At 64.1% G+C, this 54,749-nt stretch carries 57 protein-coding genes and 2 pseudogenes (1 of these 59 only partly in view); 34 read left to right on the plus strand and 25 right to left on the minus strand.

The window, feature by feature from the left end:
- Positions 1–43: 43 nt before the first annotated feature.
- Positions 44–1,216 carry a M20 aminoacylase family protein gene (locus tag FXB40_RS15615; protein ID WP_148773076.1) on the minus strand — a complete coding sequence of 391 codons (1,173 nt, stop codon included), beginning with the start codon at positions 1,214–1,216 and terminating at the stop codon, positions 44–46.
- A 621-nt stretch (positions 1,217–1,837) separates the two neighbouring features.
- On the opposite strand from FXB40_RS15615, the gene FXB40_RS15620 reads away from it, so the two are divergent.
- Positions 1,838–2,422 (plus strand): TetR/AcrR family transcriptional regulator, encoded by a 585-nt coding sequence (locus FXB40_RS15620; protein ID WP_148773077.1) that lies wholly within the window; start codon positions 1,838–1,840, stop codon positions 2,420–2,422.
- A 444-nt stretch (positions 2,423–2,866) separates the two neighbouring features.
- On the opposite strand, the gene FXB40_RS15630 is transcribed toward FXB40_RS15620, so the two are convergent.
- The 3 genes from FXB40_RS15630 to FXB40_RS15640 all read right to left on the minus strand — a co-directional run bounded on the left by FXB40_RS15630 (position 2,867) and on the right by FXB40_RS15640 (position 6,183).
- Complete coding sequence (locus FXB40_RS15630) at positions 2,867–3,898, minus strand: MBL fold metallo-hydrolase (RefSeq protein ID WP_148773183.1); 1,032 nt, start codon at positions 3,896–3,898, stop codon at positions 2,867–2,869.
- A 259-nt stretch (positions 3,899–4,157) separates the two neighbouring features.
- Positions 4,158–4,808, minus strand: a complete 651-nt coding sequence (locus FXB40_RS15635; protein WP_148773079.1) for a response regulator — start codon at positions 4,806–4,808, stop codon at positions 4,158–4,160.
- Positions 4,809–4,815: 7 nt separating this feature from the next.
- Complete coding sequence (locus FXB40_RS15640) at positions 4,816–6,183, minus strand: sensor histidine kinase (RefSeq protein WP_148773080.1); 1,368 nt, start codon at positions 6,181–6,183, stop codon at positions 4,816–4,818.
- A gap of 181 nt (positions 6,184–6,364) precedes the next feature.
- Here FXB40_RS15640 and FXB40_RS15645 point away from each other — a divergent pair, with 181 nt between their 5' ends.
- The 5 genes from FXB40_RS15645 (at position 6,365) to FXB40_RS15665 (ending at position 10,714) form a co-directional block, all read left to right on the plus strand.
- A complete protein-coding gene (locus FXB40_RS15645; protein ID WP_148773081.1) occupies positions 6,365–7,135 on the plus strand; it encodes a MotA/TolQ/ExbB proton channel family protein in 771 nt (256 codons plus the stop codon).
- A complete protein-coding gene (locus FXB40_RS15650; protein ID WP_148773082.1) occupies positions 7,132–7,818 on the plus strand; it encodes a DUF2135 domain-containing protein in 687 nt (228 codons plus the stop codon). Before FXB40_RS15645 ends, FXB40_RS15650 begins: the two co-directional genes overlap by 4 nt.
- On the plus strand, positions 7,811–8,416 hold the full coding sequence (locus FXB40_RS15655; RefSeq protein WP_148773083.1) for a hypothetical protein: 606 nt from the start codon (positions 7,811–7,813) through the stop codon (positions 8,414–8,416). The genes FXB40_RS15650 and FXB40_RS15655 overlap by 8 nt, the downstream gene beginning before the upstream one ends.
- Positions 8,417–8,533: 117 nt before the next feature.
- Positions 8,534–9,274: a metallophosphoesterase family protein gene (locus tag FXB40_RS15660; RefSeq protein ID WP_148773084.1), complete on the plus strand. Its 741-nt coding sequence runs from the start codon at positions 8,534–8,536 to the stop codon at positions 9,272–9,274.
- A 6-nt stretch (positions 9,275–9,280) separates the two neighbouring features.
- Positions 9,281–10,714 (plus strand): serine/threonine protein kinase, encoded by a 1,434-nt coding sequence (locus FXB40_RS15665; protein ID WP_148773085.1) that lies wholly within the window; start codon positions 9,281–9,283, stop codon positions 10,712–10,714.
- Between the two features lie 220 nt (positions 10,715–10,934).
- Here FXB40_RS15665 and FXB40_RS15675 read toward each other — a convergent pair whose 3' ends face one another.
- The 3 genes from FXB40_RS15675 to rpe form a co-directional block, all read right to left on the minus strand.
- Positions 10,935–11,114: a hypothetical protein gene (locus FXB40_RS15675; protein ID WP_148773087.1), complete on the minus strand. Its 180-nt coding sequence runs from the start codon at positions 11,112–11,114 to the stop codon at positions 10,935–10,937.
- A gap of 4 nt (positions 11,115–11,118) precedes the next feature.
- On the minus strand, positions 11,119–11,256 hold the full coding sequence (locus FXB40_RS47925; protein WP_187436908.1) for a hypothetical protein: 138 nt from the start codon (positions 11,254–11,256) through the stop codon (positions 11,119–11,121).
- Positions 11,257–11,407: 151 nt separating this feature from the next.
- Positions 11,408–12,109, minus strand: coding sequence for a ribulose-phosphate 3-epimerase (gene rpe, locus FXB40_RS15680; RefSeq protein ID WP_148773088.1), 702 nt, complete (start codon positions 12,107–12,109; stop codon positions 11,408–11,410).
- A 254-nt stretch (positions 12,110–12,363) separates the two neighbouring features.
- On the opposite strand from rpe, the gene FXB40_RS15685 reads away from it, so the two are divergent.
- Positions 12,364–13,200, plus strand: coding sequence for an EF-hand domain-containing protein (locus FXB40_RS15685; protein ID WP_148773089.1), 837 nt, complete (start codon positions 12,364–12,366; stop codon positions 13,198–13,200).
- A 14-nt stretch (positions 13,201–13,214) separates the two neighbouring features.
- Here FXB40_RS15685 and FXB40_RS15690 read toward each other — a convergent pair whose 3' ends face one another.
- Together FXB40_RS15690 and FXB40_RS15695 are read right to left on the minus strand one after the other, a co-directional pair.
- Positions 13,215–14,210: a P1 family peptidase gene (locus tag FXB40_RS15690; RefSeq protein ID WP_148773090.1), complete on the minus strand. Its 996-nt coding sequence runs from the start codon at positions 14,208–14,210 to the stop codon at positions 13,215–13,217.
- 51 nt (positions 14,211–14,261) lie between these two features.
- Complete coding sequence (locus tag FXB40_RS15695; protein WP_148773091.1) at positions 14,262–17,066, minus strand: PAS domain S-box protein; 2,805 nt, start codon at positions 17,064–17,066, stop codon at positions 14,262–14,264.
- A 251-nt stretch (positions 17,067–17,317) separates the two neighbouring features.
- Here FXB40_RS15695 and FXB40_RS15700 point away from each other — a divergent pair, with 251 nt between their 5' ends.
- On the plus strand, positions 17,318–17,704 hold the full coding sequence (locus tag FXB40_RS15700) for a response regulator (protein WP_148773092.1): 387 nt from the start codon (positions 17,318–17,320) through the stop codon (positions 17,702–17,704).
- Positions 17,705–17,779: 75 nt separating this feature from the next.
- Here the strand turns inward: FXB40_RS15700 and FXB40_RS15705 are convergent, their stop codons facing one another.
- The 5 genes from FXB40_RS15705 to FXB40_RS15725 all read right to left on the minus strand — a co-directional run bounded on the left by FXB40_RS15705 (position 17,780) and on the right by FXB40_RS15725 (position 22,896).
- Positions 17,780–18,898, minus strand: a complete 1,119-nt coding sequence (locus tag FXB40_RS15705; RefSeq protein WP_148773093.1) for a branched-chain amino acid ABC transporter substrate-binding protein — start codon at positions 18,896–18,898, stop codon at positions 17,780–17,782.
- Between the two features lie 171 nt (positions 18,899–19,069).
- Positions 19,070–19,813: an ABC transporter ATP-binding protein gene (locus tag FXB40_RS15710; protein ID WP_148773094.1), complete on the minus strand. Its 744-nt coding sequence runs from the start codon at positions 19,811–19,813 to the stop codon at positions 19,070–19,072.
- Entirely contained in the window at positions 19,810–20,643 is an 834-nt protein-coding gene (locus FXB40_RS15715; protein WP_148773095.1) for an ABC transporter ATP-binding protein, read from the minus strand. The genes FXB40_RS15710 and FXB40_RS15715 overlap by 4 nt, the downstream gene beginning before the upstream one ends.
- Complete coding sequence (livM, locus tag FXB40_RS15720) at positions 20,640–21,965, minus strand: high-affinity branched-chain amino acid ABC transporter permease LivM (RefSeq protein ID WP_148773096.1); 1,326 nt, start codon at positions 21,963–21,965, stop codon at positions 20,640–20,642. Before livM ends, FXB40_RS15715 begins: the two co-directional genes overlap by 4 nt.
- Positions 21,966–21,978: 13 nt before the next feature.
- Positions 21,979–22,896: an ABC transporter permease subunit gene (locus tag FXB40_RS15725; protein WP_148773097.1), complete on the minus strand. Its 918-nt coding sequence runs from the start codon at positions 22,894–22,896 to the stop codon at positions 21,979–21,981.
- 287 nt (positions 22,897–23,183) lie between these two features.
- Here FXB40_RS15725 and FXB40_RS47930 point away from each other — a divergent pair, with 287 nt between their 5' ends.
- Positions 23,184–23,342: a hypothetical protein gene (locus FXB40_RS47930; RefSeq protein ID WP_187436909.1), complete on the plus strand. Its 159-nt coding sequence runs from the start codon at positions 23,184–23,186 to the stop codon at positions 23,340–23,342.
- 197 nt (positions 23,343–23,539) lie between these two features.
- Positions 23,540–24,070, plus strand: coding sequence for a hypothetical protein (locus FXB40_RS15730; RefSeq protein ID WP_148773098.1), 531 nt, complete (start codon positions 23,540–23,542; stop codon positions 24,068–24,070).
- On the opposite strand, the gene FXB40_RS15735 is transcribed toward FXB40_RS15730, so the two are convergent.
- The 3 genes and pseudogenes from FXB40_RS15735 to FXB40_RS15745 all read right to left on the minus strand — a co-directional run bounded on the left by FXB40_RS15735 (position 24,032) and on the right by FXB40_RS15745 (position 26,684).
- On the minus strand, positions 24,032–24,424 hold the full coding sequence (locus FXB40_RS15735; RefSeq protein WP_028142897.1) for a carboxymuconolactone decarboxylase family protein: 393 nt from the start codon (positions 24,422–24,424) through the stop codon (positions 24,032–24,034). The genes FXB40_RS15730 and FXB40_RS15735 overlap by 39 nt on opposite strands.
- 102 nt (positions 24,425–24,526) lie before the next feature.
- Positions 24,527–25,309: a 3-oxoadipate enol-lactonase gene (gene pcaD, locus FXB40_RS15740; protein ID WP_148773099.1), complete on the minus strand. Its 783-nt coding sequence runs from the start codon at positions 25,307–25,309 to the stop codon at positions 24,527–24,529.
- A 35-nt stretch (positions 25,310–25,344) separates the two neighbouring features.
- Positions 25,345–26,684 (minus strand): annotated as a pseudogene (locus tag FXB40_RS15745) (3-carboxy-cis,cis-muconate cycloisomerase).
- Between the two features lie 185 nt (positions 26,685–26,869).
- On the opposite strand from FXB40_RS15745, the gene FXB40_RS15750 reads away from it, so the two are divergent.
- The 9 genes from FXB40_RS15750 to FXB40_RS15790 all read left to right on the plus strand — a co-directional run bounded on the left by FXB40_RS15750 (position 26,870) and on the right by FXB40_RS15790 (position 34,203).
- On the plus strand, positions 26,870–27,316 hold the full coding sequence (locus FXB40_RS15750) for an SRPBCC family protein (protein ID WP_015685124.1): 447 nt from the start codon (positions 26,870–26,872) through the stop codon (positions 27,314–27,316).
- Positions 27,317–27,454: 138 nt separating this feature from the next.
- Positions 27,455–27,940 carry a (2Fe-2S)-binding protein gene (locus FXB40_RS15755; protein WP_057748873.1) on the plus strand — a complete coding sequence of 162 codons (486 nt, stop codon included), beginning with the start codon at positions 27,455–27,457 and terminating at the stop codon, positions 27,938–27,940.
- Positions 27,941–27,973: 33 nt separating this feature from the next.
- Entirely contained in the window at positions 27,974–28,780 is an 807-nt protein-coding gene (locus FXB40_RS15760; protein ID WP_148773100.1) for an FAD binding domain-containing protein, read from the plus strand.
- A 61-nt stretch (positions 28,781–28,841) separates the two neighbouring features.
- The gene (locus FXB40_RS15765) at positions 28,842–29,750 is read left to right on the plus strand and encodes an AAA family ATPase (RefSeq protein WP_148773101.1); all 909 of its coding nucleotides are present in this window, start codon (positions 28,842–28,844) and stop codon (positions 29,748–29,750) included.
- 63 nt (positions 29,751–29,813) lie between these two features.
- A complete protein-coding gene (locus FXB40_RS15770) occupies positions 29,814–31,016 on the plus strand; it encodes a vWA domain-containing protein (RefSeq protein WP_148773102.1) in 1,203 nt (400 codons plus the stop codon).
- A gap of 10 nt (positions 31,017–31,026) precedes the next feature.
- Positions 31,027–31,350 (plus strand): XdhC family protein, encoded by a 324-nt coding sequence (locus FXB40_RS15775; RefSeq protein WP_008564652.1) that lies wholly within the window; start codon positions 31,027–31,029, stop codon positions 31,348–31,350.
- A 2-nt stretch (positions 31,351–31,352) separates the two neighbouring features.
- Positions 31,353–32,054 (plus strand): XdhC family protein, encoded by a 702-nt coding sequence (locus FXB40_RS15780; RefSeq protein ID WP_148773103.1) that lies wholly within the window; start codon positions 31,353–31,355, stop codon positions 32,052–32,054.
- Positions 32,051–33,655, plus strand: coding sequence for an NTP transferase domain-containing protein (locus FXB40_RS15785; protein ID WP_148773104.1), 1,605 nt, complete (start codon positions 32,051–32,053; stop codon positions 33,653–33,655). Before FXB40_RS15780 ends, FXB40_RS15785 begins: the two co-directional genes overlap by 4 nt.
- A gap of 158 nt (positions 33,656–33,813) precedes the next feature.
- Positions 33,814–34,203, plus strand: coding sequence for a DUF4189 domain-containing protein (locus FXB40_RS15790; protein WP_148773105.1), 390 nt, complete (start codon positions 33,814–33,816; stop codon positions 34,201–34,203).
- 16 nt (positions 34,204–34,219) lie between these two features.
- Here FXB40_RS15790 and FXB40_RS15795 read toward each other — a convergent pair whose 3' ends face one another.
- Entirely contained in the window at positions 34,220–36,055 is a 1,836-nt protein-coding gene (locus tag FXB40_RS15795) for a CYTH and CHAD domain-containing protein (protein WP_148773106.1), read from the minus strand.
- Positions 36,056–36,256: 201 nt separating this feature from the next.
- Here FXB40_RS15795 and FXB40_RS15800 point away from each other — a divergent pair, with 201 nt between their 5' ends.
- Complete coding sequence (locus FXB40_RS15800) at positions 36,257–36,667, plus strand: DUF2000 family protein (RefSeq protein ID WP_148773107.1); 411 nt, start codon at positions 36,257–36,259, stop codon at positions 36,665–36,667.
- 56 nt (positions 36,668–36,723) lie between these two features.
- Here the strand turns inward: FXB40_RS15800 and FXB40_RS15805 are convergent, their stop codons facing one another.
- The 3 genes from FXB40_RS15805 to FXB40_RS15815 are packed head-to-tail and all read right to left on the minus strand — an operon-like array spanning position 36,724 to position 37,945.
- The gene (locus FXB40_RS15805; protein WP_148773108.1) at positions 36,724–37,137 is read right to left on the minus strand and encodes a GFA family protein; all 414 of its coding nucleotides are present in this window, start codon (positions 37,135–37,137) and stop codon (positions 36,724–36,726) included.
- A gap of 11 nt (positions 37,138–37,148) precedes the next feature.
- Positions 37,149–37,613, minus strand: a complete 465-nt coding sequence (locus tag FXB40_RS15810) for an SRPBCC family protein (protein ID WP_148773109.1) — start codon at positions 37,611–37,613, stop codon at positions 37,149–37,151.
- On the minus strand, positions 37,610–37,945 hold the full coding sequence (locus FXB40_RS15815; RefSeq protein WP_148773110.1) for an ArsR/SmtB family transcription factor: 336 nt from the start codon (positions 37,943–37,945) through the stop codon (positions 37,610–37,612). The genes FXB40_RS15810 and FXB40_RS15815 overlap by 4 nt, the downstream gene beginning before the upstream one ends.
- Positions 37,946–38,051: 106 nt before the next feature.
- Between FXB40_RS15815 and FXB40_RS15820 the strand changes: the two genes are divergently transcribed.
- The 10 genes and pseudogenes from FXB40_RS15820 to FXB40_RS15865 all read left to right on the plus strand — a co-directional run bounded on the left by FXB40_RS15820 (position 38,052) and on the right by FXB40_RS15865 (position 47,367).
- On the plus strand, positions 38,052–38,738 hold the full coding sequence (locus FXB40_RS15820) for a TetR/AcrR family transcriptional regulator (RefSeq protein ID WP_148773111.1): 687 nt from the start codon (positions 38,052–38,054) through the stop codon (positions 38,736–38,738).
- Positions 38,735–39,523, plus strand: a complete 789-nt coding sequence (locus FXB40_RS15825; RefSeq protein ID WP_148773112.1) for an HlyD family secretion protein — start codon at positions 38,735–38,737, stop codon at positions 39,521–39,523. Before FXB40_RS15820 ends, FXB40_RS15825 begins: the two co-directional genes overlap by 4 nt.
- On the plus strand, positions 39,520–40,452 hold the full coding sequence (locus FXB40_RS15830; RefSeq protein WP_148773113.1) for an ABC transporter ATP-binding protein: 933 nt from the start codon (positions 39,520–39,522) through the stop codon (positions 40,450–40,452). The genes FXB40_RS15825 and FXB40_RS15830 overlap by 4 nt, the downstream gene beginning before the upstream one ends.
- Entirely contained in the window at positions 40,449–41,612 is a 1,164-nt protein-coding gene (locus tag FXB40_RS15835; protein WP_148773114.1) for an ABC transporter permease, read from the plus strand. The genes FXB40_RS15830 and FXB40_RS15835 overlap by 4 nt, the downstream gene beginning before the upstream one ends.
- 29 nt (positions 41,613–41,641) lie before the next feature.
- Complete coding sequence (locus tag FXB40_RS15840) at positions 41,642–42,949, plus strand: adenylate/guanylate cyclase domain-containing protein (RefSeq protein WP_148773115.1); 1,308 nt, start codon at positions 41,642–41,644, stop codon at positions 42,947–42,949.
- 116 nt (positions 42,950–43,065) lie between these two features.
- On the plus strand, positions 43,066–43,266 hold the full coding sequence (locus FXB40_RS15845; protein WP_148773116.1) for a hypothetical protein: 201 nt from the start codon (positions 43,066–43,068) through the stop codon (positions 43,264–43,266).
- 126 nt (positions 43,267–43,392) lie between these two features.
- Positions 43,393–44,124, plus strand: coding sequence for a GntR family transcriptional regulator (locus FXB40_RS15850; RefSeq protein WP_148773117.1), 732 nt, complete (start codon positions 43,393–43,395; stop codon positions 44,122–44,124).
- 42 nt (positions 44,125–44,166) lie between these two features.
- Positions 44,167–45,417 (plus strand): annotated as a pseudogene (locus FXB40_RS15855) (MFS transporter); the annotation flags it as partial.
- 22 nt (positions 45,418–45,439) lie between these two features.
- Positions 45,440–46,333 carry an amidohydrolase family protein gene (locus tag FXB40_RS15860; protein ID WP_148773118.1) on the plus strand — a complete coding sequence of 298 codons (894 nt, stop codon included), beginning with the start codon at positions 45,440–45,442 and terminating at the stop codon, positions 46,331–46,333.
- Between the two features lie 119 nt (positions 46,334–46,452).
- Positions 46,453–47,367, plus strand: coding sequence for a PhzF family phenazine biosynthesis protein (locus FXB40_RS15865; RefSeq protein WP_148773119.1), 915 nt, complete (start codon positions 46,453–46,455; stop codon positions 47,365–47,367).
- Between the two features lie 102 nt (positions 47,368–47,469).
- Here FXB40_RS15865 and FXB40_RS15870 read toward each other — a convergent pair whose 3' ends face one another.
- A complete protein-coding gene (locus tag FXB40_RS15870) occupies positions 47,470–47,931 on the minus strand; it encodes a DUF488 domain-containing protein (protein WP_148773120.1) in 462 nt (153 codons plus the stop codon).
- 10 nt (positions 47,932–47,941) lie between these two features.
- Complete coding sequence (locus FXB40_RS15875) at positions 47,942–48,763, minus strand: DUF72 domain-containing protein (protein ID WP_148773121.1); 822 nt, start codon at positions 48,761–48,763, stop codon at positions 47,942–47,944.
- A gap of 118 nt (positions 48,764–48,881) precedes the next feature.
- On the opposite strand from FXB40_RS15875, the gene FXB40_RS15880 reads away from it, so the two are divergent.
- The 4 genes from FXB40_RS15880 (at position 48,882) to FXB40_RS15895 (ending at position 52,453) form a co-directional block, all read left to right on the plus strand.
- Complete coding sequence (locus tag FXB40_RS15880; RefSeq protein WP_148773122.1) at positions 48,882–49,262, plus strand: hypothetical protein; 381 nt, start codon at positions 48,882–48,884, stop codon at positions 49,260–49,262.
- Between the two features lie 89 nt (positions 49,263–49,351).
- A complete protein-coding gene (locus FXB40_RS15885) occupies positions 49,352–49,552 on the plus strand; it encodes a hypothetical protein (RefSeq protein ID WP_148773123.1) in 201 nt (66 codons plus the stop codon).
- 240 nt (positions 49,553–49,792) lie between these two features.
- Positions 49,793–50,920 (plus strand): glycosyltransferase, encoded by a 1,128-nt coding sequence (locus FXB40_RS15890; RefSeq protein ID WP_148773124.1) that lies wholly within the window; start codon positions 49,793–49,795, stop codon positions 50,918–50,920.
- Positions 50,921–50,947: 27 nt separating this feature from the next.
- On the plus strand, positions 50,948–52,453 hold the full coding sequence (locus FXB40_RS15895) for a glycosyltransferase family 39 protein (RefSeq protein WP_148773125.1): 1,506 nt from the start codon (positions 50,948–50,950) through the stop codon (positions 52,451–52,453).
- 114 nt (positions 52,454–52,567) lie between these two features.
- On the opposite strand, the gene FXB40_RS15900 is transcribed toward FXB40_RS15895, so the two are convergent.
- Together FXB40_RS15900 and FXB40_RS15905 are read right to left on the minus strand one after the other, a co-directional pair.
- A complete protein-coding gene (locus FXB40_RS15900) occupies positions 52,568–53,776 on the minus strand; it encodes a DegT/DnrJ/EryC1/StrS family aminotransferase (RefSeq protein ID WP_187436910.1) in 1,209 nt (402 codons plus the stop codon).
- Between the two features lie 156 nt (positions 53,777–53,932).
- Positions 53,933–54,749, minus strand: the 3' portion of a protein-coding gene (locus FXB40_RS15905) for a dTDP-glucose 4,6-dehydratase (RefSeq protein ID WP_148773127.1). The gene runs 218 nt beyond the window's last position; only the last 817 of its 1,035 coding nucleotides appear in the window; its start codon lies off the right edge, out of view; it ends in the stop codon at positions 53,933–53,935.

A 54,749-nucleotide genomic window follows, 5' to 3' on the forward strand; every position in this document is an offset into this window, starting at 1 on the left:
CGTCGCTAACCCACCCTACGAAGCTACGAGACCGAGACAGACGTTAGTCCACCGGCATCGCGGTTTCGATCAGGCGCACCCAGAACGAGGCGCCGTGGCCGAGGATGTTGTCGTTGAAGACGTAAGCCGGGTGATGGCACGCCGGGCTGTCGCCCATGCCGACGAGAATCATTGCGCCGGGGCGCGCTTCCAGCATGAACGAGAAATCTTCGGCGCCCATCATCGGGATGAGTTTGTCGTTGACACGGTCGGCACCGACGATGTCGCGGGCCACGTCGGCGGCGACGCCGGCTTCGCGCGCATGATTCAAGGTCACCGGATACATCCGCGTGTATTTCGTCTCCGCCGAGCCGCCATAGGCGCGGGCGACGCTCTCGGCGACTTCGCCGATGCGGCGCTCGACGAGGTCGCGCACGTCAGGATCGAGCGTGCGTACGGTGCCGCCGAGCTCGGCGGTCTCGGGGATGATATTGAAGGCGGTGCCGGCGTGGAATTGCGTGATCGAGATCACCGCCGACTGCAGCGGATTGACGTTGCGCGCGACGATAGATTGCAGCGCGTTGACGATCTGCGAGCCGATCAGGACGCTGTCGATCGCCTGGTGCGGGGTGGCGCCGGCATGGCCGCCCTTGCCGCGGACAGTGATCTGGATGTTGTCGGAGGAGGCGAGCAGCGGACCCGGCGTGGTCGCGAAATGACCTTCGGCGAGGCCCGGCATGTTGTGCATGCCGTAGACCTGGTCGATGTTCCAGCGCGTCATCAGCCCGTCTTCGACCATCGCCTTGCCGCCGCCACCACCTTCCTCGGCGGGCTGGAAGATAACGACCGCCGTACCGTCGAAATTGCGCGTCTCGGCGAGGTATTTTGCGGCGCCCAGCAGCATTGCGGTGTGGCCATCATGGCCGCAGGCGTGCATCTTGCCGGGGATCTTCGAAGCGTAGGGCACATCGGCGGTTTCCACGATTGGCAGCGCGTCCATGTCGGCGCGGAGCCCAATCGCCTTGCCGGAGGCGGACTTGCGGCCGCGGATCACGCCGACCACGCCGGTGCGGCCGATGCCCGTCACCACCTCGTCGCAGCCGAACTCGCGAAGCTTGTCGGCGACGATGCCGGCGGTGCGATGGACTTCGTAGAGCAGCTCCGGATTCTCGTGGAAGTCATGGCGCCAAGCGGCCATTTCATCGGAGAGGGCGGCGATGCGGTTGACGATGGGCATGGAGAGGATCCGTTTCTTCTTCGTAGGGCGGGTGGACGCAGAGTACCCCCGCTGAGGAGGCGGGCCGCGACCCAAGGGGGGCGCGCCAGCCAAAATGCTTTTTACGCCGTGATTTGTCAGAGGGGGAGGGTGAAACAAGCGGCGCGGCAAAGGTGGCGGGGGATGACGGGCTAGAAGGTATCATTGTCCGCGAGTGGCCTGGTGGGCGATGGGCCGGCGACCCAGGCAGGGGTATCCACAAATATTGGCTGTCAATCACGGATCATTGACTGACAGATATTGAAATCTGTTAGCTAGACGTGTATATCCCTTTTTGGACGCTCCAATTGGGCGTCTGGCGGCATCCCGGAACCCCGACATCCCAACAAATGGGGATCGAGGGTTGAAATTGAACAACGGGGACCGCCAATGATTGGAGACTTACGACAATGACGACCGAAATCATCAATCTCACCGGGACGATTGGGCATTGGCTCAATTTGCTGGTGGCGCGCCAGATCGCGGCGCAGGCTGCAAAACTGCCTCATTAGGGCGAGAGCTTTCCGAGACGGCCGGCAAGGGCGCTTCGGAAGCAGCTCCATCGCCGGGTAACTGAGCCCTTAAAGGGAACATGGTGCTGGCATGAACGAAGCCGTTGTCTTGACGCCGGAGCGGATCCTCGAAGTCACCGAGGACGTTTTGAGGCGCTACGGACTCGCCAAGGCCACAGTGGTCGATGTTGCCCGTGCGCTCGATGTGAGCCACGGCAGTGTCTATCGCCATTTCCCGAGCAAGGCTTCGCTTCGCGAGGCCGTCGCCAAGCGCTGGCTTGACCGCATCGACGCGCCGTTGCTGGCGATCGCCCAGGAGCAGGGACCTGCGCCTGTGCGGCTGGACCGCTGGCTGCGCACGCTGTTCGCGGCGAAGCGTTCGCGTGTGCTCGACGACCCCGAGATGTTCGAGACCTATCTGACGCTGGCGCGCGAGGCCTGCGCGGCGGTCAAGTGCCACAAGGACACCATGATCGACCAGATCGCGGCGATCCTGACCGACGGCGTGAAGCAGGGCGTGTTCGCTGTGGACGATGTCAAGACGAACGCGCGCGCGATCTTCGATGCGACCGTCCGCTTCCACCATCCGGCCCATGCCGACGAGTGGAAGGATGCCGATCTGCCTGCGCGCGTCGATGCGACACTCGCGCTGGTGCTGCGCGGGTTGAAGGCTTAGACCGACACGCTCCTTCCAAAGCGCGTAGCCGCCGATTCAGCCTTTCGCCTTGCGAAGAAGGGCCTCCTCACGAAGGGAAGGCGAGGGGGACGATTGCCTCCGCGGGTGAAAAGTGGCGTCGGAGGATGCGACAACCGGCGGGCTCTCTGGATATGTATTCACCGCGATTTCGACAGCGTCCTTTGACCGCCTCCGAAGCCGGTAGAATGTGAGCTCCTGATCGAGTGCAGGGCAGCGGAAGTGGATGACGGCCGTATCTGGCAAGCGGCAAAGTTGGTCGATGAGTTCGCCCACGGTGAGGAGCGGAGGATCGACGAGGGGTCGGTGCATAGCCTTACTCATGGCGCAACTCCTTCACTGTGTTGCTAACCAAAGCGCGACGGTGTCGGTTCCATTCCGCCCGCCTCAAGCGTTGGATAAAGGTGCGAACTGCGCGCCGCCGCGCTAGAGCGCGGATCCCGACCGCAACCCGCGTGACCGCAATATGCCGAACGGGTCTTCGCGCGCGGCCAGTTGCCGATATGTCGCAAGGTCGTCAAGCGTCGGACCTTCCCCGCGTCTGGTATTCCCACTCGTTCCAACCGAATTCGACGTGCCGAGGCCGGCATAGAGATAGCTGTCGCCGAACGCCGTCTTGAGCGCGGCAAACGTGGGCTCACCGGTGCAATGCCCCGGTGCTACGGCGTCGACCTTGAACCTGTCCTTCAGAGCGGTAACGACTTTCGCGATTGCCTCGTCAGGCGCGACGACCAGATGAAATCCGCCGGCGATGAGACGAATCCTGGGATTGATACCGGTCGCCGCTTCGACAATGCGCTCGATCCCGGGGTGCGAACAACCGACCAGAAGGACTACGCCTTCTGCGGTGTTGACGGCCAAAGACAGCTCCTTGAGTTCTCTTGTTCCGGGCGCGTCGGAGATCAGCGAAATAAGCGTGATACCAGGAGCAATCTCGGTCGTTTGATCGATTAGTTCGAAATTTGCGTTGGCCCATGCCGAGCCGGACTTCATCACCGCTGGGGGCTTGCCTCCATAGTACCGCATCTCCGGCGGCAAGGCCTCGTCTTTCCGGTAGAAGCTGGACGGCAGCGAAGAGCCGTAGATGCCAAATCCTTCCTTCGGCGCGTAGATCTTGACGGTCGGATTGACGCTCAGGACGTAGGACAGACCCGCCATATGATCGGAGTGGCGGTGCGAAAGAACGACAAAGTCGAGCTCCGAGAGGTTGACACCCTTGGCCTTCACGTTTGCCGCGAAGATTTCGGGGTCGTTACCCGTGTCGAACAAGATGCGTTTTCCCGCGACTTCGACAAGGGCGGAAAAGCCCCAGTCCTTTGTCATCGCGTCATTTGTGCCGAAGGCGTCATAAAGAATTGTGATCTGGTCTTTCGTCTCGACTGCTGCGCTTTTAGTGGTTCCGATCGCGAAAACGTTGAAGGCGATCAGTGCTGCAAGAAGACTGTTCCTGATGTTCATGGAAGCGTCTCCTGTTGTCGTGCCAAACATACAACGGGAACGAGGGCGGCTTCGAAAGAGCAGGGCCAAAAGGCTCGCGTCAAGATCGGAGCCCAGCAGACATCCGCCGGATGCCGTGCCTGCGATCGAGCCTAGCACAATCTGAGAGAGACTGGAGACGTTCGTTGGGGCGGCCGGCCGGAACCAGATATTCTCAGGCTTGGGTATTTCAGACCTGGGCGCTTCAGACTTGGGCGCTTCAACGTCCAGCCGACAAACTCTAGATCTTCGTCAGCCCGCAAGCCGCCGCCAGCCGAACGAGCTGTGCATCCGTGCGCGCGCCGGTCTTGGTCTTGATCAGATAGTGATAGTTCTGGACGGTCTTGACGCTGAGATTGAGATGCGTCGCGATCTCTTCGGTGGTGGCGCCGCCGGCGAACTGGCGCAAAATCTCGATCTCGCGCTCGCCCAGTTGATCCAGCGCTGAGCCTGTCGACAGGCTGTCCTCGGCCAGCACATGTGCGATGTCGTCGCTCATGGCCCGCTCGCCGCGGGCGACGCTGCGGATGGCGTTGACGACAGCGGAGGGGGCGCTGCTCTTGGTGACGAAGCCGGAAGCGCCGGCACTGAAGGCGGCTTTCACCAGCACGGCCTCGTTGTGCATGGTGAAGACGAGGATCCGCGCCCGCGGATTGCGTGCACGGATGTTGCGGATGGCCTCGAGCCCGCTGGCGCCGGGCATCGAGATGTCCATCAGCACGACGTCGGGGTCATGCGTCTTGAAGGCGCCGTAGGCATCCGCAGCGTTGTCGGCCTCCGCCACGACGTGGAGATCGCCCTGGCTCTCCAGCACGCGCCGGTAGCCCTGGCGGACGATCGGATGGTCGTCGACCAACAGAACCGAGATGCCTGTTGCTGCGACCTCGCTCATGGCGGCCTCATGCAGCAAGCGGGATTGTCGCGGCGACACTGAGCCCGCGGCTTGCGGGCAGGATCGACAATGATCCGCCGGCAGCTGCGACGCGCTCGCGGATGCCGGTGAGGCCGAAGCCGGCGGAGCGCGCCACGCGCGCCGCATCGCCGCCGCCGTCGTCCACGACGCGGATCAGCAGCGTATCGTCCTCGCCCGCGCACCGCTCGACGTGTAACGAGATCTCGCGGGCCGCACCGTGGCGCAGTGCGTTGGTCAGGCATTCCTGGGCGACGCGATAGGCGGTCGTGGCGGCCGGACCGCTGATGTCGGTGAGGTCGCCCTTGAGGTCGAGCTGGATCGTCGGCTGCGTCGCGCTCTGCGAGCGCCAGCTGTCGACGAGGTTGACGAGGCTTGCCTCGAGCCCGAGTTCCTCGGGCAGGGGATTGCGCAGCCGCTTCAGCGCATCGCGCAGCGAGGCCATCAAATGGTGCGTGGCCTGCGAGATCATGCGCGAGTCCTGCGCGATGCCATGATCCTTGTCTTTCACACTCGCCGTCTCAATCGTGTTGGCGAAAGCCAGGATGGCGGAGAGATTTTGCCCGAACTCGTCATGCAGCTCGCGGGCGAGCGCGCGCCGCTCGTCGTCTCGGATCTCGATCAGGCGCCGCGTCAGCGCCGCGCGTTGTTCGACGGATTCTTCCAGCCGGCTGCCGAGTTTCTCGACGGCGCCGCCGATCATCCCAAGCTCCATGGAGCGGAAGCGCGGCAGTTTGGTGCGATACTGTCCGCGCGCCATGCGTTGCAGGGCAAGCACAATAGCCCGCGCCGGCGCCAGCGTGTGCGCGATCGCCAGCGAGGCGAGCAGGGCGATCGCCGCCGCCATCAGCAGCGCGACGTCGATCACGTTGAGAATGTACTCCCACGCGAGCGAGATTGCGGCGGCTTCATCCGGTGTCGCGACCACCGTTCCGGCGGCCGCAGCGCGGGGGCTGACGGGCCGCACCACCTCGGCGTGGCTGCCGAGGAAGGTCGGAACGATGGCAGCGAACCAGCGCGGCGGCGTCCTGCCGATCCCCTGGCTCTGGCCGCAAAGCGGCTTTTCGAATGAGGTCGCCGGCTGGAACTCGACGCAGACACCGGGCGAGATCAGCTTCATCGTCTCCAGCGTCCGCCACTCCGGAACCGGCACGAGATGCTCGCGCATCCTGCTGCTGCGCAGCAAGAGCTCGTGCCAATACAATGCCTGGAGCGCCTGTGCGACCCGCTGCGCGGAGGCCGCAGTCGCCCGGTCGACGCTGCGATAGGCATCGAACGTGGCCCATATGGTCGCGGCTCCCAGGCAGAGCGCAACGATGAGAAGCAGACGGGCGACAAGCTGAAGCACGAGGCGCATGCGATCACCCCAAAGTTTGGTAAGCTCAGCCTAACAACGCAGCCCGACCTTGCCAATTGCGAGGCGCGGCAAGATTGCAGCTCGGGCAATTTTCCCAAGCCGGATTGGGCATGGGTCTTTAGACCGGGCGCGGCGGCTTTGATCTAATCGGGGCGGAATCGCAGGTCAGGAGCAGTGCAGCATGAGTTCGATGACGATTGGACCGATCGCGAACACCGCGACCGACCCATCCGAGCGCAGCGCGCTGCTGTTCTGGATGATTTTTACCGGGCTATCGATCTTCGCCGTCGTGCTGCTGTGGCGGTTCGGCCTGATCCATCTGATGCTGACCTCGGACCGGACCTACATTTCGAGCGTGATCGCGGTGCTCTATATCCTGACCTGCGGTCATTGCTTCCTGCGCACACGGGCGATCGCGCGTGAAGGAGCGGCGGCACGGCGCTGCCGCGCGGTGCTGGCGTCGCCCGACGGCAGTAAGGTGCTCGATGCGAGCGCGACCGCGCTGCCGCGCGGGCTGGTGCGCGATCATATCGACAGCCTTGTGACGAAAGCCGCGGCGCAGGATTATCGCCCGGTCGATCAGACGCTGCTGCTGCGGACGCTTGCCGACCGCCTGCGCGGCTCCAACGGCTTCGGCGCTTTCGTCTCCGACACGCTGATGAAGCTCGGGCTGCTCGGCACTATCATCGGCTTCATCATCATGCTGGCGCCAATTGCCGGGCTGGATGCCGCCGACAAGGTCGCGATGCGCTCTTCGATGGGGCTGATGAGCGACGGCATGGCGGTTGCGATGTACACGACGCTGGCTGGTCTCGTCGGTTCCATCCTGGTCCGCATCCAGTATTACATGCTGGATTCCGCAACCCAGCGGGTGTTCTCCGACGCCGTGGTCCTGACCGAGACCTATGTGACGCCGGTTCTGGAGCGCAAAGGCGCCGGAACGCCGTCATGATGGATGATTTCGGTCTCTATCCGCGCGAGGAGCCGTTCGATCCGCTGGGCGTGATGCTGTTCAAGGCGCTCCAGGTGGTCGCCTTCCTGTTCTTCCTCGCGCTGCTCGCGGTCTCTCCCGATGCCAAGGAGGGCAAGATCGACTCCAAGGCCGAGTTCATGATCACGCTGGACTGGCCGGACAATCACCCTGACGATCTCGACCTGTTCGTGCAGGATCCCGCCGGCAACATCGCATGGTATCGCCACCGCGAGGCCGGCTTCCTCACGCTCGATCGCGACGATCGCGGCGGGGCCAACGACTTCATCATGGTCAACGGCAAGAAGATCGCTTCACCCATCCGCGAGGAGATCGTGACGGTACGCGGTATCGTCGCCGGCGAATACACCGTCAACGTCTCGCATTTCGTCGCCACGACCGGCGAGCCTGTCACAGCCAATGTGAAGGTGCAGAAACTCAATCCGACCGCGCAGGTGGTCTTCGACAACAAGTTCACGCTCGACCACACCGGTGACGAGAAGACCGCGGTGCGGTTCCGGCTCGACGCCGAAGGCAAGGTGGTCAATGTGGACCAGCGGCCGAAATCGCTTCTCGAGACGTTTCGCAGCACTTGGCGCAACGGGGCCGATCTCGACCCGAGGACCGGTGTGAGCAAGAACGCCGCGAGGGTGCGCCGTGATTAATCTGCCGACGGTCATCCTCACTTTGTCGGTCGCCTATGCCGTCATCGGCGCGCTGCTGCTGGTCGTTCTGGTCTATGCGCGGCTGCACTGGTCGCTGAAGGCGGTCGCGGTGGTCGTGACCAGCGCCTTCTATGTCGTCAGCTTCACGGAAATGCGCGGGCTGCTCGGCTGGGCCAGCACGGACCGGCTGCCCACCGCGTTCAAGCTGCTCAAGGCGCGGATCGTCGAGCCGCATTCGCTGGAGGGCGATCCCGGCTCGATCTATCTGTGGGTCGAGGAACTCGACGAGGATCATCGTCCGAGCGGCATCCCGCGCGCCTTCCGCGTCCCCTACAACGACACCCTGGCCGATAAGACCCATGCCGCCGAGAACGAGATCGCTGCGGGCCACCCGCAAGGCGGACGCGCGGCGGATTTCGGCGGCGGCGAGGGCAGCCTGATCGACATGGTCCGGGAATATGTGACGCCCAAGGTCATCCTCGAGACCAGCGGCGGCGATTCCTCGACCGGAGAGTTCAATGCCCCGCCGGCCGGCGCGCAAGGCGCCGTCTTCACGCCGCTGCCACCACCCCGGATGCCGCCCAAGGACGAGCAATAGGCTCTTCACCATTGCGGAAGCGCAGCGCTGGTCAACCGCCCCGCCCTGGCGCATCTTGCCCGCCTCCCTCAAATTGGCTTTATCGGCGTCAATTAAGAATTTGAGGGTGGAGGGTGCGTGCTTCTCGCTGTCTTCTCGGATATCCACGGCAACCGGCAGGCGTTCGAGGCGTGCCTGAAGGCGGCCCGCGCGAAGGGCGCGGAGCGGTTCGTCATGCTCGGCGATTTCGTCGGCTATGGCGCCGATCCGGAATGGGTCGTGGATACCGCGATGGAGCTGGTCACCCAGGGCGCCGTCGCCGTCCGCGGCAATCACGACCAGGCGGTGAACTCCTCGTCCGAGACCATGAACAATGAGGCCCAGATTGCGATCGAATGGACGCGCGGACGGCTCGACGTCGCGCAGCGCCGGTTTCTTGCCGAGCTGCCGATGCTCGTCGAGGACGGCGACCGCCTGTTCGTGCACTCGGAAGCGTCTCAACCCCAGCGCTGGCACTACATTCGCTCGACGGCGGACGCTGCCAAGAGCCTGATATCGACCCCCGCCCACGTGACCTTCTGCGGCCACATTCACCGTCCCGCGCTTTATTCGATGTCGGTGACGGCGAAGATGACGGGCCTCGTGCCCAAGACCGATGTTTCAGTGCCACTCCTGCGCGGGCGGCAATGGCTGGCTGTGCTCGGTGCGGTCGGCCAGCCGCGCGACGGCGATCCATCGGCGGCTTTCGTGCTGTTCGATACGGTCTCATGCCAGGTCACCTATTGCCGAGCGCCCTATGACGTCGCGACCGCGGCGAACCGGATCCGTGAGAACGGCCTGCCGCACTGGCTCGCCGACCGGCTGTCGGAGGGGCGCTAGACGCCGATGCCGAAACCCCTGGTCAAACCCGGCGCCGTCATCGACGGCTACACGATCGGCGAATGCGTGCATGCCGGCGGCATGGCAACGCTCTGGACCGTCACCCATGTCGGCATAGACGCGCCGCTGCTGATGAAGATTCCGAGGGCGTCCGAGGGCGAGGACCCGGCGGCGATCGTCTCCTTCGAGATGGAGATGATGATCCTGCCCCGGCTGACAGGGCCCCATGTGCCGCACTGCTACGGCACCGGCGATTTCGCGCATCAGGCCTACGCCGTGATCGAGCGCATTTCAGGGACAACCCTCTACAAGCGGCTGCCCGACCTGCCGCTGCCTTACGACGAGGTTCGGCTGCTCGTCGCGAAGATCGCGACCGCGCTCGCCGATTTGCACCGGCAGAACGTGATCCATCACGACATCAAGCCGAGCAGCATCATGTTCCGCGACAATGGTGAAGCGGTGCTGATCGACTTCGGCCTGTCGCATCATGACCATCTGCCCGATCTGTTGCAGGCGGAGTTCCGCCTGCCTTACGGCACCGCGCCCTATATGGCGCCGGAACGCATTCTGGGGGTGCGCGACGATCCGCGCAGCGATCTGTTTTCGCTCGGGGTGCTGCTCTATTTCTTCACCACCGGCGAACGTCCCTTCGGCGAGGGTGAGACGCTGCGCGCGATACGGCGCCGGCTGTGGCGCGATCCTTATCCGCCGCGTGCGCTCCGCAGCGACTATCCGCCCTGGCTCCAGGAGGTGGTGCTGCGGTGCCTCGAGATTGAGCCGGACTGGCGTTATCCGACAGCGGCCCAGCTCGCCTTCGATCTGACCCATCCGGACCAGGTCAAGCTCACGGCGCGTGCGGAGCGGATGAAGCGCGATCCCCTCAGCGTCGCCTGGCGACGCCGTTTCAACCCCGACGTCAAGCCGTCGGGTGCGAGATCGGATCTCGCGACGCAGATCGCGATGAGCCCGATCGTGACAGTCGCGCTCGATACGGCGGAAGGTGCGCCGGAACTGAACGAGTCGCTGCGGGTCACCACGGAGCGCATCCTGGCGACGCTGCCGTCAGCCCGGCTCGCCTGCGTCAATGTGTTGAAGCTCAATCGCATCGCCGTCGACAAGACGCTGGACGAGCAGGGCTCCAACAAGCACATCGACCGCCTCGTCGCGCTCCGGCATTGGGCCACGCCGTTGAAGCTGGACGAGAACCGGCTGTCGGTTCATGTGCTGGAGGCGGTCGATCCTGCCACGGCGCTGCTGGAATTCGCCGAGATGAACTCGGTCGACCATCTCATCATCGGGGCGCGGCAAAATTCGTTCAGGCGTACCTGGCTCGGCAGTGTCTCGGCCAAGGTGGCTGCAGAGGCGACCTGCACTGTCACCGTGGTGCGGCCGCCGCGGATGGCTGCTGCGAAACCAGACGCCGGCGTGGTGTGGGGCTAGGAAAGTTCAGGCCGCGTGGGCGGTGTGGACCGAACGCTTGCGGCGGATCGGCCAGGAGAACTGGGGCCCCGGCTCGCCGTGATCCGCACTGCCGCCGAAATACTGAATTATCTCTCGGCAGGGTTCGCAGTTGAAGAGGTTACGCGACACTGACGCCTTGGTCATTTCCTTGAGGCAGTTCGGGCAATGCGGTTTCATCAGTCTTGGTCCAGAAAAGATTTCAATGCCGGCGCGGTGACCGGAATGGGTGGTCCAGGTCCGCCGTCTCGGCGCCGGGATCATCGCGCATCTCGCCTTCGGTGCGTTCGAGCCGGCCGAAGAAATAGTCCAGGTTCGGATGCGGACGACGCGGGATGCGGCACCTGCGTTTCGGCTGACGCTTTACGAGGGCGATCTGCATGGCATCAGGCCCGATAGCGGTGGCCGATGATGCGGGTCGAACGCGCCGTGACCCTTACCGGTCCGGCCGACGGGCCGAACACAACGAACGCACAAAAACCGATCCACAACGCCACGCCAGTCCAAACCAGGGTCGTCGTCATGATGTGCTCCTGTCCAATCAGGCAGGAATCACTAGCGGTGATTTGCACGAATCAGGGAAGCCCGGAGGAGTACGGGTCGTGGTTGCAATTGTAGGCATTGCGCGTCGCAACACCCGTAAGTACCGCAGGTTTGCGGGCGCGTGGCGGTGCTTCAGATCGCTTCGCCGCGGGTCCCGAGCGCCGCGTTGCGGATCGCTGCGATGTTGGTCTTGTAGGCTTCCTGCGTGCCGCCTTTGAACACGGAGGTGCCGGCGACGAAGGCATTGGCGCCGGCGGCTGCCAGTGCGCCCGCATTGTCGGGGCCGACGCCGCCGTCGACTTCGATGTCGATCGGCCGGCCCGCCGTCATCGCGCGGATGTCGCGGATCTTGCCGATCGCAGAGTGGATGAAAGCCTGGCCGCCGAAGCCTGGATTGACCGACATCACCAGCACGAGGTCGACCAGGTCGAGCACATATTCGAGCACGCTGATCGGCGTACCCGGATTGAGCGAGACGCCGGCCTTCTTGCCGAGCGCGCGGATCGCCTGCAGCGAGCGGTGCAAATGCGGACCCGCCTCAGCATGCACGGTGATGTGGTCGCAGCCGGCCTTGGCAAAGGCCTCGAGATAGGGATCACAGGGCGAGATCATCAGATGGGCGTCGAACACCTTCTTGGTGTGCGGGCGCATCGCCTTGATGACGTCGGGGCCGTAGGAAATGTTGGGAACGAAGTGCCCGTCCATCACGTCGAGATGGATCCAGTCGGCGCCTGCGGCGTCCACCGCACGAACCTCCTCGCCGAGCTTGGAGAAGTCCGAGGCCAGGATCGAGGGCGCGATTGCCAGGGGGCGGGGGGCGAAGGCTTGGGTCATGGCGCTGTTTCCCGTGGCGGCCGAAGGGACGAATGGCCTCGCCTAACATGGGCCTCCCGGCCGGGCAATGCAGGGAGGGCGAGCTTCCTGTGGGCGGAAAATTCTGCCGTCGGCGGCATGAATTGCCGATGTTCCCCGGTCCTGAAAAGCGCGGCGGATACGGATTTCATTGAGCTTTTCGCGCTGGCACGTCGCTTGCTGACCTTACGGCCAGAACATTGGCCGCGGCATGCCGCATGGGTTGGAGTTGTGCAATGTTGTTTGCGCTTGGCGCCGTCTCGGGTGCGCTCGATGCCATTCAATCGCTGACGAACTCGAAGTCCTCGTCGTCGACACAGAAGACCGGATCGTCGCAAGGTGCGACCGATCCGTTCGCGATCGACACCAGCAGCAACAGCACGAGCGGCGGCGCGACCTCATCGGTCAATTCCGGCAATTGCGCGCAGATCTCGCCGGAGACGATGAGCGCGCTGATCGCCGCGCAAAGCCAGTCGTCGGACAGCACGAGCGCCACGAGCAGCTCGACCACCTCCACGTCATCGAGCTCGACATCCTCGACTTCGACGAGCCAGGACGACGCGCTGAAGGACCTGTTCTCGCAGATCGACGCCAATGGCGACGGCCAGATCACCAAGTCCGAGTTCGAGAAAGCGCTTGGCGCCGGCGGCACCAATCTGGCGCAGGCCGACGACGTGTTCTCCAAGCTCGATAGCAATTCCGACGGCAGCGTCAGCCTCGACGAGATGTCGAAGGCGCTGAAGGGCGCCGGTGGCCATCACGGCGGCCACCACCATGCGCAGGCTGCGAGCAGTTCGGACGATGCGTCCGGCAGCGGCTCGGACTCCTCGTCGTCATCCTCGAGCGGCGGGTCGACCTCGACCACGTCGACCGGCGCCGATGGTTCGACCACCACCACCGTCACCTATGCCGACGGCTTCAAGATGACGACGACGGTGCCGGGCGCTTCCAGCTCTTCAAATGGCTCGGGCGCGGGCAATTCGCCCTATGACTGGTTTGCGCAGATGATGCAGCGCCAAGGGCAGGGATCGTCCGCTACCTCGGCCTCTTCATCGATGTCGATGAGCGTGTAAACGCGCTCTGAAGCCTAGCCAAACCGATCCTTCCACGCTGGCAGCGCGCCCGGGAACGGCAGCGCGGTCGCGCTGTAGATGCCGCGGGCGATCGCACGTGCGACGACGTTGGCGGCGACCATGCCGAGCTCGGTGAGGCCTGCGATCGGATCGATCGGCTTCACGCATGTGGCGGCGGCGAACAGAACGTCACCATCGGTCGGGGCATGCACTGGATAGATCGCGCGCGCGAAGCCGGTATGCGCGATCATCGCCAGCCGCTTGGCCTGGGGCTTGGTCAGCACCGCGTCTGTGACCACGACGCCGATCGTGGTGTTTTCGCGCTCGGTTACGGCGGGGCCACCCTTGATGCGCATCCTGAGCATGTCGTTGGTAAATTTGTCAGGCAGTCCACGGCCGCCGAACTCGCCGTCGACCTCGAACGGCGCCGCCCAGAACCACGGTCCGTCGCCGACGGTGGCGCTGCCGACCGCATTGACGGCGATGAGCGCCGCGACTGTGATGCCGCTGCTGGTGACGGCGGACGCCGAGCCGAGGCCGCCCTTGAAAGTTGCTGTGGTGGCACCCAATCCGGCACCAATGCTGCCGAGCGCGAACTCGGTGCCGGCGGAGACAGCAGCTGCGTAGCCGAGATCGCGATAGGGCGCGAAGCGGCCCCACGCCTTGTCGCCGCCGTTGAGCAGGTCGAACAGGATCGCGCCCGGCACAAGTGGGATCAACGCGCCGCGGATATTGAGACCGCGGCCTTGTTCGGCGAGCCAGGCTTGCACGCCGCCGCCGGCCTCGATCCCGAAGGCGGAGCCGCCGGATAGCGCGATCGCATCGACGCGATCCTGTGTGCTGGCAAGGTCGAGCAACGTGTCCTCGCGCGTGCCGGGACCGCCGCCGCGGACATCGATCGCCGCGACCGCCGGCTGGTCGAACACGATCGCCGTCGTGCCCGAGGCGAGTTTTGCATCATGGGCGTGGCCGACGCGGACGCCGGCGATATCGGTGAGGAGGTTCTTCAAGGACGGCACTCCGCTGCATCGCCTCAGCGATAGCGCAGGCGAGCGGTACGCTCAACTCGCCAGCGCCGTCCTGAGCATCTTGGCGAGCTCCGACTTGCGGTAGGGCTTTGCCAGCAGCAGCACGCCGGAATCGAGCCGGCCGTGATGGACGATGGCGTTTTCGGTGTAGCCTGAGGTGAACAGCGTCTTCAGCTCGGGGCGCCGCCGCGCCGCCTCGTCGGCGAGCTGGCGGCCGTTCATGTTGCCGGGCATGATGACGTCGGTGAAGAGCAGGTCGATGTCCTTGTCGGTATCGATGATGACGAGGGCTTCGGCCGCGTTGGCGGCTTCGAGCGCGGTATAGCCGAGGCTCTTGACCTGGGTCATGACATACTGCCGCACCAGCGCGTCGTCCTCGACGACGAGGATTCTCTCGTCGCCGCCGGTGATGGGCACGTTCTGGAGCGCCTCGTACTCGGTCTCCTGCACGCCGGTGGAGCGCGGCAGGTAGATCTTCACGCTCGTGCCGTGGCCTTCCTCGCTGTAGATCTTGATGTGGCCGCCGGATTGCTTGACGAAGCCGAACACCATGCTGAGGCCGAGGCCGGTGCCCTTGCCGACTTCCTTGGTGGTGAAGAAGGGATCGAACACCCGCTCGATCAGGGCCGCCGGAATGCCCGAACCGGTGTCGCTCACCGCGATCATCACGTAATTGCCGGCGACGACGTCGGGATTCATGCTGGCATAGCCGTCGTCGAGGAAGATGTTGCGGGTCTCCAGCACCAGCGTGCCGCCGTCGGGCATGGCATCGCGCGCGTTCAGCGCGAGATTGAGGATCGCGGTGGAAAGCTGGCCCGGATCGACCAGAGCGGGCCAGGCATCCTCGGTGAGCTGCGGCAGGATGGAGATCTGCTCGCCGAGTGTCGGGTGCAGCAGCTTGGCCGCCTCGAGCGTCAGCGCATTGACATCGATCTCGCGCGGCTGAAGCGGCTGCTTGCGGGCGAAGGCGAGCAGATGCTTGGTCAGCTGCGCGCCGCGCTCGGCGGCATCGTCGATCAGCTTGGTGATGGCGGCGAGCTCTGGCCGGTCGGCGACCGCATCCGCCAAGATGCCGATCGTGCCGGTGATGACGGTGAGCACATTGTTGAAATCGTGGGCGACGCCGCCGGTCAGCTGGCCGATCGAATCCATCTTCTGGACCTGTCGGAACTGGGCCTCCGCAGCCTGCTTCTCGGTGAGGTCGCGGCCTATGAAGAAATGGCGCTTCACCGGCTCCGACCAGGTGCCCATCCAGTTCAGCGTGACCTCGTGGCCGTCAAAATGGTAGTAGCGCGCCTCGAAGCTGCGCTTGGTCTGGCCGCGGCGCGCCGCGCGCATCTCGCTGCGCGTATTCTCGAGGTCGTCGGGATGGATGAAGTCGGTCGCGCTGTGTCCGATCATGTCCTCCGGGCTCAAGCCGAGGATGTCCTTCACGCTCGGGCTGACCTGGATGAAATTGCCAAAACCGTCGGTGACAAGGATCAGGTCGCGCGACGTCTCGAAGATGCGCTGGCGCTCCTCGGTCTCGCGGCGCAGCTTCTCGCGCGATTGCTTTTCCTCGGTGATGTCATGGGCGATCTTGGATGCGCCGATGATTTGCCCACCGTCCGATCGCAGCGGCGAGACGTTCAGGACGACGTCGAGTTGACGGCCATCCTTGCGGATGCGCACCGTCTCGTACTGGGCAATCGACTCGTTGCCGCTGATGCGGTTGAGCATGCCCCTGGCTTCGGCTCTCTGGTCCTCCGGCACCACGAGGTAGATCGACTGGCCAATGGCCTCGGCGGCAGAATAACCGAACAGGTGCTCGGCAGCCTTGTTCCAGCCGGTGATGATGCCGTCGAGCGACTCGGTGATGATCGCATCGTTGGAGGATTCGACAACGGCGCCATACAGCGCGAGGCGTTTTGAGTAGAAGTCGCGATCCGAGGCCGACTGTTCGCGCAGCCGGCCGACGAGGCCCACCGTGTGCGCCTGGAGGCGGACATTCTCGATCAGGAGCACGGCGAGCACGAAGCTCGCGGCGCAGAGGCCGTAGAGACGGCCGACATAGAATCCGAGATCGTAGCGGGCCATGTTGACGATCGCCGACAGCGCGATGTCGAACAGCCAGGCGCACATCGTAACCATGAGCCAGACGTCGATCACCGAATGCGGCTTGCGGAACCATAGCGTGATCAACGCCGCGAAGCTCAGCGACCAGACGAACGACACCACGCCGATCATGGTGGTGGTGTAGCGGCCGTCCCTGAGCAGGACCGGCAGCAGATCGTGCTGTGCCGTGACGATCCAGGCGATGACGACCATCGCGGCGATCACGCCGAGGACGGCGAGCACGATGGGACGCGCGGTCGGCCCCTCGATCTTGCTGCCGCCGTTGTCGTCCTTGAGCCAGCCATAGGCCAGCACGAACAGCGGGAATCCCCCGTGCCAGATCATGTAGAGCCAGACCGTGGTTTGCGTGCTCGCGCCCAACAGCCCGGTCGGTGCGAACAGCCCCGGGAAGGTGAGGGCGTGAGTCACCGCCGCTGCTGCGGTGAACAGATACCCGGTCGATAGCAGCAGCAGCGCGCGGCTGCGCAACACTGCGAATTGCGACAGCAGCAGAACCGCGGTGATGATGTCACTGACGGCGAGCGCCGATTGGTAGCTGGCCACGAAGGCCGGCACCTGGATCAGCGGTTTGCCCGCGAAGGGGACCGCCAGCGCGAACAGGATCGCTGAGACGCCGACGATCGCCAATGCTGCAGTGCGATCGCTCTGCGCGGCCGGCAAGGTCGAAAGAAATGTGCTTCGGTCGTTCTTTGCGTGCACGTTGACCTCTCGCTGGGTCGGCATGGGTAGTCCACATGACTGCGTTGGCCGGCTGCCTTGGTCTTCTGCCTTGGCCTCCATGGTAGCCGGCTCCGGGCGCATGTCCTGAGGGAACGCGCCCGCGACTCAACCGAGGGTTACAGCTTACTTAACGCGGACAGGGAATCGGAATAGGGAATCGGTAAGGTTGGCTTTACTGGACCGACCCATACTGCCTTGGCGGACGTCGCCGTTGAATTGAACCAATTAATGATATGAATCTGGGAGTTGTTCCCATGCCCCGTGTCCTTGTTGTCGACGACCAGAAGGACGTCCGCGCCATGGTCTCGATCGTCCTTCGGGTCAACCGTTATGACGTAGTTGAAGCGGAGAGCGGCGCGGCCGGACTGAAGGCCTTCGGCGAGGACGTTTTCGACGCTGCGATTGTCGACATTTTTCTGACTGACACCAGCGGTATCGAGGTTATGGCCGCTATTCGCGAGCGGGTTCCGGGATTTCCGATCGTGGCGGTATCAGGCATGACTGCGCTGGAATTCATCGGCGAGGCGCCCGGCCTTGACGGCGTGGTCTGCCTGCAAAAGCCGTTTCGGCCGAACGATCTGCTGCAAGCGCTCCGGAAGGCGCAAGAGGCTGCGGGCGGAGAATTGTCCGCAGCCGTCTGATCGGACTGCAAGAGAAAACGCCCCGGCGAACCGGGGCGTTGACGTCGGTCTGATTAAAGGGTCAGCCGTCCTGTCTCAGGTGCCGTTGCCCTTGATCTCGGCGTAGTTGCCCTTGGCGTCCCACTTGTAGACGACGTAGTCGAGCTGCTTGATGTCGCCCTTGGCGTCATACTCGATCGGGCCGATCACGGTGTCCCACTTGCCGGCCTTCATCGCTTCCATGACCTTCTTGGCGTCGGTGGTGCCGGCCTTCTTGGCCGCCTGCGACCAGACCTGCATCGCCGCGTAGGTGTAGAGCGTGTAGCCTTCGGGATCGATGTTCTTGGCCTTGAAGGCGTCGACGATCTTCTTCGCGGTCGGCTTCTCGCGCGGATCGGGGCCGAAGGTGAACAGCGTGCCCTCGCCGGCGGGGCCGGTGATGGAGGCGTATTCCTTGTCGGCAAGCGCGTCGCCGGCCATCAGGATCGTCTTGAGGCCCTGGTCGCGCATCTGGCGCAGGATCAAGCCGCTTTCCTGGTGGTAGCCGCCGACATAGACGAGATCGATGTTGTCGCGCTTCAGGCGAGAGACGATCGCGTTAAAGTCCTTGTCGCCCTTGTTGTAGGACTCGTACATCTTCTCGGTGATGCCGGCCTTGTTGAGCGCCTTCTTGGTCTCGTCCGCCAGACCCTTGCCGTAGGTGGTCTTGTCGTTGAGGATCGCGATGTTCTTGCCCTTGAAGTTCTTGGCGATGTACTGCGCTGCGATCAGGCCCTGCTGATCGTCACGGCCGCAGACGCGCGCCACGTTCCAGAGCTTGCGCTCGGTGAAAAGCGGGTTGGTCGACGCAGGTGTAATTTCAAGCACGTTACCGTCGGCATAGGCCTCCGACGCCGGGATCGACGACGACGAGCAGTAATGCCCGGTGACGAAGGGGATCTTGGCACCGGCGATCTTTTCCGCAATCGAGCGCGCCTGCTTGGGATCGCAGGCATCGTCCTCGACATTGAGCGCAAGCTTCTTGCCGTTGACGCCGCCGGCGGCGTTGATATCAGCCACGGCCATCTCGGCGCCGTTCTTCATCTGCCGGCCGAATGCGGACTCCGTGCCTGTCATCGGGCCTGCGACTGCGATGGTGACATCCTGCGCGAATGCCGCGCTCGACAGCGCGATCGAAGCGCCGAATGCCAGACCGATGAGCTTCAGTGATTTCATGAGATACCTCGTGGGTGATCGCCTGTGGAAGTTGCCGGGTTGGCCCGGTTCAAACCGGCGCCATTCTTGATTGAATCCCGGGAGAAGTCACCGGCAAAATACGGGCACAAGCGCAGATATTTCGGCGCATTCCGCCGCACTGAACCCGGGCTCAGCCCCGACCTGGGCGGCTCAGCCGTGCCGGCCGCCTTCCAGATAGGCGGCGCGAATCTCGGGGCGCTGCAGCAACTCGGCGCCGGTTCCGGCGAGCGTGATCAGGCCATTGACCATGACGTAGCCGCGGTGGGCGAGCTTGAGCGCATGGTTGGCGTTCTGCTCGACGATCAGGACGGTCAGGCCGTCCTGCCGGTTCAGGGTCCGGATCGCGTCAAAAATCTGGCGGGCGATCAGCGGTGCGAGCCCGAGCGAGGGTTCGTCGAGCAGGAGCAGGCGCGGGCGGCTCATCAGGGCGCGCCCGATCGCCAGCATCTGCTGCTCGCCGCCGGACAGCGTGCCGCCGCGCTGGACGTAGCGCTCCTTCAGCCGCGGAAACAGCGTGAACACGCGCTCCAGCGTCGCCTCCCGCTCCGCATCGGTGCATTCGGTGGCGTCCGCGCCCATCTGGAGGTTTTCCGCCACGCTCATACGCGGAAAGATGCGGCGGCCTTCCGGCGACTGCGCGATACGCAGATGCGCGATCTCGTGGGTGGGTACGTCGGTGATGTCGCGGCCTTCGTACAGGATCTGGCCGGCACGGGCGCGCGGCTTGCCGAAGATGGTCATCATCAGCGTCGATTTGCCCGCGCCGTTGGCGCCGATCATTGCCACGATCTCGCCGGCATTGATCTCGACGTCGACGCCCTTCAGCGCCTCGATCTTGCCGTAGGCGGCGCGCAAGCCGCGAATCGCGAGCAGGGGGGCGGGGGCAGACGTCACGACCCGCTCTCCATCACGGCCACAGCCTCGTCCTCGTCGGTGCCGAGATAGGCGGCGATCACCTTGGGATCGTCGCGGACCTCTCGCGGCGTGCCCTGCGCGATCTTCACGCCATGGTCCATCACCACGATGTGGTCGGAGATCTCCATGACCACGGACATGTCGTGCTCGATCAGGAGGATTGAGGTGCCGAGCTCGTTGCGGATCGACAGCAACAGCTCGCTCAGCGCGGCGCTCTCGCGCGCATTGAGCCCGGCGGCCGGCTCGTCCAGGCAGAGAAGCGCGGGCTCGGTGCACATCGCGCGCGCGATCTCGAGCCGGCGCTGGTCGCCATAGGCGAGATTGCCGGCGGCGTCATCGGCGCGGTCGAGCAGGTTGATCCGCTTGAGCCAGTCGGTAGCAAGCGCGATCGCCCGCTTTTCGGCGTCGCGATAGGTGGGGACGCCGATCAGGCCGAGAAACGTAAAGCCAGAGGCAAGCATCAGCGCGTTGTGCTGCGCCACCATCAGGTTCTCGAGCGCGGTCATGCCGGGAAACAGCCGGATGTTCTGGAAGGTGCGGGCGACCTTGGCCTGCTTGGCGATGCGGAAATCGTTGAGCCGTTCCAGCGCGATTTGCCGGCCATCGTCATGGGTGAGGCGGATGGCGCCGCCGCTCGGCTTGTAGAAGCCGGTGATGCAGTTGAAGACGGTGGTCTTGCCGGCGCCGTTCGGTCCGATCAGCGCGGTGATCTTCTTCCGTTCGGCCGCAAATGACAATTCCTGTACGGCAACGATGCCGCCGAAGCGCATGGTGAGCTGCTCGACGCTGAGAATTGGTTCGCCGCTCATCCGTGCCCCTCCTTGACGAGGTCGGAGGAGATGGCTTGCGCCTTGGTCAGGTACACGGTCGGTGCACGATGGCCGATGATGCCGCGCGGCCGCCAGATCATGATCAGCACCATCGCCATGCCGAACACCAGCATGCGGTAGTTCTCGAGGCTGCGGAACAGCTCGAAGCCGCCGATCATTGTGAGTGCCGCAAGCGCGACGCCGAGCTGGGAGCCCATGCCGCCGAGCACGACGATAGCGAGCACCAGCGCCGATTCCTGGAAGGTGAAGGATTCCGGGCTGATGAAGCCCTGGCGGGTGGCGAAGAACGCGCCGGCAAAGCCGCCGAACATGGCGCCTGTTGCGAATGCCGTGAGCTTGGTCGTCGTGGTGTTGATGCCGAGCGCGCGACAGGCGACCTCGTCCTCGCGCAGCGCCTCCCAGGCGCGGCCGATCGGCAGGCGGCGCAGGCGGATCGTGACCCAGTTGGTCAGCAGCGCCAGCGCCAGGATCAGATAGAACAGGAAGACGATGCGATGGGTCGGCGAGTATTCGATGCCGAGTTTCGCAGCCAACCCGTCGTCGCTGTTGTCGAGCGGAATGCCGAAGAAGGAGGGGCGGGGAATGCCGGAGACGCCGTTCGGACCACCGGTCAGCTCCTGCCAGTTGATGATCACGAGACGGATGATCTCGCCGAAGGCGAGCGTCACGATCGCGAGATAGTCGCCGCGCAGGCGCAGCACGGGAAAGCCGAGCAACACGCCCCAGAACGCGGCAAGGATGCCGGCGAGCGGCAGGCAGACCCAGAACGACCAGCCGAAACTGGTGGCGAGCAGCCCGTAGGAATAGGCGCCGACCGCGTAGAAGGCGACGTAGCCGAGATCGAGCAGGCCGGCGAGCCCGACCACGACGTTGAGGCCCCAGCCCAGCATCACATAGGTGAGCACGAGGATCGCGAGGTCGAGGATGTAGCGCTGGTTATAGAAGATCACGGGCACCAGCAGCGTGAAGATCAGAAGCGCTGGCGCGAGGTAGCGGCCGATGAACGATATCCCGCTCTGCACGGCTGGCGGTACCAGCTTCTCGGCGCCGGTCGGGCCGATCCATTGCCTGAGCAGCTCGATCACGATCGAGCCGCCGAACACTGCGCCGACGAGCGCGGCGAGGTCGCCGAAGCGCGTCCAATAGGTGAGCTGGCCGTCGGAGCCCGCCTCGGTACGGATGCCGACCATCAGCGAGAACAGGACCAGCGCGATCGCTGCGTTGATGAAAGCGGTCTTCAGAAGGAAGGGGATGCCGGCGGTGCGACTTGCGTTGCTGGTCTTGTGCGGGGTGGCTGTCACGCGGGGCGGTCCGTCAGACTTTTTCGACTTCGGGACGGCCGAGCAGGCCGGTCGGCATGAAGATCAGCACGACAATCAGGATCGAGAACGCGGCGACGTCCTTGTACTCGACCGAGAAATAGGCCGACCAGAACGTCTCGATCAGGCCGATCGCGAGGCCGCCGAGCATGGCGCCGGGCAGCGAGCCGATGCCCCCGAGCACGGCGGCCGTGAAGGCCTTGATGCCGGCGACAAAGCCCATGAAGAAATCGACCAGGCCGTAATAGAGCAGGTACATCAGGCCGGCGACCGCGGCGAGCGCAGCGCCGATCACAAAGGTCATGGAGATGGTGCGGTCGACGTCGACGCCGAGCAGCGCAGCCATGGTCTGGTCCTGCTCGCAGGCGCGCATGTCGCGCCCGAGCCGCGTGCGCGAGACCAGCCAGGTGAAGATCGCCAGCAACACGATGGTGGTGATGACCACCAGGATCTGGACGTTGGATAGCCGGATCACGAAGCCGTCCGCGCTCTCATGCAGCGTGTAGCCGCCGGTGATAAGGGGCGGGATCGGCTTGACGCGCGCGCCTTGCGCGATCTGAGAGTAGTTGGTCAGCACGAAGGACATGCCGATCGCCGACAGCATCGGTGCGAGGCGGAAGGAATGGCGCAGCGGCCGGTAGGCGATGCGTTCGATGGTCCAGCCATAGAGCGCCGTGATCGCCATCGAGACCAGCAGCACCACCAGCAGGATCACCGGGATCGCGGTCAGGCCGAGCGAGATCAGGATCAGGAAGGTGATCAGCGCGATGAAGCCGCCAATCATGAAGATGTCGCCATGGGCGAAATTGATCATGCCGACGATGCCGTAGACCATCGTGTAGCCGATCGCGATCAGGCCGTAGATGGAGCCGAGCACGAGGCCGTTGATGAGCTGCTGGGTGAAATAATCCATAGGCTGCCGTTACCCAAACCTGACGCGACTCAAAGGGAGGTCTTCGAGAGAGTGCTTAAGTTTCTTCTCGGGCCCCGGCAGCCCTTGAGCGTTCTTCCCGTTTTGTAACAGGAGGGAACTGGCGGCTGCAACTGGTCATGTCTCGGCATAAAGGCTTGTACAGAGGTCATTTCGGTTTCGGGTGTCATATCGCAGTTCCCGCAACTGCGAGGAACCGGGTTCGCGGAGCAACCAAAGTCGATGCTGACGGTTAGTCCGCACTGACGTCCAACAAGGGAGTTCCCCCAATGACGAACCAGCAGAACCAGAAGCCGGGCCAGCAGAGCCAGAATCCCGGCCAGCAGGGCGGCGGCCAAAAGCCCGGCCAGCAGCAGCAGGATCCGCAGCGCCAGGGCGACAAGCCCGGTCAGCAGCAGGGCGGACAGCACCGTCAGGATGACAAGTAGAGTTGGAACCAGATCTGGGAGCCCAGGAGTGAAGGAGGCCTCGCCGCAAGGCGGGGCCTTTTTCTTGGGCGGGGCGGCGCCGCCTACCGGCCGGTTAAGGTAAACAAAAGGTTTAAATTGCCGCCACAGTCCGATGCGAGTTAGCTCCCGGCAAAGCCTTCCCTCGAAGGCGGGTAGCAGGCGAAGCGGGAAGCGGCATGTTCAGGAATTGGCGGATCGGCTCGGTCAACGGCGCGCTGGTGGCGGCTTATTTCATTCCGGCCTGGACGATGGTCGCCTTCAACATCATGGTGGCGCCGGTGCACGGCCTCTATGAGCGGCCGAGCGTTGCCGTGGCGCTGTTCCTCAGCGACCAGCTTCAGATGTCCGGCCTGAGCACGGTGCGCGCGGCCTGGCTGCTGGCACTCGGGCGGCTGACCGTGGTGGCGTTCTTCGCGATCTATCTCGCGCTGCTCGCCATTCCGCGCACCCGCAAGAGCGGGGCCAGCGATGAGGCGCTCGGCATTGCGCTCGCGATCGGCAGCCTGATCTCGTTTGTGAGCATGGTGATGGCCTCGAAGGTCGGCGAGATGGCCGCGCTTCGGCTGCACGCCACCGAGCTTCTGCTGCTGCTCGGTGCCGCGGTCGTGCTGGTGATCGAGCGGCCGGCGGCTGCGCCGAAGACCGTCGACGTCGCAGACACTGCGCCGCTAGGTCTTGAGCAGGCCGAGCTCCTGCACAATCGCTGAGGCTTCCTTGACGGCGTGGTTCGCCGCCGGTACGCCGCAATAGATCGCCTGCTGCAGCAAGATTTCCTTGATATCGTCGGGGGTGAAGCCGCCCTCGGCAAGTGCCGCGCGCACGTGCAGGCGGAATTCGTCCCATTGCCCAAGCGCGACCATGGTGCCGATCACCAGAACCCGCCGCGTGCGCTCGTCGAAATGCGGCCGCGTCCAGATCTCGCCCCAGGCGTAGCGGGTGATCATGTCCTGGAAGTCGGTGTTGAAGGCGTTACGGTTGGCGATCGACTTGTCGACCCAGGCATTGCCCAGCACTTTTCGGCGCACGTTCATGCCGGCATCGCGGCGCTTCTGATCGTCCATATTGTTTCCTCCTTCGTCATTGCGAGCGTAGCGAAGCAATCCAGTCTGTCACCGCGGATGGATTTCTGGATTGCTTCGCCGCGCTCGCAATGACGGTCGTTGCTAGCGTTGCGTCAGGAATCCCACCACCGCGTCGGTGAACGCGTGCGGCTGCTCGACATTGGAAATGTGCGCGGCGTCGATGATGGTCATGCTCGCGCCGGGAATATTCGAGCGGATCAGCTCGCCCGCGGAGATCGGGGTTGCCTGGTCGTGGCGGCCGGCGATCACCAGCGTCGGGCTCTTGATGTCAGGCAGCAGCGCGCGCTGGTCGAGGGTCGACAGCGCCTCGCAGCAGGCCAGGTAGCCCTCGACCGGGGTCGCGAGCAGCATCGCCTTCATCCTGGCGGTGATGTCAGGCTCGCGCTCGCGGAAATCCTGGGTGAGCCAGCCGGCGATCACGCCGTCGGCGACCGCGGCGATGCCGCCCTTCTTCACGGCGTCGATGCGCTCCAGCCATTTGGTCGGCTCGGCGTAATAGCAGGAGGTGTTGGCGAGGATGAGCTTGCCGAAGCGCTCCGGCGCGTTGGCGCCAAGCCATTGCCCGACCATGCCGCCCATCGACAGGCCGCACCAATGCACCTTCTCGATGTTGAGATCGTCGAGGATCGCAAGCACGTCGCGGCCGAAACGTTCCATCGTATAGGGCGCGGGGGCTACGCTTGACTTACCGTGGCCGCGGCGGTCGTAGCGGATGACGCGGAATACCTGCGTCAGCGCCTTCATCTGCGGCTCCCACATCTGCAGCGTACAGCCGAGCGAGTTGGAGAGCATCAAGGTCGGTCCGCCGTCGCGGCCCTCGACGGAGACGTTGATCAGGCAACCGTCGGCATCGATCATGGGCATGCGGCGTCTCCGTTTTATTTCCGCTCAGGGCTGCTCTATTCGCGGTCGAGGCTGTCGAGCAGCCGGTCAATCAAGGCCTGCGATGCCCCTTGATAGGCCATCGGCTCAAATAGTGCCGTTATTTTCTCGGGCGTCAGATGCGCAGTGACCTGCGAATCGGCGGCGAGAATTTCGCGCAGATGTTTCCTTTCGGCAACCGCGCGCTTGCTCGCGGCCTCGATCAGATGATGGGNNTGTCAGCGAGCGCAAAGGTGACGGCTTCCGCCATGATTAGCCCGTGCGTCGCATCGAGATTGCTGCGCATGCGCGCCGCATCGACGTCCAGCCCTTCGGCAATGTCCACGATGGCCGCAAGCGCGCCCGAGGTGACCAGCATCAATTGCGGCAGCGTCGGCCATTCCGCGTGCCAGGGCCCGGCGCTGCGCTCGTGGTCCTGCACCTGGGCCGCAAAAATCGTCGCGGCGAGTTGCGGCGCCATGGTCGCGCAGCCAAGCGCGCTTGCGGCCGCGACCGGGTTGCGCTTGTGCGGCATGGTCGACGAGCCGCCGCGGCCCTCGCCAGCGGGCTCGAACGCTTCTCCGACATCGGTCTGCATCATCAGCGAGACGTCGCGCGCAATCTTGCCGCAGCTTCCGGCGAGAATCGCGAAGCTTGAAGCGGCCTCCGCGATGCGGTCGCGATGGGTGTGCCAGGGCGCTTCGGGCAGCGGCAGGTTCAGCTCCTGCGCCAGCCGTTCGGCCACCGCGAGCCCGTTGTTGCCGAGGGCTGCGAGCGTGCCGGCGGCGCCGCCGAATTGTAGCGCAAGGCCCTCGCGGCGGAGCCGCCGCAGGCGGCAGCGGGCGCGGGCGAGGCTCGAGGCGTATTCGGCAGCCTTCAGCCCGAATGGCATCGGCAGCGCGTGCTGAAGCCAGGTCCGTGCCACCATCGCGGTATTGCGATGGGCGCGGGCAAGTGTCGCAAAGCCCTTGATGGCGCGGCTGAGATCGGCGTCCAGCGCATCGATTGCTGCGCGAAGCGTGAGCATGGTCGCGGTGTCGATGACGTCCTGGCTGGTGGCACCCCAATGCACATAGCGCGCAGCCTCGCTGTCGGCCTTGCCGACATTCGCGGTCAGCACCTTGACCAGGGGGATCGCGAGATTGCCCGACCGGGTCGCGGCCTCGGCCAGCGCGGCCATGTCGAAGGTGTCAGCCTTGCAGGCGGCTTCGATCGGGCCCACTGCGGATGCGGGAATCACACCCGCGGCGGCCTCGGCCCGGGCCAGGGCTGCCTCGAAATCGAGCATGTTTTGCAGGGTGGACCGGTCATCGCAGACGGCGCGCATGGCTGCACTCGACAGCATCGGCGCAAGCAGGGGGGAGAGGGCTGTGCTCATGTTGCGCTGGACCTAATCACCATGCTTCGGCTCTGCCAATCCCTGACCGACCGCACAAGGCATTTTGCAGGTGCGAATATGCATTGCACGTGACCGGGGGCTGCCCTTTCCTTTGCGGCCTCCGTGCGTTACTTGAGCAATGTTATTCTGATGCGATCCAAGTTCGATATCCCCGGAGGCACCCCATGGCCATGACAATGAACGGCGAAGTCCAGCTTGCGGCGCCGCGCGAGGCCGTGTGGGAAAAGCTCAACGACCCCGCGGTGCTGAAGGCCTGCATCCCCGGCTGCGAGGAGCTGGAGAGGACCGACGACGGCGGTTTTCGCGCAACGGCGAAGATGAAGGTCGGCCCGGTCTCGGCGCGCTTCAAAGGCAAGGTCACGCTGAGCGATCTCGACCCGCCGAACGGCTACAAGATATCGGGCGAAGGCGAGGGCGGTGTGGCCGGCTTTGCCAAGGGCGGCGCGGTGGTCAAGCTCGCGGAGAAGGACGGCGGCACGCTGCTGTCCTACGAGGTCGAGGCGCAGATCGGCGGCAAGTTGGCGCAGCTCGGGCAGCGCCTGATCAACGGCACCGCCAAGAAGCTGGCCGATGAGTTTTTCGCGAATTTCGCCAAGGCGGTACAGGGCTGAACGTCCTCGCTTTCGTCATGGCACGTTGCGCCCGGGGCAATGTTGCCCCCGGCCATAATGGCCCATATGATGGGTTGGAATAATTATAAAAAAGAACCGCTTCGACGGGACCCGTCGGGGCGCTGATAGAGAGTGCTTATGGCAAAAATCTCCCTTATCGTGAACGGCAATCCTGTTACCGGCAATGTCGACCCGCGTACGCTTCTCGTGCAGTTCCTGCGCGAGAATCTGCGGCTGACCGGCACCCATGTCGGCTGCGACACCTCGCAGTGCGGCGCCTGCGTCGTGCATCTTGACGGCAAGGCCGTGAAATCCTGCACCACGCTGGCCGTGATGGCTGATGGCCATGAGGTGAAGACCATCGAGGGACTGGCGGCCGATGGCGCGCCGCTGCATCCGATGCAGGAGGCCTTTCGTGAGCACCATGGCCTGCAGTGCGGCTTCTGCACGCCCGGCATGATCATGACCGCGATCGACATCGTGCATCGCAAGGGCCACGAACTCGACGACCACACCATTCGCGAGGAGCTTGAAGGCAATCTCTGCCGTTGCACCGGCTACCAGAACATCGTCGCCTCGATCGCCGCCGGCGCGAAGGCGATGGCGAAATCCGATCTCGCGTAACCCGCGCACGCATCCCGCGATCAGGACACCCCCATGTACGAATTCAAATACCATCGCCCCGGGACCGTGCGGCAGGCTGCCAACCTCCTGGTGAAGAACGAAGACGCCAAGCTGGTCGCCGGCGGTCACACGCTGATTCCCGTCATGAAGCAGCGGCTCGCAAGCCCCCCGCATCTGGTCGACCTCTCCCATATCGAGGGGCTCAACACGATCGAGATGAAGGGCCGTTCGCTGGTGATCGGCGCCACCGCCAAGCACGCCGAGGTCGCGACCTCCGCCATCGTCGGCGAGGCGATTCCGGCACTGGCCAATCTCGCCAGCCAAATCGGCGATCCCGCCGTGCGCCACAAGGGCACGATCGGCGGCTCGCTCGCCAACAACGATCCGACCGCGGATTATCCGGCCGCAGTCCTCGCACTCGGCGCGACCATCGTCACCAACAAGCGCCGCCTCAAGGCCGAGGAGTATTTCCAGGGCCTGTTCACGACTGCGCTCGAAGCCGACGAGATCATCACCAAGGTGATGTTCCCGCTGCCGAAGAAGGCGGCCTACATCAAGTTCCGCAACCAGGCCTCGCGCTATGCGCTGGTCGGCGTGTTCGTGGCGCGGCGTCCGTCGGACGTCCGCGTTGCCGTGACCGGTGCGGGCTCGGACGGCGTGTTCCGCGTCGAGGCCTTCGAGGAAGCGCTGAAGAAGCGGTTCGCGTCGAAGGTGCTCGATGGCATCGAGGTGCCGGCGGAAGGGCTGAACAGCGACATTCACGGCAGCGCCGAATACCGCGCGCATCTTATCGGCGTGCTGACGCGGCGCGCCCTCGATGCCGCCAATGCCAAGGAATGATGGGCCTCATCAACTGGCCCAATACTTGCCCCGTTGAGGGCGCAAACGAGACTGGCCTTTCATGACTTCAGCGACCTTGCCGGCATCGGTCGATGCGATGCTCGAACTTTTGACCTCGCGCGGCTATCTCGCCGAGCGGTCGCTGGCGACGGTGACGTATCTCTCGCTGCGTATGGGGCGGCCGCTGTTTCTCGAAGGCGAGGCCGGCGTCGGCAAGACCGAGATCGCAAAGGTGCTGTCGGCGGCGCTGGGGCGGAAGCTGATCCGCCTGCAGTGCTACGAAGGCCTCGACGTCTCCTCCGCGGTCTATGAGTGGAATAGCGCCGCGCAGATGATCGCGATCCGGATGGCGGAAGCCGCCGGCGACACCGACCGCGACCAGCTCTCGAGCGACATCTTTGCCGACCGCTACATGATCAAGCGGCCGCTGCTGCAGGCGCTGGAGCCCGACGTCGCCGGTCCGCCGGTGCTGCTGATCGACGAGCTCGACCGCGCCGACGAAGCGTTCGAAGCGTATCTCCTGGAAATCCTCAGCGACTTCCAGGTGACGATCCCCGAATTCGGCACCGTGAAGGCGCCGCATCCGCCGATCGTCATCATCACCTCCAACCGCACCCGCGAGATTCACGACGCGCTGAAGCGGCGCTGTCTCTATCACTGGGTCGATTATCCCGCCGCCGATCGCGAGCTCGCGATCGTCAAGTCGCGCGTGCCCGGCATCTCGGCTAAGCTGTCGCAGCAGGTCGTGCGCTTCGTGCAGGCGCTGCGCAACCAGGACTTCTACAAGTCGCCCGGTGTCGCCGAGACCATCGACTGGGCCACCGCTCTGTCCGAGCTCGACGCCCGCTCGCTGACCCCGCAAGTGGTCGGTGACACGCTGGGCGCGCTGCTCAAGTACCAGGACGACATCACCCGGATGCAGGGCGACACCTTGCAGAAGGTGCTGAAGGAAGCGACGAGCGAGAATTGATCTCGCGTCACGACTGAGCTCGTCATCGGCGCGTCGCGACGGGACGAGTGAGAGTGCTGAACGATGGCCATCAACCACCTTGCGCCTGAGCAGACCGAGCAGTTCGCCGACAATATCGTCGGCTTTGCGCGTGCGCTGCGTGCGACCGGCATGCCGGTCGGGCCGGGCGCGGTGATCGATGCCATGAACGCGCTTCAGGTGATCGACATCGGCAGCCGCGCCGACGTCTTCACGACGCTCGAGTCGATCTTCGTCATGCGCCACGAGCATGCGCTGATATTCAAGCAGGCCTTCAACCTGTTCTTCCGCGCCTCCGAAGAGTGGAAGCACATGCTCGATTCGGTGCCGTTGCCGGATGGCGCCAAGAAGAAGCCGCCGGCCGCCTCGCGTCGCGTTCAGGAAGCGATGTCGCAGCCGCGGATGACGGAGACGCCGCAGCACCAGGAGCAGGATCTGCGCCTGTCGGTCTCCGACAAGGAAATCCTTCAGAAGAAGGATTTTGCGCAGATGAGCGCAGCCGAGATCGCCGAGGCGCTTCGTGCCATCGAGATGATGCGGCTGCCGCAGGCGGAACTGTTGACGCGCCGGCACCAGCCCACTCCGCGCGGCCTGCGGCTCGACATGCGCCGCACACTGCGCGCGTCGTTGCGCACCGGCGGAGACATCATCGACATCCATCGCCTGGGACGGATCGAGAAGCCGGCCCCGATCGTGGCGCTCCTCGACATCTCCGGCTCGATGAGCGAGTACACCCGCCTGTTCCTGCATTTCCTTCACGCTGTCGGCGACGCGCGTAAACGCGTCTCGGTGTTCCTGTTCGGCACGCGCCTGACCAATGTGACACGCGCGCTGCGCCAGCGCGATCCCGACGAGGCGCTGGCAAGCTGCTCGGCGGCTGTCGAGGACTGGGCCGGCGGCACGCGGATCTCGGCCTCGCTGCACAACTTCAACAAATTGTGGGCGCGGCGGGTGCTGAGCCAGGGCGCCATCGTGCTCCTGATCTCCGACGGGCTGGAGCGGGAGGCCGATTCCAAGCTCGCCTTCGAGATGGACCGGCTGCACCGATCCTGCCGGCGGCTGATCTGGCTGAACCCGCTTCTGCGGTTCGGCGGCTTCGAAGCCAAGGCCCAGGGCATCAAAATGATGCTCCCACACGTTGACGAATTCCGCCCGGTACATAATTTGAGTTCGATCCAGGAGCTGATCAAAACGCTCTCCGGGCCGCTGCCGCCGCATCACCGCAGCCTGATCCGCTCCGTAGCTTGAGAGGCCAACCATGCTCGATCGCGACGAGGATATCCTGAAGGCGGCGGAGGACTGGCAGAAGGCCGGCCGTGGCGTCGCGCTGGCAACCGTGGTGGAGACCTGGGGCTCGGCGCCGCGCCCGGCGGGATCGAGCCTCGTGATCAACGACGAAGGCACATTCCTGGGCTCAGTCTCGGGCGGCTGTGTCGAGGGCGCTGTGGTCACCGAGGCCATGGACGTGATCGAGAGCGGCAAGCCGAAGATGCTCGAGTTCGGCGTCGCCGACGAGACCGCCTGGAATGTCGGTCTGTCCTGCGGCGGCACCATCCGCGTCTTCGTCGAGAAGGTCGGCTAGCCGTGAAGCTCGCAATCCTGCACGAACTCAATGCCGAGCGCGCCGCACGCCGGCCGGTCATTCTGGTGACCGACACCGAGAGCGGCGAGCAGCGCCTGGTGAAGGCCGGGGACTTCGCCAAGGATCCGCTGCGCGCCGAGCTGGACAAGCAGCTTCGCATGGGCAAGAGCGCCAATGTCGAAGCCGGCGGCAAAAAGCTGTTCTTCAACGTCTACGCGCCGACCGCAAAGCTCGTCATCATCGGCGCGGTCCATATCAGCCAGGCCCTCGCGCCGCTGGCACGCTCGCTCGGCTATGACGTCACCGTGGTTGACCCGCGCACGGCGTTTGCGAGCGCCGAGCGCTTCCCCGATATTCCCCTGGTCGCGGAGTGGCCGGACACGGCGCTGCCGCCGCTCAATGTCGACGCCTACACCGCCTTCGTCGCGGTGACGCACGATCCGAAGATCGACGATCCCGCGCTGCTGCACGCCTTCGAGCGCAACTGCTTCTATATCGGTGCACTCGGCTCGCGGAAGACGCACGCCAAGCGTGGCGACCGGCTGCGGGCGCAGGGCGCCAGGGACACCGACATCGCGCGCATCCACGCGCCCATCGGGCTTGCGATCGGCGCGGTCTCGCCGTCTGAAATTGCGGTGTCGATCATGGCCGAGATCACGGCGGTGCTTCGGCTACCGCCAAAAGAAAAAGAAGAAGCGGCATGAAATTCGGCCCGGCGAGCCCCAAGGATGCGATCGGCGGGGTGACCGTCCACACCCTGCGCCAGGGTCCGCTGGTGCTGAAGAAAGGTACGACGATCGGGCCTGCCGAGGTCGAGGCGCTGACGCGCGCCGGCATCAAGGACGTCGTCGTGGTGCGGATGGAGGCGGGCGACGTCTCCGAGGACGTCGCGGCTGCCAGCATCGCGCTTGCGATCGGCGGCGAGGGCATTCACGTCGAGCGCGCCTTCACCGGCCGCGCCAATCTGTTCGCCGCGCGCCCCGGTCTGCTGGTGATCGACCGCGCCGCGGTCGACCGCATCAACAACATCGACGAGGCCATCACCTTCGCCACGCTCGCCGCCTACAAGCCGGTGGTCGAAGGCGAGATGGTCGGCACCGTCAAGATCATCCCGTTCGGCGTCGAAGGCAATTTGCGCGATGCCGCGGTGAAGGCTGCAGGCAAGGATGTGCTCAGAATCGCGCCTTACGTGATCAAGCGCGTCGGCGTGGTCTCGACACTGCTGCCGGGGCTCTCATCGAAGGTGGTCGACAAGACGCTGCGCGTCACCGCCGAGCGCCTCGCGCCGGCCGGCGCCAGCATCATCGCCGAGCGTCGCGTGCAGCACGACGAGCGCGCGCTGTCGGCGGCGATCAAGGAATTGCTCGCGCTCGGCGCCGAGCTCGTGATCGTGTTCGGGGCGTCCGCGATTGCCGATCGCCGCGACGTGATCCCGGCGGCCGTCACCGAGATCGGCGGCGAGATCGAGCATTTCGGCATGCCGGTCGATCCCGGCAATCTGCTTCTGATCGCGCGCGCCGGCAGCGTGCCGGTGCTGGGTGCGCCGGGCTGTGCGCGCTCGCCGGTCGAGAACGGTTTTGACTGGGTGCTGATGCGGCTGCTCGCCGGCATCGAGGTGACGCGCTCCGAGCTGATGGGCATGGGCGTCGGCGGCCTCCTGATGGAGATCGTGACGCGGCCGCAGCCGCGCGCCAAGCCGGAGATCGAGGGCAACAGCCAGGTCGCCGCCATCGTGCTCGCGGCCGGACGCTCGACCCGCATGGGCGGACCGAACAAGCTGCTCGCCGAGCTCGACGGCAAGAAGCTGGTGCGGATCGCGACCGAGCAGGCGCTGGCCTCCAAGGCCTCCGAGGTGATCGTCGTCACCGGCCATCAGACCGAGCTGGTCGAGCAGGCGCTCAAGGGTCTGAAGGTGCGTTTCGTCAAGAATCCGGATTTCGCGGGCGGCATCGCGAGCTCGGTCAAGGCCGGCATCGCGGCCGTCTCCGAAGCGAGCGACGGCGCGGTGGTCTGCCTCGGCGATATGCCGTTGATCGACGCCGGCCTGATCGATCGTCTCATCGACGGTTTTGCGCCGGACCGCGGCAATCTCATCGTCGTGCCCGTCAGCGACGGCCGCCGCGGCAATCCCGTGCTGTGGTCGCGCCGCTTCTTCAAGGAGCTGATGACGCTCGACGGCGACATCGGCGCACGGCATTTGATCGCCAGGCACACGGAAGCGGTTGCCGAAGTGCCGGTGGACGGCGAGGGCGCCTTCCTCGACATCGACACGCCGCAGGCGCTGGAAGCGGCAAGACGCGGATGACGGTGTCGTCTCTGCGGTGGCACATTTGGTAGATTACGCTTCGCTAATCCGCCCTACGGCACCACCTAATCGTCCCGATTTCAACCCCTCGTTCACCATCTGGAAACGGTCCCGCGCTTAGAGTCCTCTCCACCTGCCTTGGGGGGAGGGGCTTTTCCATGGTTTCGAACGTCGTCGCGCGCCGCTGCGCGATGTTTTTCTTTGCGCTGTCGGTTTGTGTCGCCGGCGCCCGTCATATGACCGAAGCCCATGCGGCCGGCGCGTTTGCCGTCGGCAAGTGCGGCGCCTACGGCCAGGCCTATGATTATGGTGCCGAGCACGAAGCGCGCGCCGCTGCACAGAGGCAGTGCAAGGGCGATTGCGCGACCGTGACGATGAAGCGCGCCTGTGCGGCGATGTCGGTCGACATGGCCAACCCCTGCGGCGCCTATGGCTATGCCGTGAAGCCGAAGATCTCGGCCACGCTTAATGCCGCGACGCGCGAATGCTACAAATTTGGCGGCAAGGAATGCGTGATCCGCGCCTGGGCCTGCGACGCCAAAGGCTAAGCGCAGCCATCAAGGGCTAGCGTAGCCATCCCGCATTGGTTTGCACCAGTTTTGCCGGTTGCTCCGACGCATCCACCGACCAGGGCACCTTGGCGCCGCTGAATTCCGACCAGGCTTTCAGCAGGCGCGCTTCGATGCCCACCATGGCGTGGGCCTGCCAGCCGGCGATCGCCGCCGCCGCCATGCCGCTGCCGGTCGAGCCCGCATCGACGTCCGCAAGCAATGACGTCGTCGTCGCCATGTCGTTGTAGACACCAAGCTCCTGCTGGAGGTCGGCGAGCCTGCGCGAGAAGCGCCGCACCGATTTGCGCTGCCCGCAGAGCGGGAGCAGGAAGTCGGCGACGTAGCGCAGCTTCTTCGCGGCGAGACGGACCCGGTGCCGCTCCTCCGTCGGCAGCGATTTGAAGCGACGGCCGCGCTTCAGCACCTTCGCATGCTGCACCGACAGGATGTTTCGTGCAAAATGGATCGCCGGCTCCGCCAGTTGCGCCAGACCTTCGGGAGCAACCTCGCTGCGCCAGCCGCGCGCTTCGATCCAGGCGCCAAGCCCGATCACGAAATACTGGCAGCGCCGGTCGGCGAGGGCGAGGCGGGCCTTGTCGTAGCAGGTCGCGCGACGTTCGTCGGCGAGATCACCCAGTGTGTCGAAGCCGGCAACCGACGGACAGCCATCGGCGACAGTCCGCAACGTCTCCTGCCGAAACACGTCCCAGTCACGTGCGCCGGAGAGACTTGCCGCAAGCCACTTCGCCTCGGCGCGCATCAGCTCGAGCTTGTTCAACGACACCACCGACCGCATCAGGTCGAGTGCGGATCGCAGGCGCCGTAGCGCAACACGAAGCTGATGCATCCCCTCGGGATCGCGGCCGTCCTCGGCCGCCGGCAACGACTGCAGCAGATGCAACAGACAAGAGCGTAGGATCTCGGAAAAGGCCTCGTCGAGTGACGTGGAGGAATCGAGACGAAGCTTTGGCGGCTTCGGTGCCCGCGGCGGCGTATCGGCCGCGAGGTCAAAGCCGCGCGCCGATTTGGTCCGGATCGAAGGTTTCACCGAACCATGCTCGGCGAGCCGCAGCGCCAGCTCCCAGATGGCGGACGGGCTGCCGCTCTTGAGTTCCAGCTCGATCTCGCTCACCGGCAGCGAGCGATTGCCGGATGTCAGATGTCCCTGATCGAAGGCGACCTCGATGGTGCCGGACGGCAAGTCGACGAGGCGCTGATGCCGGTGAATGTCGCTGCTGAACACGGCTTCGATCGCGTGACGTTCGAGATCGGCGCGCAGCTTGTCTGAAACCAGCGGCAGGGCCAGCGCCATGTCCGGCGTCATCGACGGGACGGCTGCCTCCCACTCGCCACGGCGCAGCGGATCGTTGCCGGATTCAGCCTTCACCGTCTGCGTGAATCGCGCGCCGCTCTGGCGAACCCTGAAGCTGAACCCGTCGCGCCGGAGCGCGCGCTTGGGCGTGTCGTAATACACGGCCTTGAGATGCTTGCGCGTCCCCTTGTTGCGCGCATTCGTCGCGATGATCGGCGCATCGTTGAAAGCCGCCAGACGATCGGAAGCCACGAGCAGCTTGAGTTCGATTTCGGTCGCGCGCGGCACCGCATCGCGAGAAGGCGGGGTTTCCGGCGCAGTCGCCTCTGCACGAGCTTCATCGGCGGAGAGGCCAGCTTGCAAAGACTCGTCGTGCGAAGGTGCGTTGTCAGGGAACGCGGAACCGGGCGCCTCACCAGCGGCGGGAACAACGAAGCCGCTAGATTTCTTCCCGTCCTCGGGGATCGGATGTCCGTTGGCCTTCGCAAGCCGTTGTACGGGTTCGAGGGCTCGCTTGATGGCGCCGGTTTCGGACATGCACGCTTTATGACAGTTCGGTGACAGAGCGCCGACATATACCCGAGTTGACTCGCGAGGAGAAGCGCAGCCCGTCGCATCTCCATTGAAAATTTGCGAGCTGTGATCGATGGGTCAATCCGGGTTACGTTCATGTCCGCCGCCATCTGCGCGGGGAATCTTCTTTCTTTCCCGACGCTTGGATGTGTGTTGGGAGAATTCATGCAGTTCGACACCAAGATCGCCGTTGTCATTCGCAACGATCTTCAGGCTTGGCAAAAGCTTAATGTCGCATCGTTCCTGACGAGCGGCGTCGCTGCCGCCTTTCCGGAGTGCATCGGCGATGCCTATGAGGATGCCTCAAGCACGAAATATCTTGCGCTGATCGGCCAGCCGATCCTGATCTATGGAGCCGATGGTCCGGCCTTGTCACGCGCACTCGATCGCGCACTCACGCGCAATGTCACGCCGGCGGTCTACACCGAGGACATGTTCAAGACCACGCATGATGCCGCCAATCGCGAGGTGGTGAAGGCGGTTGCGCGCACTGACCTCAATCTCGTCGGCATCGCGATGCGCGCCGATCGCAAGGTGATCGACAAGATCGTTGATGGGCTGAAGTTTCATAGTTGAGATAGCGAAGGTGCTGGCTGTTCACCTCTCCCGCGAGCGGGAGCGCACCAAGTATCCTAACTGGGCGGCATTGTCTCGAATTTGGTCAGGCTGGAATCGAGATGATCCCAGTCATAGGCGCGCGCCGCGTAAGTGACCACTTGCGGCTTGTAGCGGGCGGGCTCGTCCAGGCTCGCGGCGCGGATGGTGAAGATGTCGGGCATGGCTTTGAAGGTCATGTAGACGGCGACGCCGCACTCGGGGCAGAAGGCGCGCGTCTTCACATTGCCGCTGTCGCCGACCATGTCCCATGTCTTGGCCCGGCCGGTCACGTTGACGCCGGCGCGCGCGAAGGTGGCGTAGGAGCCGTGGCCGGTGCCGCTTTCACGCTGGCAGTCCCGGCACTGGCAATGGTTGGCGAACAGAGGCTCGCCGGCGATCGAATAGCGGATCGCGCCGCAGGCGCAGCCGCCGGTAAAGGGCTTGTCCATTGTGATGACTCCTAACTCTCTTCGCCGCTGATCTCGTCGAGCTGCCGGACGACCTTCTTCCAGCCGCCGCTCATGATGGTGTAGGCACTCTCGTTCCTGGGCAGCACGAAGCCCGCATGAATCAGCTGGATCCGCGTGCCGGCTTCGACCGGGGTGAGGGACCATGTGACGACAGTATCGAGCGGCGCGCCGTAACCAATGTTGCGCTCATCGCCGCCCTTCCAGGCGTAGACGAGGCGCCGGTTCGGTATGACCTCCAGAACGCGGCAATGGATGACGCCGTCCCAGTTGCCACCCGGCTTGGTCTGGTACGTGAAAGTATTGCCGACGACGGCCTCGAAACCGGTCGGTGGCATCAGCCAGCGCGCAATCAATTGGGCGCTGGTCAGCGCTTTCCAGATCGTCTCGGGCGCGTGAGGGAAGACATCGTCCAGCACGATGTCTTGGGTCTCGGCTTTCAACGCGGCTGCACTCACGGGTCGATCTCCTTCAAGAGGTCACGCAGGTTCTCGAAGCGCTCGCGCCAGAAGACGCCGTAATGATCCATCCAGGTGACCAGCGGTTCGAGGCCTTGGGGCGCGGCGCGGTAATAGACGTTGCGGCCCTCGGCGCGCTCGGCGACGAGGCCCGCCAGCTTCAACGATTTCAGGTGCTGCGAGATTGCGCCCTGCGTCACGCCGCTGCCGCGCGTCAGCTCGGCGACGCTGATCTCCTTGCTCTCGAACACGCGCTCGAACACCGCACGGCGGGTCGGATCGGCGAGGGCGCGCATCACGGCGGTGACGGGATTGGGGGCGGCTTCGATCATGTCGTTTAATTAGCAATGGCTAATTCATTAGTCAATGCTAATTCGTATCCACGAGGCGATCTAAGCCGCAATTGACTATGACTGACTAGTCAGTCATAAATTGAGAATGACAAAAACGCCCACCAAAGCGGCTACGGCCAAAGCAGCCACTCACAAGCCCGAAACCAGAGGGGAAGCCGCTGCTCCGGCATCAAGCCGTGCCACACGCGCGGCCGAGCGGCGCGCGGCGATCGTGGAGGCGGCAATGGAGGAGTTCATTGCGCGCGGCTTTGCCGCGACGCGGCTCGACGACATTGCCAAGCGCGCAGGCGTCGCGAAGGGGACGATCTACCTGCACTTCAAGGACAAGGAATCGATGTTCGAGGAGCTGGTGCGCACCGTGATCGTGCCGGTGGTGGCGCGGCTCAATGCATTGCCGCCGCTGACGGGCTCGGTGCGCGATCTGATCGAAGCCTTTGCGAACAATTTTCTGAAAGAGGTGATCGGTACAAGGCGCGGAGACCTGGTGCGCCTGATCGTGGCCGAGGGGCCACGCTTTCCGTCGGTCGCCGATTTCTACTACCGCGAAGTCGTCTCGCGCGGGATGGCCGGCATGCGCGCGCTGATCGAGCTCGCCATCGCCCGCGGTGAGATCCGCGAGAGGGACCTCGCGCGCTATCCGCAGATCCTGATTGCGCCGGCGATGATCGCGGTGATCTGGCAGAGCCTGTTTGCACGGCACGCGCCGCTCGACGCGCAGGACATGCTGCGCGTCCATCTCGATTTGATTTTTGGCGAACGGAGGACGACATGAGGTCGTCGCACGCGTTTTTTTCATTCGCATTGGCCGCCGTGCTCGCAACCGGTCTTGCCGGATGCAACGAGAAGCGCGATCCCGGCTTCCAGGGCTGGGTCGAGGCCGACATGATCTATGTCAGCCCGGACGAGGCGGGGCGGGTGACGAAGCTCGATATCCGCGAGGGTGATGCAGTGAAGGTCGGCGACGCCCTTTATGACGTCGACGACGATCTTCAGCTCGCCGATCTCAACCAGAACAAGGCGACGCTGGCCAATGCGCAGCAGGTCTTCGATCGTGCGGATTCCCTGCGCAAGACCGGCTCCGGCACGCAGGCGGCGCTCGATTCCGCGGTCTCGGATTTGCGGGTTGCGCAGGCGCGGGTGGTGACCTCGCAAACGCGTCTGGCGCGACGCAAGGGTTTTGCGCCGGTCGCCGGCACCATCCAGCAGATCTATTTCCGCGAGGGCGAGATGGTGGCGGCGCAGCGGCCGGTGCTCTCGATCATGCCGCCCGGCAACTTGAAGCTGCGCTTTTTCGTGCCGGAAACGCAGTTGCCGAAACTTTCAATCGGTGACGAGGTGCGGATCTCTTGCGATAATTGTGCCGCCGATCTCACCGCAAAGATCTACTTCATCGCGACCAACGCCGAATACACTCCGCCGGTGATCTACAGCCTCGATGAGCGCAACAAGCTCGTCTACCTGATCCAGGCGCGGCCGTCGCGGCCGGATGCCTTGCGCGTCGGACAGCCGATCAGTGTCTATCTCAACCCCAAAACCCCGGTGGCGGACAAGCGATGAACGCCGGCAATGACATCGCGATCGACGTCAAGGGCCTCACAAAATCGTTCGGCGGTCGTGAGGTCGTGCACGATCTGTCGATGCAAGTGAAGCGCGGCTCGATCTATGGTTTTCTCGGGCCGAACGGCTCAGGCAAAACCACGACCATCCGCATCCTCTGCGGCCTGCTGACGCCCGACAGCGGCGAGGGCACCTGCCTCGGCTATGACATCCTGAAGGATGCGGAAAAAATCAAGCGCCAGGTCGGCTACATGACCCAACGCTTCAGTCTCTATCAGGACCTGTCCGTGCGCGAGAATCTCGAATTCGTCGCGAGGCTCTATGGCATGCGCGATGCGCGGGGTGCTGCGCGCGACATGATCAAGCGGCTCGGGCTCTCGGGCCGCGAGGAGCAGCTCGCCGGCGAGCTCTCCGGCGGCTGGAAGCAACGGCTTGCGTTAGGCGCCTGCACGCTGCCCAGTCCAAAGCTGTTGCTGCTCGACGAGCCGACGGCCGGCGTCGATCCCAAGGCGCGGCGCGATTTCTGGAACGAGATCCATGCGCTCGCGGCCGAAGGGCTCACCGTGCTGGTTTCGACGCATTACATGGACGAGGCCGAGCGCTGCCACGAGATCGCTTACATCGCCTACGGCCATTTGCTGACGCACGGCACGGTGGAGGAGGTGATCGCGGGATCTGCGCTCACGACCTACACCGTAACGGGCGACGATTTGAACGACCTCACGGCCGCGCTCACCGGCAAACCCGGAATCGACATGGTCGCACCGTTTGGCACATCGCTGCATGTTTCGGGGCGCGACGTTGCCGCGTTAGAGGCCAGCATCGCGCCGTGGCGCGACAAGAGTGATCTGCACTGGAACAAATCCGCGCCCTCGCTGGAAGACGTCTTCATCGAGCTGATGGGCCGCTCCAAGGACAATTTCCAATGAGCACCGTCGATCATCCGGCTCCCGCGCACGAAATCCGCGAGCGTTTCGGCTTCTGGAAGCGTTCCTATGCGATGCTGATCAAGGAGTTCATCCAGCTCAAGCGCGACCGGGTGTCGTTCGCGATGATCGTGATGCTGCCGGTGATGCAGCTGTTGCTGTTCGGCTATGCCATCAACACCACGCCGCACAATTTACCGAGCGCGGTGCTGCTCCAGGAGGATTCCGATCTCGCCCGCTCGGTGCTGAAGGCGCTGGAGAACACCGCCTATTACCGCTTCATCTACGAGGTTCACGACGTCGACGAATTCGACAATCTCCTGAAATCAGGCAAGGTGCTGTTCGGCGTCGAGATCCCGCGCGGCTTCGAGCGCGCGGTGCGGCGCGGCGACAAGCCGGCGCTGCTGGTCGCGGCCGATGCCACCGATCCGGTCGCGGCGAGCGCCGCACTCGGCTCGCTCGGCATGATCGTGCAGACTGCGCTGGCGCACGATCTCTATATCGGCAATCCCCCGGAAATGCCGTTCGAGATCCGCGCGCACGCCCGCTACAATCCGGCTGCGAACTCCAGTCTCAATATCGTTCCGGGCCTGGTCGGTACCATCCTCACCATGACCATGCTGATCTTCACCGCGCTCTCGGTGACGCGAGAGGTCGAGCGCGGCACTATGGAGAGCCTGCTGTCGATGCCGATCAAGCCGGTCGAGGTGATGTTCGGCAAGATCATTCCTTACGTGCTGGTCGGCTTCGTCCAGGCCTTCCTGATCATCGGCATCGGCGTGTTCCTGTTCGGCGTGCCCGTGCTCGGCAATCTGTTCCTGCTGGCGCTGCTCTCGACGCTGTTCATCACCACCAATCTGTCGATCGGCTATACGATCTCGACGCTGGTGCAGAACCAGCTCCAGGCCATGCAGATGTCGATGATGTTCTTCCTGCCGAGCATCCTGCTGTCCGGCTTCATGTTCCCGTTCGCTGGCATGCCGGCCTGGGCGCAATATGTCGGCGAAGGCCTGCCGCTGACGCATTACATCCGCATCGTCCGCGCCATCATGCTGAAGGGCGCCTCCATGCCGAATCTGCGTTTCGACGCCGCCGCGCTCGCTGTCCTGATGCTGGTCGCCATGACCATCGCCGTGACGCGCTTCCGCCGCACGCTGGATTGAGGCAGACTGCCCCGGAATCGAGGGGTGGAGTGGTCAGCTTGGTCAGCGGAAAAGCCCGGCAGAAAGCCGTCTTGTCGGAGGAGTTCGAGCGTGAGCTGACGCGCGAAGTGCTGCGCACCGAGCTGCTCCGTGTGCGGGCACTGATCATCACCGGCTGCGTGATGATCTTGTTCCTCACCTCAACCTACCTGATCGACCCTGCCATCGTGAACCGGATCTGGCGCGGGACGGGAGGCCTCGTCCGCGAATACACCCTCTTGGCGGGCTTCATCCTTTTCGAGGTCTGGGTCCACAGCCAGATTAGGCGAAACCTCGAACTCGATCGCGACCTACCGGTGATCCGGCGCTATATCGGCGCACTCATCGAAACATCGCTGCCGACGATCATCCTGATCCTGCAAATTCGCAGCATGGGCGCTAGCCAGGCGCTCGGTTTCGTGTTGCCGCTGGCCTATTTCATCTTCATTATTCTTTCGACGCTCCGGCTCGATTTCTGGCTGTCGACCTTCACCGGATTTGTGGCCGCGGCCGAACTCCTGGCCGTCGCGCTGTATTACAATTCGGCGAACGACGCCGGCGAACCGCTGATCTACTTTCACGCGGTACGCAGCACTATCATCCTGATCTGCGGCGTGCTCGCGGGCGCTGTCGGCGCGCGGTTGCGGCGGCAATTTGCTGCGAGCATTGCGGCCACCACCGCGCGCGATCGGGTGACCAATTTGTTCGGCCAGCACGTCTCGCCGCAGGTGGTGGAGCGGCTGATGGCGGAGGGGACCAGTGCGGCCGGCGACCTCCGCCGCGTCGCCGTGATGTTCGTCGATTTCCGCGGCTTCACCGCCGGCGCGCAGTCGCGCACGCCGCAGGAGGTCGTCGACCGGCTCGACGGCGCCTTCGCCGTACTGGTCGACATTCTCGATCGCCAGGGTGGCATTGTGAACAAGTTTTTGGGTGACGGCTTTCTCGCGCTGTTCGGTGCGCCACTGGAGGCCTCCGATGCCGCGCATCGCGCGGTCGCCGCCGGCCGCGAGATGCTGACCGCGATGGACCACATCAATGCGCAGACGAGCTGGCCGCTGCGTATCGGCATCGGCATCCATTTCGGCGAGGTCGTGGCCGGCAATATCGGCTCGCCCCGGCGCAAGGAATACACGGTGATCGGCGACACCGTGAACTTCGCCTCGCGGCTGGAGGCGCTGAACAAGGAGTTCGGCTCGCAGCTCCTGATCTCCGCCTCCGTGCGCGAGGCGCTCGGCGAAGACGGCGAGGATGCGGTGGCGCTCGGCGAGGTCACGGTGCGCGGTTACGAGCAGCCGGTCGCGGTGTTTCAATTGGGGTGAGGGGCGCTGCTCGCGTTTGTTTGAACGTGCGGCCGAAATATCTCACGGGGCATTCCGCTCTTGCACTCAGGACGTCGAAAAACCTTCGCCGTCCGTTTGTCACGCGGAGAAAATCCATGACCCGACTGACCTTCGTCTCGGCCGCCCTGATCGCCGCTTCCGTCTATCAAACCCAGGCTGCAGCCGCACGCGACAGCGCTCCCGTGCGCCGCGCCGCAACCCATGCGACGGCCGATTGCGTCAGGGCTCCCGCAGTGGGCGCCTATGCCACGGCGCCCTACAAGGAGCCGCCCTGCATGCCCAAGACCATGAACTGACGATTGCGAAGGCGAGGCCGGGTTGGCGAAGTCTGCGATCCGGCCTCGCGCTCGCTGCGGCTTGCCGGCTGTGCGGTACCTCAGTAGTGCTTGACTCCCTTCTCATCTAGTCATCTATATGACTATATGAATTCAACTCCGCGCGACGACCGCCTGCCACGCTACCAGCGCCTGCGCGACGACCTCGCCGCGCGGATCAACCGCAATGAATGGCGGCCGGGCGAGCCGATTCCGTCGGAGGCCGAGCTTGGCGCCCATTACGGCGTCGCCATCGGCACCGTGCGCAAGGCAATCGACCAGCTCGTCGCCGACACCGTGCTGGAGCGCCAGCAGGGCCGCGGCACCTTCGTGCGCCGCGCGCGCTTCAACTCCTCGCTGTTCCGCTTCTTCCGCTTCCAGTCCGAAAGCGGCGAGCGGCGCGTGCCGAAGAGCCGCATCATCCGGCGCAAGAGCGTGCCCGCGACGACGGCCGTGGCATCGGCGTTGCGTATTCCGGTCAGCGAGCCCGTGATCAGCCTGTCGCGCCTGCGTTTGATCGACGACGTGCCGCTGCTCGCCGAAGAGATCTGGCTCCAGCAATCGCGTTTCGCTGAAATTCTCGAGATCGATACGGCCGAGTTCGGCGACTTGCTGTATCCGCTCTACGAGGAGCGCTGCGGCGAGGTCGTCGTCTCCGCCGAGGAAATCTTGACGGTCGAGACCGCCAACGAGATGCAGGCGCGATTATTGCGGCTCGAAGCGCACGCGCCGCTGATCGTGATCGAGCGCCTTGCGCTCGATCTGGAGCGACAGCCGATCGAATGGCGCCGCTCGCGGGGGCCGGCGGACCGCTTCCGCTATCACGCCGAGATCCGGTGACCGCGGCCTTCAACGACATCAAGCAATAAACAATTCAAGGGGGAAACAATGTCAAACTGGTACAGCGAATGCTCGCCGCTTGAGAAGCGGACGTTCTGGGCAAGCTTTGGCGGCTGGGCGCTGGATGCGCTCGACGTCCAGATGTTCGGCCTCGCCATCCCCGCACTGATCGCGGCCTTCGGCATCAGCAAGGCCGATGCCGGCCTGCTCGGCTCGGTCACGCTGTTCTTCGGCGCGTTCGGCGGTTGGCTCGGCGGCGCGCTCGGCGACCGTTTCGGTCGCGTCAAGGCGCTCCAGATTACGGTGCTGACCTTTGCGCTCGCGACCTTCGCCTGCGCATTCGCAATGAGCTACACCCAGCTCGTGGTGCTCAAGGCCATCCAGGGCCTCGGCTTCGGCGCAGAGTGGGCCGTCGGCGCGGTGCTGATGGCCGAGATCATCCGCCCCGAGCATCGCGGCAAGGCGCTTGGCTCGGTGCAGAGCGCCTGGGCGATCGGATAGGGTGCGGCGGTGCTGTTGTCGGCGCTGGTGTTCACCTATGCGCCGGCGGACATCGCCTGGCGCATCCTGTTTGCGATCGGGCTGTTGCCGGCGCTGCTCATCATCTACATCCGGCGGGGACTGAAAGAACCGGTGCGTGCCGTGGCAGCCGACGCCAAGGCGCCGTTCTTCTCCACGCTCTCCGGCATCTTCCACCGCGACGTGCTGCGCTCGACCCTGGTCGGCGGCCTGTTCGGCATCGGCGCCCATGGCGGCTATGCCGCGCTGACGACGTTCCTGCCGACTTATCTGCGCGAGGTGCGCCACCTGTCGGTGCTCGGCTCCAGCTTCTATCTCGCGGTCATCATCGTCGCGTTCTTCTGCGGCTGCGTCGCGAGCGGGATAATCAGCGACCGCATCGGCCGCCGGGCCAATGTCGCGTTCTTCGCGAGCGCCTGCATCGCCACCGTGCTGGTCTACATCTTTGCGCCGCTGACCGATGGCGAGATGCTGGTGCTCGGCTTTCCGCTCGGCTTCTTCTCGGCCGGTATTCCCGCCAGCATGGCGGCGCTGTTCAGTGAGCTCTATCCGGCGGGCGTGCGCGGCACCGGCGTCGGCTTCTGCTACAATTTCGGCCGCGTCGTCTCTGCTGCGTTTCCCTTCCTGGTCGGCTTCCTCAGTGATCACATCGGTCTCGGGCCCGCGATCGGCATCGATGCGGCCTTCGCCTATTCGCTGGTGCTGATCGCGGTGCTGCTCCTGCCCGAGACCCGCGGCAAGGTGTTCGAGCAGGCCGCGGCAACGCACGCCTGACGAAGTATGAGGAGTAACGACCATGACATTACCTCAGCGCGGCCTGACGCGCCGCCAGTTTGGTGCGGGCCTCGCGTCGCTCGTCACAGTGGTCGCGACCACAGCCAGAAGTGAGGCGGCCTTGCCGACCATCGACACCCACGCCCATGTCTTTCATCGCGAGCTCAAGCTCGCGCCGGGCCGGCGTTATGCGCCGGATTACGACGCGCCGCTGTCGCTCTATCTCGAGCAGCTCGACCACAACGGCATGACCAATGGCGTGCTGGTGCAGCCGAGCTTCCTCGGCACCGATAATTCTTATCTCGTCAACTGCCTGAAGCAGACCAACGGCCGCCTGCGCGGCATTGCCGTCGTCGACCCCACGGTCTCTGCAGACGAGCTGCGCGAGCTCGATCACGCCGGCATCGTCGGCATTCGCCTCAATCTCGTTGGTCAGCCCTTGCCCGATCTCGCGGCGAGCGAATGGAAGGGATTGCTCGCAAACGTGAGGGCGATGGGCTGGCAGGTCGAGATCCAGCGAAACGCCTCCGACCTCGCTGTGCTCGCGCCGCAGCTGCTCGATCTCGGCGTCACCGTCGTGCTCGATCATTACGCGCTGCCTGATCCGAAACTTGGTGTCGCCGATCCCGGCTTTCAGTCTGTGCTGAAGTTAGGGGCGACGAAGAACGTCTGGGTCAAGATCTCCGCGCCGTATCGCAACGGTGCTGCGGGTGAAAGCTTTGCGAAAGAGGCTTATCCGCCGTTGCGCAGTGCCTATGGCCTCGATCGCCTTCTGTGGGGCAGCGACTGGCCGCACACGCAGTTCGAGGTGACGCAGGTTTACGCCAAGAACCGGCAATTCCTCGACACGCTCATCGTCGACAAGAGCGAGCGGGCACAAGTTCTGGCATCGCCGCGGCCACTCTTCCGCTTCTGACACCCGTGCGCGATTGCTCCGATTGCTCCGAATTTTGGGGCATGACGGACGATGTTGCGGGCTTGTAGAGTGCTGCACGAGGCGGCCGGTTGCAGTCGCCATTTGCGTGAGGATTTTACATGCAGCGCCGCTACATCACCGTCGACGTGTTCACCGACCGCGCCTTCGGCGGCAACCAGCTTGCCGTGGTGCTCGACGCGGGCGGACTCTCCACGCAACAGATGCAGGCGATTGCGACCGAGTTCAACTATTCCGAGACGACCTTCGTGCTGCCGCCGCGCGACAAGGCCAACGACGCCGAGGTGCGCATCTTCACGCCGGTGAGGGAGATGCCGTTCGCCGGCCATCCGAATGTCGGGACTTCCTTCGTGCTGGCGAGCCTTGCGAAAGAGCCGAAGCCGCGATTGCTGTTCGAGGAGATAGCCGGGTTGGTTCCGGTCGATATCGTGCGGGAGCAAGGAAGGGTGATCAGCACCGAGCTCACCGCGCCGCGGCCGCTCTCGCGACTGGCGGAGGTTTCCGCCGCCGACGTTGCGGCCTGCATCTCGTTGGCTGCTGATGACATCAAGGTCGATTGCCACGCTCCGCAGGTTGTCGGCGTCGGAACGCCGTTCCTTGTGGCGGAAGTGCATTCGCGCGATGCGCTCAAGCGGGCGCGGCCCGACGCGGCTGCGTTCGGCAGGGTCTTGCCGCGCGACGACGCCCGCTCGGTGTGGTTCTACACGCGCGACGTACCCGCGTCGGAGGCGCCCTGCGAGCGGCAGGCGCGGATGTTCATGCGCGGCGCCGGCGGTCTGGCCGAAGACCCCGCCACTGGCAGCGCGACGGTCGCTGCCGCCGCGTTGTTCGCCGATCTCGATCCCATGCGCGACGGTGAATTGAAGCTCACGGTCGGCCAGGGTTTTGACATGGGCCGGCCGAGCTTGTTGCTGACACGTGTGCGCAAGCAGGACGGCAAAATCGTCTCCGCCCATGTCGGCGGCAGCTGCGTGCAGATGATGGAGGGGACGTTCAGGCTGGCGGGGGAGGGGTGAGTTTGTAGCCCGGATGGAGCGAAGCGCAATCCGGGGCGATCCCTGCGAGGGACACGGGTCCCGGATTACGCTTCGCTCCATCCGGGCTACAGAACGGGGCAGCTACACCTGCCGCCCCGCAAGATTCTTCACCGCCACCCCATCGCGCTCCTCGATGATCTCCGCGATCATCTGGCGGTGGCAATGGGTGTGATCACGCTCGTAGCAGAGCAGGCAGACGGGGCCGGCCTTCTTCACCAGCGCGGAGAGTTCGTCCATCGCTTCCCTGGCCTCAGGCGCCTTCAAGTGCTTTGAGAAGATCTTTTCCAGTACATCGTATTGCCCGCTGCGCGCGGCGAGGCGGCCTTCCTTGGGCGTGCCCAGCGCTGCGAGATGGACATAGGCGATGCCGCGCTCATCCAAGCCTGCGGCAAGCTGCTTCTTGGAAAAGCCCGGCCGCCGCGACGACGTCACCGCGCGCACGTCGACCACGAGCTTGACGCCGGCCTGCTCCAGCTCGTCCAGCACGGCCTTGGGCGGCGTCTGCTCATAGCCGATGGTGAAGAGCTTTTTCGCCCTCGCCATGAAATGATCCTCAGCTCACCCGCGCGATCAGTTCCATGGCGCCGTGCGGCGCGCGCACCTTGCCCTCGTGAATGACATAGGCGAACACGTCGCGCGGCTCTTTCTTGGGCTTCGCCTTGTCGACCTTCGGAAGGTCGTCGGGTTCATCGCCGTCGGCCCAGGCCTGGAAGCGCTCAGCCCAGGCATCGAGCTGCTTCGGCGGATAGCAGGTCTTGATCTCGTCATTGCCCTTCTGCAGCCGGGCATAGACGAAATCGCCGGCGACATCGGCGATCGCCGGATATTTGCCGTGCTCGGCGAACACCACCGGCGTCTCGAATTCGCGGATCAGCGCGATGAAGTCCGGCGCGCAGAAGCTGTCGTGGCGCACCTCCACCACGTGCCGCAACGCGCGGCCATCGAGCTTGCGCGGCAACAGCTCCAGAAACTTGCCGAAATCGGCGCCGTCGAATTTCTTGGTCGGCGCGAATTGCCAGAGCACGGGCCCGAGATGGTCGCCGAGTTCCAGTACGCCGGAATCATAAAACCGCTTGATGGAATCGCCGGCCTCGGCGAGTACGCGGCGGTTGGTGGCAAAGCGCGGGCCCTTCACCGAGAACACAAAACCCTCGGGCACTTCGCTTGCCCATTTGCGAAAGCTCTCCGGCTTCTGCGAGCCGTAATAGGTGCCGTTGATCTCGATCGAGGTCAGCTTCGAGGCCGCGTAGGCCAGCTCCTTCGCCTGCGTCAGCTTCTCCGGATAGAACACGCCGCGCCAGGGCTCGAAGGTCCAGCCGCCGATGCCGATGAAGATGTTGCCGGATTTTTTGGTCGCGGTTTTTGCTTTTGCCACGGGGGATCTCGCATCGACGGGAAGGGGAGCTCTGCATCCTAGTCAAACCAGAAGTGATTGGCCAGTTGCGGTGTCCCGTCTAAGCTGACAACGAAATCTGCGCAAAAAGGAGAACAAGATGCGGATGCTGATGCTGGGAGCGGCGCTCGTCATGATGACATCTGCTGCCACGACATTTGCGGCCATGGCGGATGACGACGACGCGAAGGGTGCGCAGAAGCTCGCCATGCAGGGCCGCGACGATTACTGGCATTGTCTGGCGCGGGAGTATTCGCGCGACAGCAATCAGGGCATGTCGGAACAGGATTTTGGAAAGTCGGTTTCGGGGGCCTGTCCGTCGGAACGGCAGTATTACCGGGTGGCGCTGCTCGACTATCTCACCTCCCAATATCCGACCATCGAATCCGGCGCCCATCTCGCGACCGCGAACAGGGCAGTGGAGGCGGCGCAGAAGGACATCGTGACCGCCTTCGTCAAGCACCGGCCGCCGCAGAAATAGGGCTATGAACGGTCGCGGTCCGGCAGCCCTTCCGGCCGCGCGCCCATCCGTGGTATGACTGGCCGCATTTGGAACGGGGACGGGGTGGCATGTCGTCTGAGTCGGTAGGTGGCATCTTTGGCGCGATCGTCGCGGCGGTCGTGCTTGCGGCTGCCGTCGTCTTCGGGCCGATCGGGCAGTACGGCAAGCCGCCGAAGCCGACCAAGGTCGAGCCGGCCGCCGTGGCGCCCGCAGCCCCAGTGGCGCCGGCGCCACGGGGCCCGGTGATCCGGGAAGTCCCGAACCAGTAATGGCCGAAAAAGAGCTCCTGGCCCCCCTTGCGAAGCGGCCGTGTCGTCCCCATTTGATTGATAACGGCAACGTTGAGTAACAATCTCCGTTGCTGAGACGACCTTGGAATAGCTTGGGCTCGCGCCGGATGTACGCGCGGTCCGCCATTCCGGGGTCGTTGGCATTTTAGGGCCCCTTTGGGCCGTTCCCCCAGACCCCCGGCTTGGCATCGCAGGACGCGACGGTTATACGCTGCGGTCATGAATGAAGCGATCAGACCGGGCGTCGACGGCCAGGCCCAAGAGGGGCCGGAGCTGTCGATCATCGTCCCGACCTTCAATGAGCGCGACAACGTCACGGTGCTATACCGGCGGCTGGAGGCGACGCTCGTCAATGTCGCCTGGGAAGTCGTGTTCGTCGACGACAATTCGCCCGACGGCACCTCGGACGTGGTGCGGGCGCTCGCGCAGCAGGACAGCCGCGTGCGCTGCATCCGACGCATTGGCCGCCGCGGCCTGTCGGGCGCCTGTATCGAGGGCATTCTGGCCTCCAGCGCGCCTTACGCCGCCGTGATCGACGCCGACCTCCAGCACGACGAGACACAGCTGCCGAAGATGCTGTTGCTGCTCGCAAGCGATCAGGCCGATCTCGTCGTCGGCAGCCGCTACATCGAGGGCTACAAGAGCGAAGGTTTCAACAAGCAGCGCGCCGGCGCCAGTGCGCTGGCGACCGAGGTCGCGAAGAAGATGCTCCGGGTCGAGATCGCCGATCCCATGAGCGGTTTCTTCATGGTCCGCCGCGACCGTTTCGAGCAGCTGGCGCCAAAGCTGTCGGTGCACGGCTTCAAGATACTGCTCGATCTCGTCGCAAGCGCGCAGGGCAATTTGCGCGCGGTCGAGATTCCCTACACGTTCGGCGCCCGCCAGCATGGCGAGAGCAAGCTCGATTCCATGGTCGCACTCGACTTCCTCGGCCTCGTGCTGGCGAAGTTGACCAACGACATCGTCTCGCTGCGCTTCATCCTGTTCGCGATGGTGGGCGGCATCGGCCTGGTGGTGCATCTCACCACGCTGTTCATCGCGCTCCAGCTGATCAAGGTACCGTTCGCGGAGGCGCAGGCCGCCGGCGCGATCGTCGCCATGACCACCAATTTCATCCTCAACAACTTCCTCACCTATCGCGACCAGCGGCTGAAGGGCTTTGGGATCCTGCGCGGCCTAATCATGTTCTACATCGTCTGCAGCGTCGGCCTGCTCGCCAATGTCGGCGTCGCCTTCTCGGTCTACGACCAGGAGCCGATCTGGTGGCTGGCGGGCCTCGCCGGCGCGCTGATGGGCGTGGTGTGGAATTACGCGATGTCCGGACTGTTCGTCTGGCGCAAGAAATAGCGCGTCAAGGCTTGCAAGGAAGCTTGTATGGGCGGGGCTGACGCGCGGATCGTCCGCAATACAGCGCTGGTGATCCTTGCGCTGGTCGCATTGCGGCTGGTCGCGGCCGCGTTCACGCCGATCACCTTCGACGAAGCCTATTACTGGATGTGGTCGAAGAACCTGGCGGGCGGTTACTACGACCACCCGCCGATGGTGGCTTATGTCATCCGCGCCGGCACCCTGATCGCCGGCGATACCGAGCTCGGCGTCCGTCTGGTCTCGATCCTGCTCGCGCTGCCGATGAGCTATGCGATCTATCGCTCGGCTGCGATCCTGTTCGGCGGCGCCCGCGTGGCGGCGACCAGCGCCATCCTGCTCAACGTGACGATGATGGCCTCGGTCGGCACGCTGATCGTGACGCCGGATGCGCCGTTGCTGGTCGCCTCCAGCTTCGTGCTGTTCTTCCTCGCAAAAGTGCTGGAGACCGGCCGCGGTGTCTGGTGGCTTGCGGTCGGCGCCGCCGTCGGCGCGGCGCTGCTGTCGAAATACACCGCGATGTTCTTTGGTGCCGCGATCCTGATCTGGCTCGCGGCCGTGCCGAAGATGCGGCGCTGGTTCCTCTCGCCCTGGCCCTATCTCGGCGGCCTCGTTGCGCTCGCGCTGTTCTCGCCGGTGATCCTCTGGAATGCGGATCATCAATGGGTCTCATTCGTCAAGCAGCTCGGGCGCGCCAGGATCGAGGATTTTCGCCCGGTCTTCATCGCCGAACTGATCCCGACCCAGATCGCGTTTGCGACCCCGCTGGTCTTCATCCTCGGTGCGATGGGGCTGCATGCGCTGACCTGGCGTAGGGCGGGCGCACTCGCCTCGCGCGTGCTGATCGAGACGCTGTTCTGGACCATCGTCGCCTATTTCGTCTGGCATTCGCTGCACGCCCGCGTCGAGGCCAACTGGTTTGCGCCGGTCTATCCGCCTTTCGTCGTCGCGGCCGCTGCCGCCGCCAACCTCGTACAGTGGAAGCCGCGTGCGCGACGCCTGGTGGATTTTTGCCTGCGCTGGGCCGCGCCCACCGGCATCGTGATGTTTGCCGCGCTGATCCTGCAGGCCAATACGGGGTGGCTATCCGGCTATCGCCGCGATGCGACCGTGCGCAGCGTCGGCGTCGGCTGGCGCGAGCTCGCCTCCGGTATCGAGGCGGCACGCGTCCGCGCAGGTGCGACCTGCGTGCTCACGCCGGATTACGGCACGACGGGCTGGCTGGCCTTCTATCTGCCGCGCGGCACCTGCGTGGTGCAGCAGAACCAGCGCATCCGCTGGGTCAACATGCCCGAGCCCGATCCAAAGCTGCTCGCGGGCAAGCTGATCTATGTCGACGAGCTGCGTCCCGACGGCCATCCCGCTCTCAACGACCTCTTCGCGCAGATGACGCAGGTCGCGCAATTACAGCGCAAGCGTGGGCCGCTGGTCGTCGAAACCTACGCCGTCGATCTGCTCGAAGGCGCCAGGGGCGACGTGCTCGACCGTTCGCCGCCGCCTGAACTTCTGCCTTGAACGATCACAATACCTCGCCGTTGATCGATATCTCCGCGATGCGCTTTTCCCAAACTTTCAGGCAGATTTTCATGTTTGCTGGGAAAATTGCGTAAGTGCCATTTCTCTTTGTGCCTAAGGCTTGCTGGCGCCAAGCGCCGATTGGTGCACGTAGTGTAGAGCGGCGACGATGAGATCGCACTCTTCGTCGGTCATGTCGTTATAAACGGGCAGTGCAATCACGTTGTAGGAAGTTCGTTCCGTCACGTCCAATTTCACGTCTTTCTGAGCCCTGTAAGCCGTCATGTGGTGGCATGGCGGGCTGTAATACTTCCGGACGAAGACGTTGCACTTCTCGAGCGCAGATGCCAGCGCGTCGCGGTCGAGACCAAATTTCTGGGCATCAACAACGACCGGTAGGTGTAGCCAGTTCGCTTCTACACCTGCGGGCTCTCGCCCCGCGAGCAGGCCGGGAATCTGGGAAAGCCCGTGTCGCATGCGCTCGACTGCCCGACGGCGTGTCGCAACTGCGAGTTCGAACGTCTTGAGTTGCTCGATGCCGATGAGGGCCGATATTTCCAACATCTTGCCGTTCAGGCCGGCCTCTTCACAATCGAAACTGTCGACTTGCCCAAAGTTGCGTAGTGCTTTGACGCGGGCGAGCAATTCCGGATCGTGGCTGGAGACACACCCGCCCTCCATCGTTGAGAAGGTCTTGGTGGCGTGGAAGCTGAACATCTGCGCGTCCGCGAATCTCCCCACCGGTTGGCCATCGACGCGGGTACCGAACGAGGGCGCGCTATCGACAAGAAATTTGAGCTTATGACGCTTGGCGATGTCAGCGAGTGACGCGTAGTCGCTGGCTACTCCGTAGGCGTCGACGGCGAGGATGGCGACGGTGCGATCCGTAATCCTGCGCTCCACATCGCGCGGATCGAGGCGCATGGTCAGGTCATCCAGGATATCCGCGAAGACCGGTTCGGCGCCCACCCATTCAACAGCATGAGGTGTGGCGCAGAACGTGAATGATGGCACGATCACTTCGCCAGAGGTGACTCCAGCGGCCCGTAGCATGACCATCAACCCAATCTGGCCATTGCAGAAGACGAGAGACGGGACACCAAGATACTCGCTTAAACGTCGCTCAAATTCGACAACCCAACGGGAATTGTTCGCGACTTGGCCGGTCTCCAGCGCCGCCTCAAAAGCCGCCAAGAACTGCTCTGCTTTTGGAAAGCTCGGACGCACGATATTGAGACGACTTTGGGCTCGAGGCACCGGAAATTCAGGCACGGCCTTGTCAGTCCTCTCGAAACTGCGACGAATACCGATATGGTCCTGCAACTTTTGCTCCATGGTGATGCGGCGTGCGGACGCTACGGCTACTCGCGACTGACACCAGCTCGCGGCAGCCAGACATCTTGAGCCGCTGTGGGCTTGATGCACAAACAGCTGACGCAGGTCGCGTTACAAACGAAGTCAAACAGGGAGGCAGATCGACTAATGATACTCTTTCTTCCCCATCGCCGAGGTGATCGGGATTCTCCGCAGCCAAAGCTGCCGCGACCAGCGCTCCGTATTTTCGCGATACCAATCGATCGTCCGCTTGAGGCCCTCGTGCCACGTAAAGCTTGGTTTCCAGCCGAGCACCCGATTTATCTTTGACCAATCACCGGTATGTCTCACGACCTGTCCTGGACGGTCGCCGATGAATTCGATCCTGGCAGGTGAATAGTGCATCTCGGATATGATGTCGTGGGCGATCTCGTTGATCGTGCGGTGTTCACCAGTCGCGACATTGAAGACCTCGCCGTGAACGAGCTCGCCGGGGGCCTGAAGAACGAGATCGATCGCGCGGCACGTATCCTCTACGTAGACGAAATCGCGCGCGGCCACGCCGCCGCCGTGAACCGTCAGCGGTTCATCGAGCATCGCGCTGGTTATAAAGCGAGGAACGAGCTTTTCGAGATGCTGCATCGGGCCGAAATTATTGAAAGGCCGAACGATCACAACGGGGATCTTGTAGGTAGCCCAATAGGAATAGATCAGCCGGTCGGCACCGCATTTGGCGCTTGCGTAGGGGCTCATCGGATTCAGCGGATGGTTTTCATCCATCATGTTCGCGACAGCATTTCCATACACCTCGGATGTCGAGACATGGATAAAGCGTTTGATATTGCGTCCGAACCGGGCAACGGCATTCGCAATCGTCTGAGTCCCCAACACGTCAGTTTGGAAAAACTGGAGGCTATCGTGAATCGAGCGCGTGACGTGAGTCTCTGCCGCAAGATGGATCACTACGTCGGCTTCTCCCACG

This window comes from Bradyrhizobium rifense, assembly GCF_008123425.1.
Classification (GTDB): domain Bacteria; phylum Pseudomonadota; class Alphaproteobacteria; order Rhizobiales; family Xanthobacteraceae; genus Bradyrhizobium; species Bradyrhizobium rifense.

What these genes read in the sequence shown, in the direction of transcription:
- FXB40_RS15890 (WP_148773124.1), top strand. Translation starts at nt 49,793, where the DNA reads ATGAATGAAGCGATCAGACCGGGCGTCGACGGCCAGGCCCAAGAGGGG.
- FXB40_RS15825 (WP_148773112.1), top strand. Translation starts at nt 38,735, where the DNA reads ATGAGGTCGTCGCACGCGTTTTTTTCATTCGCATTGGCCGCCGTGCTC.
- FXB40_RS47930 (WP_187436909.1), top strand. Translation starts at nt 23,184, where the DNA reads ATGACGAACCAGCAGAACCAGAAGCCGGGCCAGCAGAGCCAGAATCCC.
- FXB40_RS15815 (WP_148773110.1), bottom strand. Translation starts at nt 37,945, where the DNA reads ATGATCGAAGCCGCCCCCAATCCCGTCACCGCCGTGATGCGCGCCCTC.
- FXB40_RS15830 (WP_148773113.1), top strand. Translation starts at nt 39,520, where the DNA reads ATGAACGCCGGCAATGACATCGCGATCGACGTCAAGGGCCTCACAAAA.
- FXB40_RS15835 (WP_148773114.1), top strand. Translation starts at nt 40,449, where the DNA reads ATGAGCACCGTCGATCATCCGGCTCCCGCGCACGAAATCCGCGAGCGT.
- FXB40_RS15645 (WP_148773081.1), top strand. Translation starts at nt 6,365, where the DNA reads ATGAGTTCGATGACGATTGGACCGATCGCGAACACCGCGACCGACCCA.
- FXB40_RS15860 (WP_148773118.1), top strand. Translation starts at nt 45,440, where the DNA reads ATGACATTACCTCAGCGCGGCCTGACGCGCCGCCAGTTTGGTGCGGGC.
- FXB40_RS15685 (WP_148773089.1), top strand. Translation starts at nt 12,364, where the DNA reads ATGTTGTTTGCGCTTGGCGCCGTCTCGGGTGCGCTCGATGCCATTCAA.
- FXB40_RS15705 (WP_148773093.1), bottom strand. Translation starts at nt 18,898, where the DNA reads ATGAAATCACTGAAGCTCATCGGTCTGGCATTCGGCGCTTCGATCGCG.
- FXB40_RS15750 (WP_015685124.1), top strand. Translation starts at nt 26,870, where the DNA reads ATGGCCATGACAATGAACGGCGAAGTCCAGCTTGCGGCGCCGCGCGAG.
- FXB40_RS47925 (WP_187436908.1), bottom strand. Translation starts at nt 11,256, where the DNA reads ATGACGACGACCCTGGTTTGGACTGGCGTGGCGTTGTGGATCGGTTTT.
- FXB40_RS15640 (WP_148773080.1), bottom strand. Translation starts at nt 6,183, where the DNA reads ATGCGCCTCGTGCTTCAGCTTGTCGCCCGTCTGCTTCTCATCGTTGCG.
- FXB40_RS15700 (WP_148773092.1), top strand. Translation starts at nt 17,318, where the DNA reads ATGCCCCGTGTCCTTGTTGTCGACGACCAGAAGGACGTCCGCGCCATG.
- FXB40_RS15765 (WP_148773101.1), top strand. Translation starts at nt 28,842, where the DNA reads ATGACTTCAGCGACCTTGCCGGCATCGGTCGATGCGATGCTCGAACTT.
- FXB40_RS15715 (WP_148773095.1), bottom strand. Translation starts at nt 20,643, where the DNA reads ATGAGCGGCGAACCAATTCTCAGCGTCGAGCAGCTCACCATGCGCTTC.
- FXB40_RS15795 (WP_148773106.1), bottom strand. Translation starts at nt 36,055, where the DNA reads ATGTCCGAAACCGGCGCCATCAAGCGAGCCCTCGAACCCGTACAACGG.
- FXB40_RS15615 (WP_148773076.1), bottom strand. Translation starts at nt 1,216, where the DNA reads ATGCCCATCGTCAACCGCATCGCCGCCCTCTCCGATGAAATGGCCGCT.
- FXB40_RS15630 (WP_148773183.1), bottom strand. Translation starts at nt 3,898, where the DNA reads ATGAACATCAGGAACAGTCTTCTTGCAGCACTGATCGCCTTCAACGTT.
- FXB40_RS15735 (WP_028142897.1), bottom strand. Translation starts at nt 24,424, where the DNA reads ATGGACGATCAGAAGCGCCGCGATGCCGGCATGAACGTGCGCCGAAAA.
- FXB40_RS15870 (WP_148773120.1), bottom strand. Translation starts at nt 47,931, where the DNA reads ATGGCGAGGGCGAAAAAGCTCTTCACCATCGGCTATGAGCAGACGCCG.
- FXB40_RS15785 (WP_148773104.1), top strand. Translation starts at nt 32,051, where the DNA reads ATGAAATTCGGCCCGGCGAGCCCCAAGGATGCGATCGGCGGGGTGACC.
- FXB40_RS15635 (WP_148773079.1), bottom strand. Translation starts at nt 4,808, where the DNA reads ATGAGCGAGGTCGCAGCAACAGGCATCTCGGTTCTGTTGGTCGACGAC.
- FXB40_RS15760 (WP_148773100.1), top strand. Translation starts at nt 27,974, where the DNA reads ATGTACGAATTCAAATACCATCGCCCCGGGACCGTGCGGCAGGCTGCC.
- FXB40_RS15620 (WP_148773077.1), top strand. Translation starts at nt 1,838, where the DNA reads ATGAACGAAGCCGTTGTCTTGACGCCGGAGCGGATCCTCGAAGTCACC.
- rpe (WP_148773088.1), bottom strand. Translation starts at nt 12,109, where the DNA reads ATGACCCAAGCCTTCGCCCCCCGCCCCCTGGCAATCGCGCCCTCGATC.
- FXB40_RS15880 (WP_148773122.1), top strand. Translation starts at nt 48,882, where the DNA reads ATGCGGATGCTGATGCTGGGAGCGGCGCTCGTCATGATGACATCTGCT.
- FXB40_RS15800 (WP_148773107.1), top strand. Translation starts at nt 36,257, where the DNA reads ATGCAGTTCGACACCAAGATCGCCGTTGTCATTCGCAACGATCTTCAG.
- FXB40_RS15805 (WP_148773108.1), bottom strand. Translation starts at nt 37,137, where the DNA reads ATGGACAAGCCCTTTACCGGCGGCTGCGCCTGCGGCGCGATCCGCTAT.
- FXB40_RS15665 (WP_148773085.1), top strand. Translation starts at nt 9,281, where the DNA reads ATGCCGAAACCCCTGGTCAAACCCGGCGCCGTCATCGACGGCTACACG.
- FXB40_RS15775 (WP_008564652.1), top strand. Translation starts at nt 31,027, where the DNA reads ATGCTCGATCGCGACGAGGATATCCTGAAGGCGGCGGAGGACTGGCAG.
- FXB40_RS15820 (WP_148773111.1), top strand. Translation starts at nt 38,052, where the DNA reads ATGACAAAAACGCCCACCAAAGCGGCTACGGCCAAAGCAGCCACTCAC.
- pcaD (WP_148773099.1), bottom strand. Translation starts at nt 25,309, where the DNA reads ATGCCCATGATCGATGCCGACGGTTGCCTGATCAACGTCTCCGTCGAG.
- FXB40_RS15865 (WP_148773119.1), top strand. Translation starts at nt 46,453, where the DNA reads ATGCAGCGCCGCTACATCACCGTCGACGTGTTCACCGACCGCGCCTTC.
- FXB40_RS15790 (WP_148773105.1), top strand. Translation starts at nt 33,814, where the DNA reads ATGGTTTCGAACGTCGTCGCGCGCCGCTGCGCGATGTTTTTCTTTGCG.
- FXB40_RS15885 (WP_148773123.1), top strand. Translation starts at nt 49,352, where the DNA reads ATGTCGTCTGAGTCGGTAGGTGGCATCTTTGGCGCGATCGTCGCGGCG.
- FXB40_RS15845 (WP_148773116.1), top strand. Translation starts at nt 43,066, where the DNA reads ATGACCCGACTGACCTTCGTCTCGGCCGCCCTGATCGCCGCTTCCGTC.
- FXB40_RS15730 (WP_148773098.1), top strand. Translation starts at nt 23,540, where the DNA reads ATGTTCAGGAATTGGCGGATCGGCTCGGTCAACGGCGCGCTGGTGGCG.
- FXB40_RS15675 (WP_148773087.1), bottom strand. Translation starts at nt 11,114, where the DNA reads ATGCAGATCGCCCTCGTAAAGCGTCAGCCGAAACGCAGGTGCCGCATC.
- FXB40_RS15650 (WP_148773082.1), top strand. Translation starts at nt 7,132, where the DNA reads ATGATGGATGATTTCGGTCTCTATCCGCGCGAGGAGCCGTTCGATCCG.
- FXB40_RS15725 (WP_148773097.1), bottom strand. Translation starts at nt 22,896, where the DNA reads ATGGATTATTTCACCCAGCAGCTCATCAACGGCCTCGTGCTCGGCTCC.
- FXB40_RS15895 (WP_148773125.1), top strand. Translation starts at nt 50,948, where the DNA reads ATGGGCGGGGCTGACGCGCGGATCGTCCGCAATACAGCGCTGGTGATC.
- FXB40_RS15755 (WP_057748873.1), top strand. Translation starts at nt 27,455, where the DNA reads ATGGCAAAAATCTCCCTTATCGTGAACGGCAATCCTGTTACCGGCAAT.
- FXB40_RS15770 (WP_148773102.1), top strand. Translation starts at nt 29,814, where the DNA reads ATGGCCATCAACCACCTTGCGCCTGAGCAGACCGAGCAGTTCGCCGAC.
- FXB40_RS15850 (WP_148773117.1), top strand. Translation starts at nt 43,393, where the DNA reads ATGAATTCAACTCCGCGCGACGACCGCCTGCCACGCTACCAGCGCCTG.
- FXB40_RS15695 (WP_148773091.1), bottom strand. Translation starts at nt 17,066, where the DNA reads ATGCCGACCCAGCGAGAGGTCAACGTGCACGCAAAGAACGACCGAAGC.